This window comes from Ruminococcus sp. B05, from assembly GCF_003628495.1.
In the GTDB taxonomy this organism is placed as follows: Bacteria; Bacillota; Clostridia; order Lachnospirales; family Lachnospiraceae; genus Schaedlerella; species Schaedlerella hominis.
Map to the genome: position 1 here is coordinate 173,015 of NZ_RBZR01000002.1, position 57,671 is coordinate 230,685.

Annotated in this window: 50 protein-coding genes, 1 pseudogene and 1 riboswitch (2 of these 52 running past the window's edge); of the genes and pseudogenes, 10 read left to right on the forward strand and 41 right to left on the reverse strand. The window is 36.4% G+C overall.

Annotated features, from left to right (window positions below; translation table 11 throughout):
• Positions 1-560, reverse strand: partial view of a uridine phosphorylase gene (gene udp / locus D8Q48_RS03825; protein WP_118687703.1) — the 5' portion only. The gene continues 229 nt to the left of window position 1, outside the view; the window shows 560 of its 789 coding nt (coding positions 1-560); its start codon is at positions 558-560; its stop codon lies beyond the left edge, outside the window.
• A gap of 426 nt (positions 561-986) precedes the next feature.
• Positions 987-1,133 carry a hypothetical protein gene (locus tag D8Q48_RS17095; protein ID WP_172696952.1) on the reverse strand — a complete coding sequence of 49 codons (147 nt, stop codon included), beginning with the start codon at positions 1,131-1,133 and terminating at the stop codon, positions 987-989.
• Between the two features lie 119 nt (positions 1,134-1,252).
• Between D8Q48_RS17095 and D8Q48_RS17100 the strand changes: the two genes are divergently transcribed.
• Positions 1,253-1,837, forward strand: coding sequence for a hypothetical protein (locus D8Q48_RS17100; protein ID WP_191855108.1), 585 nt, complete (start codon positions 1,253-1,255; stop codon positions 1,835-1,837).
• Positions 1,838-2,144: 307 nt separating this feature from the next.
• On the opposite strand, the gene D8Q48_RS03845 is transcribed toward D8Q48_RS17100, so the two are convergent.
• Positions 2,145-2,618 carry an acyl-CoA thioesterase gene (locus tag D8Q48_RS03845; protein ID WP_117989703.1) on the reverse strand — a complete coding sequence of 158 codons (474 nt, stop codon included), beginning with the start codon at positions 2,616-2,618 and terminating at the stop codon, positions 2,145-2,147.
• Positions 2,619-2,797: 179 nt separating this feature from the next.
• On the opposite strand from D8Q48_RS03845, the gene D8Q48_RS03850 reads away from it, so the two are divergent.
• Positions 2,798-3,580, forward strand: coding sequence for a tRNA pseudouridine synthase A (locus D8Q48_RS03850; RefSeq protein WP_117989533.1), 783 nt, complete (start codon positions 2,798-2,800; stop codon positions 3,578-3,580).
• A 16-nt stretch (positions 3,581-3,596) separates the two neighbouring features.
• Positions 3,597-4,403 carry a putative ABC transporter permease gene (locus tag D8Q48_RS03855; protein ID WP_330514313.1) on the forward strand — a complete coding sequence of 269 codons (807 nt, stop codon included), beginning with the start codon at positions 3,597-3,599 and terminating at the stop codon, positions 4,401-4,403.
• 94 nt (positions 4,404-4,497) lie between these two features.
• Here the strand turns inward: D8Q48_RS03855 and malQ are convergent, their stop codons facing one another.
• Together malQ and D8Q48_RS03865 are read right to left on the reverse strand one after the other, a co-directional pair.
• Positions 4,498-5,970: a 4-alpha-glucanotransferase gene (gene malQ / locus D8Q48_RS03860; RefSeq protein ID WP_118687708.1), complete on the reverse strand. Its 1,473-nt coding sequence runs from the start codon at positions 5,968-5,970 to the stop codon at positions 4,498-4,500.
• A 51-nt stretch (positions 5,971-6,021) separates the two neighbouring features.
• Positions 6,022-8,277, reverse strand: a complete 2,256-nt coding sequence (locus D8Q48_RS03865) for a glycogen/starch/alpha-glucan phosphorylase (RefSeq protein ID WP_117989531.1) — start codon at positions 8,275-8,277, stop codon at positions 6,022-6,024.
• A 191-nt stretch (positions 8,278-8,468) separates the two neighbouring features.
• Between D8Q48_RS03865 and D8Q48_RS03870 the strand changes: the two genes are divergently transcribed.
• Positions 8,469-9,359 carry an AraC family transcriptional regulator gene (locus D8Q48_RS03870; RefSeq protein ID WP_117989530.1) on the forward strand — a complete coding sequence of 297 codons (891 nt, stop codon included), beginning with the start codon at positions 8,469-8,471 and terminating at the stop codon, positions 9,357-9,359.
• Positions 9,360-9,415: 56 nt separating this feature from the next.
• On the opposite strand, the gene D8Q48_RS03875 is transcribed toward D8Q48_RS03870, so the two are convergent.
• Both D8Q48_RS03875 and D8Q48_RS03880 read right to left on the reverse strand, forming a co-directional pair.
• Positions 9,416-10,237 (reverse strand): PHP domain-containing protein, encoded by an 822-nt coding sequence (locus tag D8Q48_RS03875; RefSeq protein WP_022074761.1) that lies wholly within the window; start codon positions 10,235-10,237, stop codon positions 9,416-9,418.
• A gap of 56 nt (positions 10,238-10,293) precedes the next feature.
• Positions 10,294-11,214 carry a TMEM198/TM7SF3 family protein gene (locus tag D8Q48_RS03880; RefSeq protein ID WP_121055486.1) on the reverse strand — a complete coding sequence of 307 codons (921 nt, stop codon included), beginning with the start codon at positions 11,212-11,214 and terminating at the stop codon, positions 10,294-10,296.
• Between the two features lie 838 nt (positions 11,215-12,052).
• On the opposite strand from D8Q48_RS03880, the gene asnA reads away from it, so the two are divergent.
• The gene (gene asnA / locus D8Q48_RS03885; RefSeq protein WP_117989528.1) at positions 12,053-13,063 is read left to right on the forward strand and encodes an aspartate--ammonia ligase; all 1,011 of its coding nucleotides are present in this window, start codon (positions 12,053-12,055) and stop codon (positions 13,061-13,063) included.
• Between the two features lie 117 nt (positions 13,064-13,180).
• On the opposite strand, the gene D8Q48_RS03890 is transcribed toward asnA, so the two are convergent.
• From D8Q48_RS03890 to D8Q48_RS03900, 3 genes are all read right to left on the reverse strand, one after another.
• Positions 13,181-14,116, reverse strand: coding sequence for an ROK family glucokinase (locus tag D8Q48_RS03890; protein WP_117989527.1), 936 nt, complete (start codon positions 14,114-14,116; stop codon positions 13,181-13,183).
• Between the two features lie 95 nt (positions 14,117-14,211).
• Positions 14,212-14,901 carry a YoaK family protein gene (locus D8Q48_RS03895; RefSeq protein WP_117989526.1) on the reverse strand — a complete coding sequence of 230 codons (690 nt, stop codon included), beginning with the start codon at positions 14,899-14,901 and terminating at the stop codon, positions 14,212-14,214.
• A gap of 17 nt (positions 14,902-14,918) precedes the next feature.
• Positions 14,919-15,806: a DegV family protein gene (locus D8Q48_RS03900; protein WP_117989525.1), complete on the reverse strand. Its 888-nt coding sequence runs from the start codon at positions 15,804-15,806 to the stop codon at positions 14,919-14,921.
• 294 nt (positions 15,807-16,100) lie between these two features.
• Between D8Q48_RS03900 and D8Q48_RS03905 the strand changes: the two genes are divergently transcribed.
• Positions 16,101-17,933, forward strand: coding sequence for an NAD(P)-binding protein (locus D8Q48_RS03905; RefSeq protein ID WP_121055488.1), 1,833 nt, complete (start codon positions 16,101-16,103; stop codon positions 17,931-17,933).
• A complete protein-coding gene (locus D8Q48_RS03910) occupies positions 17,927-19,666 on the forward strand; it encodes a [FeFe] hydrogenase, group A (protein ID WP_121055490.1) in 1,740 nt (579 codons plus the stop codon). Before D8Q48_RS03905 ends, D8Q48_RS03910 begins: the two co-directional genes overlap by 7 nt.
• 139 nt (positions 19,667-19,805) lie before the next feature.
• On the opposite strand, the gene D8Q48_RS03915 is transcribed toward D8Q48_RS03910, so the two are convergent.
• The 15 genes and pseudogenes from D8Q48_RS03915 to D8Q48_RS03980 all read right to left on the reverse strand — a co-directional run bounded on the left by D8Q48_RS03915 (position 19,806) and on the right by D8Q48_RS03980 (position 36,655).
• Positions 19,806-20,951: an ATP-binding protein gene (locus tag D8Q48_RS03915; protein WP_121055492.1), complete on the reverse strand. Its 1,146-nt coding sequence runs from the start codon at positions 20,949-20,951 to the stop codon at positions 19,806-19,808.
• Between the two features lie 119 nt (positions 20,952-21,070).
• The gene (locus tag D8Q48_RS03920; RefSeq protein WP_121055494.1) at positions 21,071-21,400 is read right to left on the reverse strand and encodes a cupin domain-containing protein; all 330 of its coding nucleotides are present in this window, start codon (positions 21,398-21,400) and stop codon (positions 21,071-21,073) included.
• A 123-nt stretch (positions 21,401-21,523) separates the two neighbouring features.
• Positions 21,524-21,706: pseudogene (locus D8Q48_RS03925) on the reverse strand (4Fe-4S ferredoxin); the annotation flags it as partial.
• A gap of 113 nt (positions 21,707-21,819) precedes the next feature.
• Complete coding sequence (locus D8Q48_RS03930; protein ID WP_121055496.1) at positions 21,820-23,172, reverse strand: carboxylesterase family protein; 1,353 nt, start codon at positions 23,170-23,172, stop codon at positions 21,820-21,822.
• Positions 23,173-23,194: 22 nt separating this feature from the next.
• The gene (locus D8Q48_RS03935) at positions 23,195-24,220 is read right to left on the reverse strand and encodes an ABC transporter permease (RefSeq protein WP_117989520.1); all 1,026 of its coding nucleotides are present in this window, start codon (positions 24,218-24,220) and stop codon (positions 23,195-23,197) included.
• A gap of 2 nt (positions 24,221-24,222) precedes the next feature.
• Entirely contained in the window at positions 24,223-25,722 is a 1,500-nt protein-coding gene (locus D8Q48_RS03940; RefSeq protein ID WP_117989519.1) for a sugar ABC transporter ATP-binding protein, read from the reverse strand.
• Between the two features lie 286 nt (positions 25,723-26,008).
• On the reverse strand, positions 26,009-27,097 hold the full coding sequence (locus tag D8Q48_RS03945; RefSeq protein WP_117989518.1) for a substrate-binding domain-containing protein: 1,089 nt from the start codon (positions 27,095-27,097) through the stop codon (positions 26,009-26,011).
• 324 nt (positions 27,098-27,421) lie between these two features.
• Positions 27,422-27,568, reverse strand: a complete 147-nt coding sequence (locus D8Q48_RS17445) for a hypothetical protein (RefSeq protein WP_243116215.1) — start codon at positions 27,566-27,568, stop codon at positions 27,422-27,424.
• Complete coding sequence (locus D8Q48_RS03950) at positions 27,541-28,911, reverse strand: AAA family ATPase (RefSeq protein ID WP_330514361.1); 1,371 nt, start codon at positions 28,909-28,911, stop codon at positions 27,541-27,543. Before D8Q48_RS03950 ends, D8Q48_RS17445 begins: the two co-directional genes overlap by 28 nt.
• Positions 28,912-28,995: 84 nt before the next feature.
• Complete coding sequence (locus tag D8Q48_RS03955) at positions 28,996-30,132, reverse strand: nucleotidyltransferase family protein (protein WP_172696951.1); 1,137 nt, start codon at positions 30,130-30,132, stop codon at positions 28,996-28,998.
• Between the two features lie 120 nt (positions 30,133-30,252).
• On the reverse strand, positions 30,253-30,693 hold the full coding sequence (locus D8Q48_RS03960; protein ID WP_117989516.1) for a DUF6379 domain-containing protein: 441 nt from the start codon (positions 30,691-30,693) through the stop codon (positions 30,253-30,255).
• 13 nt (positions 30,694-30,706) lie between these two features.
• Entirely contained in the window at positions 30,707-31,579 is an 873-nt protein-coding gene (locus D8Q48_RS03965) for a TIM barrel protein (protein ID WP_121055500.1), read from the reverse strand.
• Between the two features lie 249 nt (positions 31,580-31,828).
• Positions 31,829-33,871 (reverse strand): helix-turn-helix domain-containing protein, encoded by a 2,043-nt coding sequence (locus D8Q48_RS03970; RefSeq protein WP_121055502.1) that lies wholly within the window; start codon positions 33,869-33,871, stop codon positions 31,829-31,831.
• Positions 33,872-33,903: 32 nt separating this feature from the next.
• Positions 33,904-34,950, reverse strand: a complete 1,047-nt coding sequence (locus D8Q48_RS03975) for a DUF4325 domain-containing protein (protein ID WP_121055504.1) — start codon at positions 34,948-34,950, stop codon at positions 33,904-33,906.
• A 169-nt stretch (positions 34,951-35,119) separates the two neighbouring features.
• Positions 35,120-36,655, reverse strand: a complete 1,536-nt coding sequence (locus tag D8Q48_RS03980) for a DUF5597 domain-containing protein (protein WP_243116216.1) — start codon at positions 36,653-36,655, stop codon at positions 35,120-35,122.
• A 225-nt stretch (positions 36,656-36,880) separates the two neighbouring features.
• On the opposite strand from D8Q48_RS03980, the gene D8Q48_RS03985 reads away from it, so the two are divergent.
• On the forward strand, positions 36,881-37,690 hold the full coding sequence (locus D8Q48_RS03985; RefSeq protein WP_121055508.1) for an AraC family transcriptional regulator: 810 nt from the start codon (positions 36,881-36,883) through the stop codon (positions 37,688-37,690).
• A gap of 39 nt (positions 37,691-37,729) precedes the next feature.
• On the opposite strand, the gene D8Q48_RS03990 is transcribed toward D8Q48_RS03985, so the two are convergent.
• From D8Q48_RS03990 to D8Q48_RS04035, 10 genes are all read right to left on the reverse strand, one after another.
• Positions 37,730-38,305: a GNAT family N-acetyltransferase gene (locus D8Q48_RS03990; RefSeq protein WP_121055510.1), complete on the reverse strand. Its 576-nt coding sequence runs from the start codon at positions 38,303-38,305 to the stop codon at positions 37,730-37,732.
• Between the two features lie 12 nt (positions 38,306-38,317).
• The gene (locus D8Q48_RS03995) at positions 38,318-38,791 is read right to left on the reverse strand and encodes a hypothetical protein (protein ID WP_243116217.1); all 474 of its coding nucleotides are present in this window, start codon (positions 38,789-38,791) and stop codon (positions 38,318-38,320) included.
• A gap of 296 nt (positions 38,792-39,087) precedes the next feature.
• On the reverse strand, positions 39,088-40,467 hold the full coding sequence (locus D8Q48_RS04000) for a glycoside-pentoside-hexuronide (GPH):cation symporter (RefSeq protein WP_022074794.1): 1,380 nt from the start codon (positions 40,465-40,467) through the stop codon (positions 39,088-39,090).
• A 239-nt stretch (positions 40,468-40,706) separates the two neighbouring features.
• The gene (locus D8Q48_RS04005) at positions 40,707-43,103 is read right to left on the reverse strand and encodes a helix-turn-helix domain-containing protein (protein ID WP_121055584.1); all 2,397 of its coding nucleotides are present in this window, start codon (positions 43,101-43,103) and stop codon (positions 40,707-40,709) included.
• A gap of 111 nt (positions 43,104-43,214) precedes the next feature.
• Positions 43,215-45,866, reverse strand: a complete 2,652-nt coding sequence (locus D8Q48_RS04010; protein ID WP_121055512.1) for a glycosyl hydrolase — start codon at positions 45,864-45,866, stop codon at positions 43,215-43,217.
• 170 nt (positions 45,867-46,036) lie between these two features.
• Positions 46,037-47,083, reverse strand: a complete 1,047-nt coding sequence (locus tag D8Q48_RS04015; protein WP_117989508.1) for an AraC family transcriptional regulator — start codon at positions 47,081-47,083, stop codon at positions 46,037-46,039.
• A 57-nt stretch (positions 47,084-47,140) separates the two neighbouring features.
• Positions 47,141-48,493, reverse strand: a complete 1,353-nt coding sequence (locus tag D8Q48_RS04020) for an MATE family efflux transporter (RefSeq protein ID WP_243116218.1) — start codon at positions 48,491-48,493, stop codon at positions 47,141-47,143.
• Between the two features lie 53 nt (positions 48,494-48,546).
• Entirely contained in the window at positions 48,547-49,473 is a 927-nt protein-coding gene (locus D8Q48_RS04025) for a membrane dipeptidase (protein WP_121055516.1), read from the reverse strand.
• A gap of 115 nt (positions 49,474-49,588) precedes the next feature.
• On the reverse strand, positions 49,589-50,473 hold the full coding sequence (gene dapA / locus D8Q48_RS04030; protein ID WP_121055518.1) for a 4-hydroxy-tetrahydrodipicolinate synthase: 885 nt from the start codon (positions 50,471-50,473) through the stop codon (positions 49,589-49,591).
• A 143-nt stretch (positions 50,474-50,616) separates the two neighbouring features.
• A riboswitch (Lysine riboswitch) is annotated at positions 50,617-50,791 on the reverse strand.
• A 98-nt stretch (positions 50,792-50,889) separates the two neighbouring features.
• Entirely contained in the window at positions 50,890-51,915 is a 1,026-nt protein-coding gene (locus D8Q48_RS04035; RefSeq protein ID WP_330514308.1) for an aromatic acid exporter family protein, read from the reverse strand.
• Positions 51,916-52,252: 337 nt separating this feature from the next.
• On the opposite strand from D8Q48_RS04035, the gene D8Q48_RS04040 reads away from it, so the two are divergent.
• Entirely contained in the window at positions 52,253-52,531 is a 279-nt protein-coding gene (locus D8Q48_RS04040; RefSeq protein WP_022074802.1) for a type II toxin-antitoxin system HicB family antitoxin, read from the forward strand.
• A gap of 87 nt (positions 52,532-52,618) precedes the next feature.
• On the opposite strand, the gene D8Q48_RS04045 is transcribed toward D8Q48_RS04040, so the two are convergent.
• The 6 genes from D8Q48_RS04045 to D8Q48_RS17865 all read right to left on the reverse strand — a co-directional run bounded on the left by D8Q48_RS04045 (position 52,619) and on the right by D8Q48_RS17865 (position 57,265).
• Positions 52,619-53,608 carry a DUF3878 family protein gene (locus tag D8Q48_RS04045; RefSeq protein WP_117989503.1) on the reverse strand — a complete coding sequence of 330 codons (990 nt, stop codon included), beginning with the start codon at positions 53,606-53,608 and terminating at the stop codon, positions 52,619-52,621.
• Between the two features lie 231 nt (positions 53,609-53,839).
• Entirely contained in the window at positions 53,840-54,664 is an 825-nt protein-coding gene (locus tag D8Q48_RS04050; protein ID WP_118687732.1) for a hypothetical protein, read from the reverse strand.
• A 251-nt stretch (positions 54,665-54,915) separates the two neighbouring features.
• Positions 54,916-55,038, reverse strand: coding sequence for a hypothetical protein (locus D8Q48_RS17765; RefSeq protein ID WP_279230727.1), 123 nt, complete (start codon positions 55,036-55,038; stop codon positions 54,916-54,918).
• Between the two features lie 90 nt (positions 55,039-55,128).
• Positions 55,129-56,244 carry a hypothetical protein gene (locus D8Q48_RS04055; protein ID WP_121055520.1) on the reverse strand — a complete coding sequence of 372 codons (1,116 nt, stop codon included), beginning with the start codon at positions 56,242-56,244 and terminating at the stop codon, positions 55,129-55,131.
• 263 nt (positions 56,245-56,507) lie between these two features.
• Entirely contained in the window at positions 56,508-57,035 is a 528-nt protein-coding gene (locus tag D8Q48_RS04060; RefSeq protein ID WP_121055522.1) for a hypothetical protein, read from the reverse strand.
• Positions 57,036-57,109: 74 nt separating this feature from the next.
• Positions 57,110-57,265: a transposon-encoded TnpW family protein gene (locus D8Q48_RS17865; RefSeq protein ID WP_121055586.1), complete on the reverse strand. Its 156-nt coding sequence runs from the start codon at positions 57,263-57,265 to the stop codon at positions 57,110-57,112.
• A 341-nt stretch (positions 57,266-57,606) separates the two neighbouring features.
• On the opposite strand from D8Q48_RS17865, the gene D8Q48_RS04070 reads away from it, so the two are divergent.
• Positions 57,607-57,671, forward strand: partial view of a PTS lactose/cellobiose transporter subunit IIA gene (locus D8Q48_RS04070; protein ID WP_117989500.1) — the 5' end (the start) only. The gene runs 265 nt beyond the window's last position; 65 of the gene's 330 nt are visible here — the first part of the coding sequence; it begins with the start codon at positions 57,607-57,609; the stop codon falls past the right edge of the window.

The following is a 57,671-nucleotide window of genomic DNA, read 5'->3' on the forward strand; positions in this document are numbered from 1 at the left end:
CAGGCTTCCCATTTATTGATAAGCTCATACCCTACCGGCATTGTCTCCGGCTCGTGCTGTCCATAAAATGCATCCTTACTTTGAACAACGCCTGTATAATGAGTAAAGTTCTTTTCTTTTGCGGCTGCAACCAGCGCATTTGTAACATCAAGATCTGCCACTGCCGGATACTCGATCGGTGCATATTCTTTTGATGTTCCTTCCATACGGATTGCTCCTGTTGCAATTACAACATCCCCGCTTTTAATTTCTGTCTGCATTCCTCCACAAGTTCCAATTCTAACAAATGTATCTGCTCCGCATTTATATAATTCTTCCATTGCGATCGATGCTGACGGTCCGCCAATCCCTGTAGATGTTACGCTTACTTTTACACCATCCAGTGTTCCTGTATATGTAACATATTCTCTATTATCTGCTATCAAAACCGGATCATCAAAATACTGTGCGATTTTTACACATCTCTTTGGGTCACCCGGCATGATCACATAACGTCCGACTTCTCCCTTCGCCACCTGAATATGATATTGTCTGCTTTGATCTTCTGAATAATTTTTCATACCTTTTCCACCTTTCTGTCTTTATTTTATGTCTTATCGCTGTCCTTTATCGTATGGTATTCCTTCCGCCTTAGGTGCTCTGGAATTTTTTAATACAAACACTAGAACGACCAGCGAAATAATATAAGGGAACATATTATACAATGTACTTGGAAGTTTTAACGCTACCAATGCCGGGAATCCTGTATATACATTTGAAAGGGCACAGATTTTTCAAATTTTAACAAAGAATGTTTTTTTCTCTTCAGGACTCTATATTCCCAATTATGACATATGTCCCCTCCTTTTAATAGGACTACAGTCCATTTCTCCTATTCTTTTTTGCATTTCATCTATTATTCACAGTTTTCTCGTTTGATTTTTGTTCAATATGTCCATGTTTTCATGTTCCCCATAAAGACATTTGTCCTTTTTGTCTCTCACGATTCAATTTTTCTTCTTTTGTCTCTCTGTTTGATTTTTTGCCACCTGTTCCACTCTTTTTTCTTTTCCTTTGTCCAATCGTTTCTTCAACATACAATCTTCATCTAATTCATACACGGCATTTCCATCAATAATTAATCTTCGTTTCATATTTTACTCCATTGTTTCCTTTCTTATATAATATGCTTCTTTTTTTATCTCGGGTTATTCCACCTGCATATTCTTCCCTGTCACACATATTTTTATTCGACATATCATATATATCAGATATGGAAAAGAAATCAACAACACCACTTTCACCCTTTGATGAACTAACCATACCATCTGAATTGCAGCTTTTAAAACTCATTCTTCCATACACCCCTGTCACCAATCAGAAAATGCTCGGTATTCTGATTAAATTTCTCGAATTAGAATATACGATTGATTTTTTCCAACACTGTACTCTTAAACTCCACTCTCAGACAACCGACGCCCCTATTTCTTTCTCAAATATCATCAGCGAAATTGCACCTTATCTTTCCAAACACGACTCGCAAATGCTAGCTTCTTTTCAAAACATTTTGAATATTCTGGAAATGATGCAAACCTTTCAAGATACTTCATCCGCTTCCCCTGCCGATTTATTTTCTGGAATGCTTTCTCCTGAACAACAGGAGATGTTTCAAATGTATCAAACTATGTTTCAACAGGAAGGAGACTCGCAAAATGAACGAATGGATGAATCATCCACTTCTAAAGAATATGAATCCGGTGAAATACAATCTCATTTCGATGGCTGCGACCAAAACAGCGGGAAAAAGCGGAAAGGAATTGATGCCGATTATGATGGCTCTGATCACGAGTGCAAATAAACAGGGGATTCATTTCACCCCCGACGAAATCACTTTAATCTTAGATATTATCAAAGAAGGTAAAACACCGGAAGAAAAAGCTCAAATTGACAGTACTATTCAAATGGTCAAAACAATTCTTTCTAAAAATTCCCATTCTTAAATTCACCTGTTTTTGCACATTCTTGCGCCTGCGGCGGTCGCTTGCGACACCTACATTGTACGCCGCAGTGCGCATCCATAGCGGAGCGATTTTTATATATTAGGAAAGCACTTTCCTAATATATAAAAAAAGATGCTGACATTATCGTCTGCATCTTTTTTAGTTCTAAAATCCTTCTTTTCTTCTGAGTTCCCGCATCTCGCGTCGCTTTTGTGCCGCTTCCCATTCTCCTCTTTGTTCTTCTGTCTCAATAATCAGCCCCGGAACTTGAATTGGATGATCATTTTCATCTAACGCTACCATTGTCAGATATGCCCGGTTAATCGGACGTCTCATTCCTTGCTTATCTTCTACATATGTATCCACCCGCACTTCCATCGAAGTATTTCCAACATAAGTCACCCGTCCGATAATAACAACATGTTCCCCCAGATATGCACCTCTTATAAATTTCAGATTATCGATGGATGCTGTAATACAATTTTCTCTTGTATGACGCATCGCCACAATACCTGCTGCTTCATCAATCCATTGAACCAACATTCCCCCAAATAATCTTCCTGCTGCATTCAAATGATTCGGACGAACAATATATACCGTCTCAACTCGAGATTCTTCCATCCGTCTTTGTTCACGCACTTTTACATTTTCCTCCAACTTTTTCACATATTTTTTTGCAATTAGTCTCATTGTAACGCTTTATGCTCTTGTTTGAAAGTATTCTTTTTTATGTTTTACATAAGATACAATTTATTTTATCTGGTAAATTTATTTCCTTTCATGTATCATATAAAGTACATATGAAAAGAGGATTGCTTATGAAAAACATAAAATTAACGATTCAATATGATGGCACGCGCTATCAAGGATGGCAGAAACCTGGGAAGAAAGGAATTTCTAATACCATCTCCGGAAAACTGACAGAAGTGATTTCTCGAATCACTGATGAAGAAACTACCTTATTTGCAGGTGCCAAAACAGACACAAACGTACACGCTGATGCACAAATTGTAAATTTTAAGACAAACACTACATTATCTGCATTAAAATTAAAGCAAGAATTAAACCATTATCTTCCACAAGATATTGCTATTATTTCTGCCGAAGAGGTTTCTGAACGTTTTCATGCTTCATTAAATGCACAAACAATCACTTATCTTTATCGTGTAAACTGTGCACCGGTTGCAGATGTATTTACAAGAAAATACAAGTACCACCTGCCGGATACATTAGATTTTAATGCTATGCAGCATGCCTCAGAACAATTGCTTGGAAGACATGATTTCAAGCATTTTTCTTCTGGAAAGACAAAAAAATCAACCGAAAAGGATTTGCTTTCCATCGAAATTTTCAATGGATTTCATATTCCAAAAGATTTACTTCTAAAGTGTGAACAGCCATCTGATGCCGATTTTCTTTTTCTTCTAAAAGGAAATGATTTTCTACATCAAATGCCACTTTACTTAACAGAAACGTTATTAGAAATAGGACTCGGCAGCCGAAACGCCTCTTCCATTCCATTAATTTTTTCTGGAGAAGATACTGTTTCTAAACGTTGTCCTTCTCATGGACTCTTTCTTCATGAGATTACATACAAATAAATAAGGAGGAGTTTTCATGCTATCATCAATGTCAATTTATTTTATATTACTATACTTTTTTGTATATGGGTTTTTAGGCTGGTGTACTGAAGTTGGTTTCGCAGCCTTTAAAACACATCACTTTGTAAACCGAGGATTCTTAAATGGTCCGATCTGTCCTATTTATGGAGTCGGAGTTACCGCTGTTATAACCGTTCTAACTCCTTATAAATCAGATATTATTGTTCTCTATATTCTCTCCGTCGTCCTGGTAACAGTATTGGAAGGAGTTACCGGATGGGCTATGGATAAAATTTTTCATAATAAATGGTGGGATTATTCTGATATGCCATTAAACATCGGCGGATATGTATGTCTGTTATTTTCTATTGTATGGGGATTTGCATGTCTGTTTATTATTTATTTTATACAGCCGCTTGTTCATGATTTGCTTGCGTTCATCCCAACAATTGTCGGAATTATATTAATTATAATACTTGGAATCACTTTAATCGCAGACTTATATGTGACAGCTTCTACAATATTTAAATTTAATCGCCGTCTGGCCGCTATGGAGAAAATTGCTGCTGAAATGCATGAAATTTCTGATCAGATTGGACAAGAAATTTTTGAAAAAACAATCCGTGCTTTGGATGCCCGCGAACGTTCACAGGAAATCAACGAAGAACTGCGTAGCAGAATTGCATCTCTTCACGCTCGTTATCATGAATCAACGGACAAACCGGGTCGTATTTCCCGCCGTCTGATGAACGCATTTCCGAAAATGGAATCTCGTCAGCACAAAGAATCTCTTGAAGTATTAAAGAAACGCTGGAAACGATAATGTGTATTGTCTCAAAAAAGACAGGATGCAAATTAATTGCTTCCTGTCTTTTTTATGAAATAATCCTATTGATTTCTACATTTAAGAAAATATCTTATCTTCCATATAACACTGTCATTTGTTTCATCTGCTCTACAAGTTCATCTGTCAACGCATCTTTATCCATTCTCCATACCCAGTTTCCACCTAGTGTAGATGGCGTATTGATTCTTGCACGCTCATCAAGACAGAGGTAATCCTGCATTGGAATCACACATAAATCTGCAACACTTCCCATTGCCATTGCAATAAAATCCCATGAAAGAGTATCTTCATCTAATGCCGGCTTATGCAAATATTCTTTTGCATAAGTTCTACATTCTTTCGACACGTCATGATACCATGCTCTTGTAGTAGTATTGTCATGTGTTCCTGTATATACAACACAATTTTTCGGATACGTATGAGGGAGATAATTCCCAGACTCTCTGGAATCAAACGCGAACTGAAGCACCTTCATTCCCGGATATCCAGAGTCTTTCAATAACTGCAATACCGAATCTGTCAAAAAACCAAGATCCTCTGCAATAATTTTTAATTCGCCAAGCTTTTCATTGATTGTATTGAACAGATCCATTCCCGGTCCCGGCTGCCAGCAACCATTCTCTGCTGTTTTACTTCCATAAGGAATTGCATAGTACTCATCAAATCCACGAAAATGATCAATTCGTACTACATCGTATAACCGGAAACAATGTGCAATTCGTTCCAACCACCATGTATACCCTGTCTCTTTGTGATATTCCCAATTATATAACGGATTTCCCCACAGCTGTCCTGTGGCTGAGAATCCATCCGGTGGGCATCCTGCTACTGCTGTTGGAAGATTTTCTTCATCAAACTGGAATAATTTTGGATTTGCCCAAGTGTCTGCACTGTCAAACGCAACATAAATTGGAATATCTCCAATAATTTCAATTCCTTTTTCATTGGCATAATCATGTAGTTTCTTCCATTGACATGCAAATTTATATTGCTGGAACTGATAAAATCCGATTTCATCTTTCAATTCTTCTTCGGCTTTTTTCATATACTCTGGAAGACGGTTACGATAACCTTCCTCCCACTCAATCCAACTTACTCCACCTTGCCAATCTTTGATTGCCATGTACAGACAGTAATCTGTCAGCCATTCTTCATTTTCTTTTATAAATTTTTCATATTCCTTATCCGGGCTAAAACGTTCATACGCTTTTCGAAGCAGTTTAAAACGATTAAAATACATTTTTTCATAATCGATTTCATCAGCCTTGTTTCCAAAATCTGCTGCATCGCATTCATCCTTCGTCAACAGACCTTCTTTGATCAGACTTTCCAGATCAATAAAATATGGATTTCCCGCAAATGTTGAAAAAGACTGGTACGGAGAGTCGCCATATCCCGTAGGACCAAGTGGCAGAATCTGCCACTTTTTTTGTCCTGCTTCTTTCAACTGATCCACAAAAGTATATGCTTCTTTTGAAAAACAACCGATCCCATATTTTGACGGAAGAGAAAATATTGGTAATAACACTCCACTTTCTCGCATTTTGTTCCCTCTTTTCTTTCTCGCTTCTGTTTATTTTACAAACAATATAATTTACTGTACATGCCAAATATCATTGTTATACTCTGCAATTGTACGGTCAGATGAGAAATATCCTGCTTTCGAGATATTTACTACCATCTTCTCGGCCCATGCTTTACGATCTTCATACGCTTTCAATGCTTCTTCCTTCTTTGCTGCATAAGCTTTGAAATCAAGAAGTGTCATAAACCAGTCTTTATTTAACAACTCATTTTTCAATCTTGTCAAATTCTCTTCATGTCCGATTGCAAGTAATTGCTCTGATGTGATAAAGTCTACTGCTGCCTTGATGTCCGCATCTTCCTCATAGAATTTCTTTGACACATAATCAGCTTTTGCATAGTGTTCAATAACTTCTTCACTTGAAGCACCGAATACAAAAATATTATCGTCTCCAACAAGCTCATGGATTTCCACATTTGCCCCGTCTTCTGTTCCAAGCGTCAGTGCTCCATTCAACATAAATTTCATATTACCTGTTCCACTTGCCTCTTTTGACGCCAGTGAAATCTGTTCAGAAATATCACAAGCCGGAATCAGTTTTTCTGCTTTTGTCACGTTGTAGTTTTCTACCATAACAACATTCAGATATGGACTTACTTCCGGATCATTGTTGATCAATTCCTGAAGACATAAAATTAAATGAATAATATCTTTTGCAATAACATATGCAGGAGCTGCTTTTGCCCCAAAAATAACTGTAATTGGTGTAGATGGTTTCTTTCCTGCTTTAATTTCCAGATATTTATGGATTACATACAGTGCATTCATCTGCTGACGTTTGTACTCATGCAGACGTTTGATCTGAATATCAAAAATTGACTCTGGATTTAATTCTATACCCTGTGTTTTCTTCAAATATTCGCAAAGTGCTTTTTTATTTTCTTTTTTCACTTCAAGCAACTGGTCTAATACATTTGCATCTTCTTTATATGCCAGTAATTTTTCCAGCCCGTTTGCATCATTTCGATATTCTTTTCCAATCACCTTATCAAGCAGTTCTGTCAATCCCGGATTGCAGTGAATCAACCAGCGACGGAATGTAATTCCATTTGTCTTATTATTAAATTTTTCTGGATAAATCTGGTAAAATGGATTCAATTCTGTCTCTTTGAGGATCTCTGTATGCAAAGATGCAACTCCGTTTACACTAAATCCATAATGAATATCAATGTGTGCCATATGAACTACATCATTTTTATCGATAATCGCAACTTTTTCATCATCAAATTTTCTTCTTACTTTATCATCTAAAATTTCAATGATTGGAACAAGCTGTGGTACAACTTTGTTCAAGTAAGCGATTGGCCATTTTTCCAATGCCTCTGCAAGAATTGTATGATTTGTATATGCACATGTGTTTGATACAATTTCAATTGCCTCATCCATTGCAATTCCACGTTCTACTAACAAACGAATTAATTCTGGAATTACCATTGTCGGATGTGTATCATTAATCTGGATTACTGCATAGTCTGCTAAATCATGTAAATTGCATCCACGGGCAACACACTCATCCAAAATCAGCTGTGCACCATTGCTTACCATGAAATACTGCTGATAAATACGGAGAAGACGACCATTATCATCACTGTCATCAGGATATAAGAATAATGTCAGATTCTTTGCAATATCTTCTTTGTTAAATGTAATTCCATCTTTTACGATTGTTTCATCTACGGAATCTATATCAAATAAATGAAGTTTATTTGTCTGATTATTGTATCCTGTAACTTCAATGTCATACATTCTTGACTGTAATTTCAAATCACCAAATGTAACCGGATATGTCACATCTGTTTTTATAAGCCAGCTTTCTTTTTCAATCCATGGATTTGGCACTGCTTTCTGCAATTCGTCTTCAAATTCCTGTTTGAATAATCCTAAATGATAATTCAGCCCAATTCCATCTCCACTAATTCCCAAAGTTGCGATTGAATCAAGAAAACATGCTGCCAGTCTTCCAAGTCCGCCGTTTCCAAGAGATGGTTCTGGCTCTACCTCTTCAATCTCGCAAATATCTTTTCCATTTGCTGCAAGCAGCTCTCTTACTTCGTCATAAATTCCAAGGTTAATCATGTTATTAGAAAGCAATTTTCCAATCAAAAACTCTGCTGAAATATAATAAATTTTTTTCTTTGTAGCCGGAGCTTCTTTTTCTTTTGCCATTTCCTGCACAATACTTAAAAGTGCATAATAAATTTCTGTATTTGAAGCTGTATCCACTGATTTTCCAAGTTTTTGCTGCAATAATTCCTGAATCTTCATAAATGTGATTCTCCTTTCAAACATTTGCTTGTTTTCATTTTCTATATGTATTTTAATATGATTATATTTATTTTTCTTGCAAAATGCTCTTATTTTATAGTACAATACTATCAATTTTACAAATGATAGTTTTTAACAATCCAATCTTTTACTTTTGATAACATTTTTTGCAAAATGAAAGGAGCTCTATTATGAATATGAATGAATATCAAAATTATCATGAATCAAAATCGCATACTAACATAGAATTTCCTTACAACACTTATCTCTGCTGTATTCCTGTAGATTTTAATCAGGTTCCGCTTCATTGGCATGAAGAACTGGAATTTATCGTAATCACGAAAGGGTGTGGGACCATATCTGTAGATTTCCATTCTCAATTAGTCTCCGCCGGTGATATTGTATTTGTACGCCCTGGGCAATTGCATTCTATAGAACAAAAAGAACATTTCCGCATGGAATATGAAAATATTCTTCTTGATCCTGCCATGTTAATAAGCGGAGAGCAAGATTTATGTGCACAGCAGTTTATTCTTCCACTTTTAAACAACCACATTCGAACTGAAACATTTTTTACTCCTGCGCTTCCTTATTATTCAGAAATCGCATCCTGCATCCGGGAAATCGATCAGTTGTGTGATATACGCCCCAAAGGATATCAATTAGCTGTAAAAGGAAGACTTTTTCAACTCATGTACCTTCTTATATCTAACCAGATAAGTAAAAAAAATATTTCAAGTGCCCGCTCAAAATCACTGGACAAATTGAAAATGATTTTAAAATATGTAGAAGAACATTACGATGAACCAACTACCATTGATGATATGGCTGACCTAACTCATTATAGTAAATCGCATTTTATGAAATTTTTCAAATCGCATATGGGAATGGGATTTATTGAATATTTAAATGATTACCGACTCACCATTGCCGCACGCCAGCTTGTATCTTCCGATGAATCAATCCTTACAGTTGCATCTCTTTCCGGATTTGATAATCTTTCTTATTTTAATAGATTGTTTCGAAGAAAATATCACACTACTCCGGGGGCATATCGCAAGAAAACAGCTTCTGACGAATAATTCCTCATAACCCAAAAGATGACACGCCCGAGAACATGTCATCTTTTTTATCTGTATTATTCCTTGCCTTGCAAGTATAATTCAATTGGATCAATCGGATCAAACGGATTCTCCTCTTCCATCTTGGAATTCCTTCCATGCCTCCTTAAGAGCTCCCCACTCTTATTATAAACCCAGAATGAATATGCCAGAATCTTATTGATCTTTCCCATCTTTTCTTTTGTTGTCTTCGTATAGAATGTACCACCAACCTGAAATTTTGTCTTTTTGTGAATCATAGAAATCAATTCTGTTTCACATGTTACAGGCTCAGGTAAAATAGTATATGCTTTTCCAATACAATCTGTCTTATGGGAATCACTTCCGCCCACTTTCACTTTTCCATATTTTTCCGCAAGCTTCATTGCACCATCATTCGACTCGGGAGACTCACAGCAATTAAATGCCTCGACAAAATCAAATCGTTTCATCAATTCCGGGGACTTGTAAAAACGTTTTGTATTCGTAAAGCTTAAATACTTTTCACCACATGGATGTGCCGGTCCCAATACACCTCCATTACGATGTACCAAATCGATCAGCACCGGTGCCGGCATTCCACGAAGCTCCAGAAGCTTCATCTTCACACCTTCCGGCATAATCACAAGAATATGTCCTGCATCCCTCGTATCATACTCAATTCCTTTTAACACTACAAAATCTGTGTGTCGTTTTCCTTTGATATGTTCTTTCCAATAACGATATCCGTTATACGTGTTATGGTCTGTTATGACCATTCCCTGAAATCCTTTTTCTTTTAAGATCGTAATATATTCTTCTACGCTAACCCTACTGTCAACAGAGCCTTCTTTTACGTGGCAGTGCATATCAATTTTCATACGAAGCATCCCCTTTGCCTTTTCTTACTGTCTGCTATCTATGCAGTACAGTTATATTACTTATCATCATCTGTAATAATAATAAAATCGTCATCATCTTCCAGATCATCTAAATCTGTATAATCATCTGGATTGTAGCCGTCAACATAATCACTTTCTTCTTCATATTCTTCGTCAGCCAAATCGATTTCATCCAGATAACTCAAGTCTGGTTCTTTCTTCGGCTTGTCATCCGGTTTATCATCTGACTTATCGTCCGGCTCATCATCTAACAAAATGGTATCATCGAACATAGCTCTTGCTTTTTCTACCTCATTCTCTGTAGAATTCTGTTCTCTTATCTCAGCTGCTTTTTTCAAATTCTTCTTTTTACGCTTACCGGATTCCAGTGTAAATTGAATTATACCACCGACAATTGCAACCAGTACCATGATTCCGTATCTAAAAATTGGATTATCAAGCTCCGCCAATGTAGCAATTGCATCCCCTGCGAGCACTCCACCGATTATACTTGTCACAACAATCATGATTGGTTCTACAAACTTCAATGCCAGCAATGAGATGACAATACCAATTGCCAGACATACCCCCAGGAAAATCCAATCCTGTGGATTCACAAACAGGATTGCAATGTAAGTTCCTGACAGAAGTGCCAGCAAAAATATTCCAAAACGATAAAAAAATCCTGCCAAAAATGCCAATACAATTCCGCCCCCAATGGTTGCTCCTACCACAATCATCGGTTCTAATCCTGCTAATTCTGTCACAGCAAAACCAATTCCGGCACCTGCAACAAGTCCAAGAAGTGCACTCCACAAACGAATCATTTTTAAACCAAACATACTTAAAAATATACCTATCACAGTTGTAACAATCAGCGCAATCATCATATTTTCACTTACAACCTGATTTACTGTATCTGAATTTACACCCTTAAGAAATTGATATACTTGATCAGCTATTGTACTTATGTCCATCTTAATCTCTCCTCTTTTATACTTATAGTTCCCCGTATGTTTCTGTATCTTTTTCTTTTGATACTATCCTTATTTTATCAATTTTTACAATGTTATACAAGTAAATCAAACTAAGTTCACAAGATGTACACGAAAATTTTTTCTGTTTAAAACCCTCAAAAAGCATTTCCTATCGTATAAAACAGCAAAAAGTAAGAGCCGATACGATTTTCCATCCGATTCATATCAGCCCTTACTTTATATGTAATTCTTTATTCATTTAATATGCTGGTGGTCTATACCTCCTATTCTTTTCTATTCTTACGATTCGTTCTCTGATGAGAATCACGTTCGAAATAGATTTTACTTCTCTCATAACTTTCTCGTCATTATGATCTTTCTCTATCTCTTCTCACCCAATATCGAGAATCCTTCATAAGTGGAACTTACTGAATATTTTTTGAAGAAGACCTTTTTCCATCTCTTTCAATGATTTTTCACTTTTCTTTTTATCTTAGCTAATAAGATTTATTTATCACTCTTTCAGATGTTTTTGTCTGTTCAATTGTATTCGTTCAGTTCTTTTTGTTGACTTTATATTAACACTCATTTTTATTTTTGTCAATATATTTTCTGTTATATTTTATATTTTTATTTAATTGTCAGTTTTCTATTGTTTTTCTTTTCATTTTTCTGTCTTGTACTATTCAATTTTTCTTAGCATTTCTATTATTTATAAAAATGTACTTGAAACACATTTATTGACTTTTTTTTTAAGAATCAGTACAATAGGTATATTCTTTCATAAGAGTTGAATTTTTAATCATCTCTTATAATCATAGACAAAGGAGTTTAAAGTATGGAACATTTAACAATTCCTGAAGGCTACTCGTCTCCTCTTACAATTCGTGAGACAGAAGTTGCTATCAAAGAAGTAAAAGACTATTTTGAACGTGCACTTGCGAAATCTTTGCATTTAACACGTGTTTCCGCCCCATTATTTGTCCGCCCGGAATCCGGACTGAACGATAACTTAAATGGAGTAGAAAGACCTGTTTCTTTCGGTATTAAAGAGCAGGACGATGCACCTGCTGAAATCGTTCATTCACTGGCCAAATGGAAAAGATATGCATTAAAGCATTATAAATTTCATTCCGGGGAAGGACTCTACACTGACATGAGTGCCATACGTCGCGATGAGGATACCGATAATATTCATTCTATTTATGTTGATCAATGGGATTGGGAAAAAGTCATTTCCAAAGAAGAACGCAATACAGAAACTTTGGAATATACAGTAAGAAAAGTATTCAGTGCATTAAAAGAAACAGAAAACTATATTTCCAGACGTTATAACTACATTGAGCCATTATTGCCTGATGATATTTTCTTTGTAACTTCTCAGGAATTAGAAGATATGTATCCTGACAAAACACCAAAACAACGTGAATATCTGATTGCAAAAGCAAAAAAAGCGGTATTTATCTCTCAAATCGGTAAAGAACTTGCTTCAGGAGAAAAACACGACGGACGTGCTCCTGACTATGATGACTGGGATTTAAATGGTGACATCATCGTTTATTATCCTGTTTTGGATATTGCATTAGAGCTTTCTTCTATGGGAATTCGTGTTGATGAAGATTCACTTGCCAGACAGCTTAAGCTTGCAGATTGCGAGGATCGCGCCGAACTTCCATTCCAGAAATCGCTTCTTAACAAAGAGCTTCCTTACACTGTCGGTGGCGGTATCGGACAGTCACGTATTTGTATGTATTACTTAAGAAAAGCACATATCGGTGAAGTCCAGTCTTCTATCTGGCCTGAAGAAGTCCTTCAATGTGCAAGAGAGCATGGCATTCAGTTATTGTAATCTCTGCCATAATCGATACTTGCTTTGACTGATACAATAAAAAATGGTAGATAACACTTATTGAAGTATTATCTACCATTTTCTATTATCTTATATCATTTAAAATTCTTTATAATTTTAGAATAATAATTTAACACATCCATACATACCTGCATCATTTCCAAGTGTTGCAAGTGTCACTTTTGTCTCACGACATGCCTGGAATACTATTTCAGAATATTTTTTCTGGATTCCTTCAATAAGAATGTCTCCCGCTCTTGAAACACCTCCGCCGATTACAAAAACCTCTGGGTCTACTACACCGGCTACATTTGCCAAAGCAGTTCCAAGCACTGTACAAAGCTTGTCTACCAGCTCTAACGCTACTTCATCTCCTTCTTTTGCTACATCAAAAATATCTTTTGCTGTTAATGGATCAAAAGCTGTCAATTTTGTTGTTCTTGTTTCAGTCTGAAGCTTCTTCTTTGCCATACGTACAATTCCTGTAGCAGATGCATACTGTTCCAGACAACCTTTTCTTCCACAGCCACAGCATTCGGTTTCCTCATCATCCATATGGATATGGCCAAGCTCTCCTCCGGCTCCATTAGCTCCTGCAATTATTTTACCGCCGACGATGATTCCGCCGCCAACACCTGTTCCAAGTGTGACCATAACAACATTCTGATATCCTTTTCCGCCACCTTGCCACATCTCACCAAGTGCAGCTACATTCGCATCATTTCCTGCCTTGACAAGAAGCCCTGTCTTCTCTTCCAGTTCTTTCTCAACATTTACAACATCCCAGCCAAGATTTACACATTTATGTACTACACCTTCATTGTCAACCGGTCCAGGCACGCCAAGTCCAATTCCCTGAACATCTTCTTTATCAATATTCTTTTCTTCCATCTTACCGAGTACAGATGCTGCAACATCATCCAATATAGATGCTCCGTTATTCTCTGTATTTGTTTTGATCTCCCATTTTTCAAGAATCACACCGCTCATATCAAACAAACCAATTTTGCAAGTAGTTCCCCCTACATCTACACCAAATCCATATTTTTTCATGCCTTTACCTCGCTGAATCTCTTTCAGTTTTCTTTCTTATTTTTATTTATATTTTACCTAATTTGTTATATTCTCGTCAACCAGTAACTTTGCTATCATTTAACTATATTTTTCTCATGCCCCTGTTTTTCGCGATCTACAAACATCATGATAAATGCAACAAATAAAATAGCTGAACAAATTAAAATAGCTCTTTCTTTCATTAGGATCACGAACTTATTTCCAATGATAGCACCCATCACAAAGCATAAAATCACGCCATAATACAAAAAACTTTTTTGCAAACAACTGCTTTTTTTTGTTCTAAAAAAATCTGTCAGATTCTGTGTTGCACTTCGCAAATTACCAATACACATTGTTGTCGCAATTCCATTTCCATGAATCTTACGAAAACTTTCTACTTGAATTCCGCATGCAAAAGATGTAAGACTGTTCGCCAGCGTATTCATATCTTGTGAAATAAAGCTTACCCCTATAAGTACAACAGCCTCCGCTAATACAGAAAATTGCCTCCAGTGAAACAAACCTTCTTCATTACTCTTGTAACGAATCACTTCAGCCAGGGCAATTCCGATTGCAAATGCCATCACCGGGAAGAAATAATGTGCCGCCAGCCCCCATTCTTTCTGTGATAAATGAATTCCAAGTAAAAGCATATTTCCTGTCTGTGCATTTGCAAACACTTCGTCCCTGCACATATAAGAATATGCATCCATAAATCCGCCTGCAACTGCAAGCACAATTCCCAGTCGAATGGATTCCGACATTTGTTTCGAATGTTTCATTTCTCTACACTTCTCTCTTAATTTTCTCGTTTTGTTCCCCAGAAAAACAATGCAACAGTTCCAGGGCCTGTATGACTTCCAATCGTGGTCCCAATGTCATTGATCACAACATTTCCTTTCAGATTTGGAAAACGCTCTTCTATCATATCTGCAACTTTTCTCGCATCTTCATAACATGCTGACTGGGACATAAAGCATTTGTCTGCATATGCTAAACCATTAACGGCAAATTGCTCCATCTTCTTCACTATTTCTTTGCTGACTTTTTTCTTTCCACGTATCTTAAATCTTGGAATTAATTTTCCCTCATTACTTACATTTAATAGTGGGCAAATATCTAACGCTGTTCCAAACCATCCCGAAATCTTAGATATTCTTCCCCCTTTAATAAAAAATGTAAGGTCTGTTGTAAAAAACCAATGATGTACTTCCAACTTATGTTCTTCAGCCCATGAGGCAACCTCATCAATGGATTTTCCTTCATCTCGCAAATCTGCCAGCTTATCCATCAAAAGTCCATATCCGGAAGATGCTGCAAGCGAATCAATAATATAAATCTTTCGGTCCGGATATTCTTCTTCCAGCATCTCTTTCGCTGTGCGTGCTGAATTCAAAACTCCTGAAATTCCTGATGATAATGTCACATGTAAAATATCTTTTCCATCTTCAAGAAATGGTCGGAAATATTCAACAAACTCGCCTACATTAATCTGTGATGTTTTGGTATCCGCACCATCCTGCATCTTTTTATAAAACTGTTGAAATGGCATAGACTGTCCAAGATCATCCGGATACTCTACTCCATCCATAAAATAGTGAAAACAAACATATGATATCTTTCGTTCTTCAAAAAAATCTTTTGGCATATCTGCCGTAGAACAGCAACTTAAAATATACTCTCCCATCTTCTACTTCCTCCATGTTATCACTTATGTTGTTTCCTATTATAAAGCATTTACCATAAAAGACAATTCCTTTTTCCTCTCTCTTTTAAGTTCGTATAAACTGACCTTGTGAAAAACACAACGTTAATTTTTTATCGTTATATTGCATAAATTTTAACAAACTATTTTTTAGATTTTTGTGCATTTTTATTGCTTTTTTTTAGATTATCGCATAAAATAAACTTAATCAAGTTTACGTGTTACATATTATGCGTATATACATTTGTAATTTATTTATGAAAAGGAGAATTTGATATGAGTAGATTAGAAATCCCTACCCCTATCCGGGCTCAGGTCGTTGTTGAAGGACTCTATCGTGATCTGGAACGTCGAATCGAATCCAGCCCTCCAGGACTTTGTCCTGTAGATATGACTCGTGCCTTTCTTGAAATGTGTCACACACAATCCTGTGGAAAATGTGTCCCTTGCCGTGTCGGTCTCTGGCAATTAAAAAACCTCTTGACAGATGTTTTAAATGGCGAAGCTACCATGCAGACATTAGATGAAATGATGGAGCTTGCTACTTCTATTATGGAAAGTGCTGACTGTCCGATTGGATACGAAGCTGCTCATATGGTCTACAAAAGTTTATTAGGCTGTCGTGAAGATTATGAAGAGCATATTCGTCAGGGAAGATGTACATGCCAGTATACTCAGCCGGTTCCTTGTGTATCGCTTTGTCCTGCACATGTTGACATTCCTGGTTATATCGCGCTTGTAAAAACAGGTCGTTACGCAGATGCTATCCGCTTGATCAGAAAGGATAATCCATTCCCTACAACCTGCGGTTTTATCTGCGAGCATCCTTGTGAAGCACGTTGCCGCCGTAATATTGTTGACGATGCTGTCAATATCCGCGGTCTCAAACGTGTAGCAGCTGACTTTGCCGGCGAAGTTCCACCTCCGGTCTGTTCACCATCTACAGGTAAACGAATTGCTGTTGTAGGCGGAGGTCCAGTCGGACTAAGTGCTGCATATTTTCTGCAGTTAATGGGACATCAGACACATGTATTTGAGATGCTTCCAAAATTAGGTGGTATGCTTCGCTATGGTATCCCTAATTATCGTCTTCCTAAAGACCGTCTGGATGATGATATTAATGCAATCTTAAAAACAGGTGTCGAAGTTGAATATGGTAAACGAATCGGTAAAGATATGACTATCCAAAGTCTTCGTGAAGATTATGACGCTGTCCTGATTGCAATCGGAGCAAGTACAGATAAAAAACTTGGTATCGAAGGTGAGAATGCAGATGGTGTCCTCTCCGCAGTTCGTTTTCTCCGTGACGTCGGCGAAGGAACACCTGCAAATCTTGAGGGACAGGAAGTTGCTGTTATCGGTGGCGGTAATGTATCTATGGACGCTGTCCGCACTGCAAAACGTCTCGGTGCCAAAAAGGTAAGTATTGTATATCGTCGTCGTACAGCTGATATGACAGCTCTTGCAGCTGAAATTGAAGGAGCTATCGCTGAAGGAATTGAAATACAGACTCTGATGGCTCCATCCAAAATTCAGGTAGATGACACTAATCATATAACCGGTATTTATGTTACTCCGCAAATGATCAGCAAGATCAAAGACGGACGTGCAAGTGTACGACCGACAGGAGAAGAAGACGTATTTATTCCTTGTCAGACACTGATTGTTGCCATCGGACAAGATATCGAATTTCAGCATTTTGAAGAAGCTGGTGTACCTGTTCAGCGCGGTAAAATCCAGACTGCAACTTCCGGTGGATTTGATAATATTCCTGGCGTATTTGCCGGTGGAGACTGTGCATCCGGTCCTGCAACTGTAATCAAAGCAATTGCAGCTGCTAAAGTAGTCGCAGCAAACATTGATGAATATCTTGGATATCATCATATCATCAGCTGTGATGTTGAGATTCCGGAACCAGAACTTTGTGATCGTAAACCTTGCGGAAGAGTAAACTTAACGGAACGTGAAGCAGGTGAACGCGTCTGCGACTTTGATGGTGTTGAAAACTGTATGTCCAAAGCTGAGGCAGATCAAGAAGCCGAACGTTGTCTGCGCTGTGATCACTTCGGTTATGGAAGCTTCAAAGGAGGTCGAGAAACATTATGGTAAATATTACGATTGACAACCAAAAAATCTCCGTACCGGAAGGTACAACCATTATGGAAGCGGCTGCATCCATCGGCATCCAGATTCCAAAACTTTGCTATTTAAAAGGCATTAACGATATCGCAGCCTGTCGTGTCTGTGTTGTCGAACGCGAAGGAATGGATCGTCTTATGACCTCCTGCAATAACGTAGCGATAGAAGGCATGGTTATTTACACAAACAGTCCTAAAGTGCGTGATGCCCGTAAAAAAACTGTACAGCTTATCTTATCTCAGCATGATTGCCAGTGTGCAACTTGTGTAAGAAGTGGAAACTGTACATTACAGAAAATCGCAAATGATTTGAATATCCTTGATATTCCATACAAACAAAGACTGGAAGATTTTCCATGGGAAAAGGATTTTCCTTTTATCCGTGATTCCAAAAAATGTATTAAATGTATGCGCTGCATCCAGATTTGTGATAAAATTCAGGATTTACATATCTGGGATGTGACAAGTACCGGTTCTAGAACAACCGTAAATGTAAGAGGAAACAAAAAGATTTCTGATGTATCTTGTTCACTTTGTGGACAGTGCATCACACATTGCCCTGTTGGTGCACTTCATGAAAGAGACGATACAGAAAAAGTATTCCGTGCCATTGCTGATCCAAATAAGGTAGTTGTAGCACAGGTTGCTCCTGCTGTACGTACCGCATGGGGTGAAGCTCTCGGATTATCTCGTGAAGAAGCAACTGTAGGAAAAATCATGGATTCTCTCAAACATCTTGGTGTAGATTATGTATTTGATACAACATTCTCTGCTGACCTGACCATTATGGAAGAGGGTAATGAATTCCTGCAGAGATTTACAAAAGGCGAATTAAAATTACGTCCAATGTTTACCTCCTGCTGTCCTGGATGGGTTCGATTTATCAAATCGCAATATCCTCATCTGGTTCCACAGTTATCAACTGCAAAATCTCCACAGCAGATGTTTGGTGCAGTCATGAAAACTTATTTTTCTGAATCAATTGGCGTAAAACCAGAAAATATTTACACACTTTCCATCATGCCTTGTGTTGCTAAAAAAGGTGAACGAAACATGGAACTGTTCTATAAAGAATATGCCGGAAATGATATTGATGCGGTTCTTACAACCCGCGAACTTACACGTATGATCCGCTCTTCACACATTTCACCTTCTACATTAGTAGACCGTGAATGCGACCCACTTATGAAAGAAGGCAGCGGTGCCGGTGTAATCTTCGGTGCTACCGGAGGTGTTATGGAGGCAGCTCTTCGTTCTGCCCACTATCTTGTAACAGGTAAAAATCCAGAGCCGGATGCATTTAAAATTGTACGAAGCCCATCTTTTGAAACAGGTGTTATAGAGGCTGAAGTACAGCTTGGCAATGCAACTGTAAAAGCTGCCGTTGTCAGCGGACTTGGCAATACACGTAAATTACTTGAAGCAATCGAACATGGCGAAGTACACTATGACTTCGTAGAAGTTATGGCCTGTCCTGGCGGATGCGTCGGAGGTGGCGGTCAGCCAATCCATGATGGAGAAGAACTTGCCCATGAGCGTGGTGAAAATCTCTACTTCCTGGATGCTAATGCACCGCTTCGTTTCTCTCATGAAAATCCGGATGTACAGAAGCTGTACTCTGACTACATGGAGAAACCATTATCGCACAAAGCACATATGCTTCTTCACACAGACCATAATGCCTGGGAGATGCCAAAAGCTTAAATAACTTTTTTAACACAATATTAATTTTTTAACCAAATCTAAGCCTTCATATTTGTACGAAAAAAAGAGACGCATATCCGTTTTCAATAACGGCTGCGTCTCTTTTTTATAACTCTTTGATTACTTAGCTTTTATTCTACTATTCATCATATGTATCTAAGAAATGATGCTTCACTCCATGCTCTTTATATGCCACGATCGTACTTAAATTCACATTCTCGACACTTTTAAAAATATTTCCCTCAACATATTTGTTTGTCTTTTTCAATTCCTGGATAAGTGCCTTGATTTCCATTCTTTTTGACTGATTTTCTTCGTTATTACATGTTGTGCATGTGTCCGTAAATTTGCAGGCACACTGAATAAAATGCAAATTATTGTAATCTCTCCACGCTTTAATACTATCCTCTCGAACCAGATATAATGGACGAATCAATTCCATTCCTTCAAAATTTGTACTGTGAAGTTTCGGCATCATCGTCTGAACCTGTGCCCCATACAACATTCCCATCAAAATCGTCTCAATAACATCGTCATAATGATGACCCAGAGCAATTTTATTGCATCCTAATTCTTTTGCATAACTGTACAAATGTCCTCTTCTCATTCGTGCACACAAATAACATGGTGATTTTTCTATATTATATACAGAATCAAAAATATCTGACTCAAACACCGTGATCGGTACTTTCAGCTTTCTTGCATTTTCCTCAATAACCTGTCTGTTTGCAGGGCTATATCCCGGATCCATAACAAGAAATTTTACATCAAACTGAAACTTATTATGTCTCTTCAATTCCTGAAACAACTTTGCCATTAGCATGGAATCCTTACCACCGGAAATGCAAACTGCGATTCGATCGCCCTCTTTTACCAATTCGTACTGATTGATTGCTTTTGTGAATTTGCTCCAGATTGGTTTATGAAATTTCTTCCGGATACTCTGCTCCACATCTGCGCAGATTTCATCTGCCTCCTGCTGCTTCATCGTGTCCAGCAACCATGCAATGTAACCTCCTTGAAGACTTACCGCATCATAACCGGATTCACACAATGCTTCTGCCACCTCTGTACTGAAGCGCCCTCTTGCACAACAGATAACCAGTTTCTTATCTCTTGGAAATGCACCTTCTGTCTGTTCTTCTATCGCCTTATGTATCTCTTCTGCTGGCATATGAACCGCATTCGGAATGCTGCCATGTGCCACTTCAATTTCATCTCGCATATCGATAATCTGATAGCTGTCCTTATCCAGATTTCTTAATTCCTGTACCGTAATTCCCATCTTTGTAATTCCTTCTCTATATGATATCTAATTGCTTTTGAATATACCTTTAACATCCTATCACGTTTTGCGGGATACGGCAACTGGGAGTGTTGGTATTTTGGTTATGAACCAGTACTCTAAAACACAACCACCAGCAACATCTTAAACTGCTCCTGTCCATACACTGCATGTGGGTATTTGGCTGGCATTACAATGGATTCACCTTCTTTTAAAATGTATTCTTCTCCATCAATTGTGATTTTTCCAACTCCGTCCAGACATGTTACAAATGCATCACCGCCTGACTCATGTGTGCTGATTTCTTCATCTTTATCGAATGCAAACAGTGTTACACTTAAATGTTCATTTTGAGCAAGTGTTTTTGAGACAACCTGACCTTCCTGATATGCTACCTGTTCTTTTAATGTTACTACTTCTGCTTTGTTAAAATTTTTAATTCCTGCCATTTTTTCTTCCTCCAAATATTTTTTATTTTATTATAAACCGATGTTTAGCAATTTAACCATTATTGTTTATTGCCGCATCTATTAATCTTATATCTTATATTGTTCAATCTCTGACAATTCCAACTAATCCAGAATTTGACCATCTATAGAAATTGTCACAACCTGCCACGGAATAAATTTTCCACTGTAATCTACAGCATTAAACTTCGGACATCCAATCAGCATCACCTTTCCACACATGAATTCCTGATGTATATTTGCATATGCATAAGCTGTACAGTCTGCTGCAATCAATAATTTTGCTCCATTGTTTTCCTCCCTCTAAACTTCATTTTCAAAAATGCTGCCCCTGATATTCAGAAAGCAGCACTTTTACTAATATATTTTATTCACATTTTAAGCTATTCGTTTCCACATTATTATTTAAAAATCTTTACATAAGGATTTTCTTTTGTATAACTCTCCCATTTTTCTTTCTCTTCTTGAATCTGAGATTCTCCATTCGGATCTCCCGTTTTCATAAAGTTTGTCCAGCATGTCACCATTTCTTCACTCAAATCATAATCATTCTGCTCCATTGGTCTCCAGCATCTGCCCAATGTACCAAATGTATACCACAACTCTGATGAATGGAAAGCGCCCCAGTCATCTCCCGGAAGTTCATGTGCAAAATGATACAGATACGCCGGCCTACCTTTCTCTTCTCTTGTTGCAGCCCAACGCTTGCACTCTTCCATCAAAATTCCTTTCTTTCCTTCTTTTACTTCCTCTGGAGTTGCTCCAAGATCATCTGTCACAACACCACACATATAATGAATATCCTTCATTGTTCCTTCTTTCCAAACATCTTTAACTGTCTTTTCCATGACATATCCATCTGCATTTGGAACAACAACAAGTCCCCTTCCAGTTTTCCACATCTCATCATCTAATTTTACTTTTGCTTCAAACAATTCTTCTGTTGACATTGCACGAAGTTCTTCCAGTGAAGTTTTTCCGGTCAGTTCGACAAATCTTTCACCGATTTCCTCTTCCTCTTTTAATGTCGGTGTATAAAGTACATCTGCATCACAACTGATTCCACTCTGCATAATTGCCTTTGCCGGAATATCTCCTGTCAGTTTACTTGAACAAAGCACCTGTGTACTCATACTTCCTGCAGACTGTCCAAATACTGTGATATTTTTACTGTCTCCGCCAAAGTTCTCAATATTATTTGCAACCCATTTTAATGCTGCGATCTGATCTAAGATTCCATAATTTCCAGAAATATGTCTTTCATTTTCTGCATCCAGCCATGGATGTGCAAAAAATCCAAAAATATTTACCCGATAATTGATTGTAACAAGAATTACACCTTTTTTACAAAATGCTTCTCCATCAAATTCCAGTTCACTGCTGTAGCCGCCGCCAAATCCACCACCATGGATCCAGAATGCCACCGGAAGTCTCTCTCCTTCTTCATGCTCCGGCACCCAGATATTCAAATACAGACAGTCTTCTCCCATTCCCGGAACAAATTCTGGATTATTATAAAATTCCTTATGAAAACGTCCCATAAATGGATGCTCTGCTTTCGGTAATTCCTGCATACACATATTCTGAAATGTATCTGCTTTATATGTACCTTCCCATGCATCCAGTTCCTGTGGTGCTTTCCATCTGAGTTCTCCTACCGGTGCCTTTGCATATGGAATTCCTTTGAATACAACATATCCACCTTTTTCGATTCCTTCCACAGTTCCCTTATTTGTTACTACACTTTTATTCATACTGAGCTTACTCCTCTCACATTTATGCTTTGATCTTTCTTCTGCTTGTCACCAGATCTTTAATCTTTGGTCCTGCTAACTGAATCAAGATTACAATAATCAGGATTGTTCCTTTGATTGCATCATTGATCAGTGAATCCATCTTCAAAGCCACAATTATTTTATCAATAATTGTATAAGACATAGCTCCGAACAAAATTCCAAGGCATCTTCCTTTTCCGCCTGACATACTGATTCCACCGAGAACAACTGCTGCGATTGCATACATCTCATAACTCTTACCTGTTGTTGCCGGATCAGAAGAACCGTTCATCGCAATCCACAAGAACGCTGCAATACCTGTCATAACGCCTGCCAGAACAAATACAATCACCTTCATCGCACTGACATTGATACCTGACATTCTGGCACCTTTCTCATTACTTCCGATGGCATAGACTTTTTTACCAAATTTTGTGCTTGTTGATAAATATACAACCAATGCTGTCATGATCAACAGGATCAAACCAACAATTGGAATCGTCAGCATTTTACCATTACCAAACTGATATAAGGTCTGATATGAATTGTGGCTGGATGTCATACGATATACAGAACTTCCGCCTCCACATAATTCTTTAGAAATATGCTGGCATGCATACTGTGCTACCGAACGATAGATCAACATCGTAGCAAGTGTTACGATAAATGCCGGCATCTCTACTGCACCGACCAGTACACCATTGATCAGTCCACATACAGCGCCAAATACAATCGTAAATATTAATGTTACAAAAATATTATCTGTCATATTGAAAATAACAACTGCAAATCCACTGACCATCGCCAGCATAGAACCAACCGACAGATCGATTTCACCGGTCAGACATACAAGTCCCATACCAAGTGCAATGATTCCAACGACTGCAGAATGACGGAAGATGTTCATCACACCATTCCATGTCAATCCATTACTTGACAGTGCATATACTAAAAAAATTACTAAAAATACAAATACATAATTATAACGGGACCATATTTTTCCCAACATAGATTTTTTTGTTTTCATCCTTATCGCGCCTCCCCTGCATTTACTGCGTTTGTAGAATACATCATCACGGTCTCTTCATTGATTTCTTCATGTTTTAACATCTTCACAAGCTCTCCGTCATAAAACACTGCACATCGGTCTGCTACTTTCTGTAATTCAGGAATCTCCAATGTGTTGATTAAAATGGTTTTTCCGGATTCTGCCAGTTCCAAAATCAATTTGTAAATCTCCGCTTTTGCTCCTACATCAATTCCCTGTGTCGGGTTGTCAAGCAAAAGGATCTCTGCTTCTGTATTCAGCCATCTTGCCAGAAATACTTTCTGCTGGTTTCCTCCACTCAAAGAAGTAATCGGATCTGCACTGTTCTGTGCTTTTACATTCAACAGTTTCTTGTATTTTTCAAATTTTCCTTCTTCTTTTTTCTTTGAAATCTGGAACTGCTTTGCTGACAATGTATGTTCTGCCAGATACATATTCTCCAGCAGACTCATATCTGCGATCACTGAATTTTCTTTTCTATTGGCAGGAAGCATTGCGATCTTATGTTTCATTGCTTTATGTATCGAATGTAACGGAACATTTTCTCCGTTGACATGAATTGTACCACCATCCGCACGGGTCACACCGAAGATTCCCTGTAGCAGCTCGCTGCTTCCGGATCCTTGCAGTCCTGTCATTCCGACAATCTCGCCCTTTTTCACGACCAGATTTACATTTCTAAATCCATGTCCTGTGAAATTCTTAATTTCTAATATCGTATCTCCACATGCACGCGTCTGATAATTTTCTTCCGCACTATAATTAGAACCAACCATCATCTTTGTGATTGCTTCCGGATTGGTATCTACGATATTTCCCTCTCCGATAAATGTTCCATTCATCAGTACTGTATAGCGGTCTGCAATCTCAAAAATCTCCGGCATCTTATGAGAAATAAAAATAAACGATGTTCCTTTCTCCTTTAATCTGCGGATAATACGGAATAAATGATCGATTTCCTGATTGTTCAAAGATGTCGTTGGCTCGTCTAAAATCAACAGTTTTGCATTAAAAAATAATGCCTTTGATATCTCAAGTAACTGTTTCTGGCTCGGAGTCAGTTCTTCTACTTTCTCGTCCGGATCAATCTCTACTTCCAGTTCAGCAAATAATTTCTTTGCCTCATCTTTCATCCGTTTCTTATCCAATTTTCCAATTTTATTTGTATATTCCTTCCCTAGAAATATATTTTCATAAACAAGCAGATCATTGAATAGGTTCAATTCCTGATGAACAAACGCAATTCCTTGCTGTTCCGTCTGTCTGACAGTTGCATTATTCAATTCTTCACCATCAAACACAATTTGACCTGCATCTCTTCGATATACACCAGTCAAAACATTCATCAATGTTGATTTTCCAGCCCCGTTTTCACCTAACAATGCATGTACTTCCCCTGCTTCTACTGTAAGGTGCACATTTTTCAATACCGGAATTCCGTTAAATGCTTTACAAATTCCATTCATTTCTAGTCTTTTCATGCATATTTCCTCCTTGCTTTTTTATCTTTTGCTGATAGATCAACATCTATTTCTATTTTTTTCCACAAGCAACCGCTATAGATGCTCATATATAAGCAAAACCTCGCTATGTGTTCACAGTAAGGTAACACCATCGTCACTAGGCTCGACAATACCTCACCAAGTGTCGAGGTGTACGTTCTCACTAAGCTCGTGAAAAACCTTGCTAAGTGTTCACAGTAAAATATACGGAAGTCTGCAAGCAGACTCCCGTATCAAATTCCTTAATAACTTCTATCTACAAGATTTAGAATGAAGGATAGTCTGCAACATTGTCAGATGTAACATCTTCACATTCAATCACATGATCCTGTTCTACGTCTTTACCATCAAGATGATCAACCATATCCTGAATTGCTGTCTGAATCATAGATGGGCTGTATGTAACTGACATGATTCCGCCAAGCTTACCAGCGATATCCTGATATGAGTTACCACGAAGTACTTCGTAAAGCTCATCTAATCCACCACATCCTGTAATAACTGGTTTATTTGCATAGAAAGCATCTTTTGTTGAATCACTGATTCCGCCTCCGTTGAGAGCCTCTAAAATACCCATTGTCAACTCATCATCCTGTGCATAGATCCATTTGATGTCTGCGTTAGAAGCATCTCCCAGCAGAGACTCAAATGATTCTTTTGTATCAGAACGGCTCCAGTTCATAGCTCCTGAATATGTAATTGCTTTGAGGTCATCCTCTGTCCATTTTGCATCGTCTGCGATCTTAGATCCGCCGAATTCAAGTTCTCCTGTAAGATAATCTGTAAATCCGCTGTCACGTAATGTTGTAACTGAAGATGTGTCGCCTTCGTAAACATATACTTTATCTCCAGGTTTCATTCCCTGCTCTACAAAGTAGGCTGCTGCACCTGCACCGATTCCCTGGTTATCACCTTTTACATTAGAAACAGCGCTTGGAGCTACTGCATCAATGATACGGTCAAATTCTACAAATGGGATCTCAGCGTCTACTAACTGCTGAATTGCAGACTGTACTGTGTCGTCCATTGGCTGTACAACTACTGCGATATCTTCCTCCCCACTTGCTACGATATCTTCGATTTTATTAATCTGTTCAGCTGCATCAGAAGAAGTAATTACTTCTGCGGAATATTTTCCATCTTTGTTCACTTCTTCTACTTTCTCTTTTGCAAATGTTGCAACAGAACCTGTCCATCCGTGATCTTCTGCTGCAGTTAACACATAAATATGTGTAGCTCCTTCATCTGATTTTGCTGTATCACTACCGTCCTTTTTTGACTCATTACTTCCACATGCTGCAAGGCTAAGAACCATAACACCAGCAAGAAGAGTGGCTAAAATTTTCTTCTTCATAGTGATTTCTCCCTTCTTTTTATTTGATTATGATTTAATTATACCTTTTTATCCTGAAAAAACTTTTCTTTATCTATCCATTTTCATATTATTTTCAGTCTTATTTTAACTTCAAAAATAATACAAGGACAAAAAATATATACATTTTTTTGTCCTTTATTTTTTCTGGTTTGAAGATATCATTTACCTCTTCCCTTTTCCACTTAAGAAGAATTGAAATATCCATTTAGAAACTTCTTCATATCCATATCACTTTCTGTAATCTTTATAAAATAGAATAGTTTCTAACTCGCACAAAGGTCAAAAAAGGTTTTGATTGATGGTTTAGTTTCCATCAATCAAAACCTTTTTTCCTTCAAATGCAAACCCATAATGCCTGATTTGTGATTTCTTTATTCCCTGCTCCAACAACTCCGCATCATATTGCTTTTCTTCTATTTGGTTTAATGCTGCTTGCACTGTATCCTGCAATTTTTTTCCTCTTCAGAATCATGCACTTTGAATTCCAATATAAACGCATTATCTCGTTTATTCGTCGGAATCAACATTACATCATAACGTCCATATCCACTTTCTCGATTTGATTTCACCTCATACCGTTCTTTCAAATCAACCAACAGACCAAGAACAAAACCATGATAAAACCTCTCCGGTTGTGTCTTTCCTGACGGATGTTTTCCTGCATCAAAACTACTAAATGTTGTCAATGCTATATCGTTCATATATGCATTCATTTCTTTTACATTTCCATTCAATAGCGCATTTATAAACTCATTATAATTAGATGCATCATCATGAAACCAGCCTTGAAACATTGAATAAAACATACTCATCGTTTCAAGATTTGTAACACACAGATGATACCATGGTGTCAGCAGCATTCCCCTATATTCGATTTCCTGAATTTTTAAATATCCGCTTGCCAACATAAGACTCCAAATTGCATTTTTATTCTGCTCCAATTGATCAAATACAATTTGTTCATCAAAATTCACGATAATGTTTCTATCGTTTAAAAGTTCTTCCATCATCTCCTTTATATCCGGAGATGATTTTTGAAGCAATTTATTAATTAACCCATTCGAACTTGTCTGTGCCCAATATGGGCGTAATTGCTTTTCTTTCAGATAATTTGTAATTGACCACGGATTATAAATATCTTTTTGATTTCCGAATGTAAATCCATCGTACCATGTTTTTACAAGTTTCTTTTTATTTCCCATATCAAAATCATCCAATGCCTGAAATACTTCTTTTTCTGTAAAACCGAAACAATCCGCATAGCGTTCTGATGTTGTGGTAATAACAGTTAAATTGTTCAAATCAGAAAAGATAGACTCTTTTGAAACTCTTGTAATTCCAGTCATTATTGCACGTTCCATATATGGATTCGTCTTAAATGTTGAGTTAAAAAAACTTCGAATAAAAGAAGTAAATTCATCCCAATACCCATGCACATATGCTTCTTGCATTGGTGTATCGTATTCATCTAATAAAATAATTACTTTCTGTCCATAATAACGATTCAGACACGATGCCAGTCCTTTCACAGCTCTGAAAATCACTTCGTTTGTAATCGTTTTTGTCGGTTCTGGATTACTTACATACTCATCTAACACTCTAAAAATCTCTTTTTCCCCATCTGTTAAGAGATTGCTTTTTAATAAATATCTATGACTTTGATATGCGTCATTAATACATGCAATAATACTATTTTTACTCTCGGCGTAATTATCCGCTTTCACATCTGCAAACGTCAAAAAGATAACCGGATATTTTCCTTGTAATTTTCTATATTGTTCATTTTTCCAAATAGAAAGTCCTTTCTATCCATTAGCAATCGCTATTCACAATTCAATTATACTAACAGACTGAGTAAAGTGATATGGGTTATTCTTTTACTTTCCACTCATTATACCATACAACTCCTGTGCCTTCCAATCCAATTCCAGCAGCATCCATCTGGAATCATCCATCTGAGGCAATTTCAGATTTTTCCTTGCTTCCGCTTCACTGCTTTCTAACAAAACCGGAATCCAGGAATATTCTTTTATCCTCTTGTAAATATCCTTTTCTGCATTATTATCCAAAGCCCGCACATATAACGCATAACTATAAATCCCACAAATAGATATTTCAACATGACGTACACCAATGAGAACTTTCAATAGGTATCTTCTTAATTCTTCTGTTGAATAGTTCTGATTTGATATTACATTTGTAAGCTGTTCAAAGAACAAATTTCCATTTTGAATGTTGCACTTGTTGTAAACTTTTAAAACCTGTTTTGTCATCGGTCCATAACCGCCCGAGATTTCATTCAGATACTTTGTATTCTGTTCCTCTGTATGTAATGCTAACATTTGCATCAGCTGTTCTCCTAACCGAGCTTCAAATCTTGTTATCATATCTGTTCCTTTTGCGTACTTATCCGATGTTTCTTTTATTTTGTCTTGACGTTCGATAAATTCATTCATATTCACAAAACGAATCTTCATATTGCTGTACATCCGCTTCATTGCTTTTGCATATTCAATCGCATGGATATTCTGCTGTTTTTCCAATATAGCTTTTGCTCCCGGTATGAATTCTTCAGTCACTTCTGCACATGCAGTTGCAAAATTCTTTCCGTTTTCCATACACAGTTTTATTTTCTGCTGATATTCTCTAGGTTCAATAAATAAGAACTGAATCATGTCTTTCAACAATTTTTCATCTGCATCTTCACACAAAATTGCAAGTTCATCCACACAATTCAGTTTTTCCAACATCGATACTGCTGCAAATGCTAAGGTATCAAAGGTTTTCAATGTACAATATACTGGAATTTCCAACACAATATCTGCTCCCTGTTTCCTCAATATCTCTGCTTTTTTGTATTTACTTGCAGATGCCAGAAGTCCTTTTTGTGTAAAATTTCCACTTATAACAACGACAAGTCCATCGGCTTCTGTTTCCTTTTTTATGTGTTGAAATAACTTTGTTCTGTTGATTTCGATTGGTTCAAATTCATCTATTAATGCTGTAAGTTTCATGAGATTCCTCCGATTTCTATTCACATTTACCATTATTATAACTTTTGTTCACCAAAAAGAAATAGCAAATAATCATCTTTCCGACAATTATTTGCTATTTCTTGTTCTTTTTATCTATATTTACACAATTAACAATCTTCTCTCATTTACATGGTGTCCAAACTCCGGCATAAAGATAAATGCTTCCTCATCTGGATTTAAACTATCCTGCATGACTGGTGGCATATAAGATGATGTAAAGCAGAATCCATATTTCAAATCATGGAATCCTTGAACAAGCCCACCCGATTTCTTTACTTTCAACACTGCCGGTGTTGTCACATCCCAGTGTGTCTGAAAATTTGATTTCATCTCTTCATAAGTATAATCTTCCCCATGAATGTTCCAGATAATATCCTCTTTTTCAAATTTCTCTCCATCTACAAACAATGTACCTGGTCGAATCTGGCTCAAGAAGATTCCTCTATAATATGGAAGTCTAATCTTGAACTGAAATCCTATTGTATCTCCATCTTTTTTTATATTACGAAATCCTACAGACTGTATTACTTCTCTTTCCATTTTCGAATCCTCCTTAATCACCAATATAATTTTTCATCATAATATGATGTTTTCTAAGCGTTTGTCCCACTTCGTATCCTGGTTCATATTTATCTGCACCTTCATATTCGCTTAAGAGATATCCGTCCCAATTTTGTTTTTTAAGCAATTCAATAATTTCTTTGTAAGGAATCATTGTCTCTTCAAATTCATCACTCATATTGATGAATTTTGCATGACAACAGTAAATATATGGCAGTAATGGAATCAAATCTTCTGGTACGTTTGGAATATAGTTTGGATCACGATATTCTCCTTCTGAAAATTCTGTACGGAAAACACTAAAATCTATATTCAGACCAAAATTCTTCGTACCTGTTTCTTTGATGAAATCAACATACTCTGTTACCATCTTCCCCTTCAAATTTGATGGTATATGAATTTCCGGACACATCTTAATACCAAGTTCTTCTGCGAGTGGTAATGCCATCTTAATGATTTCGCGCCAATTCTTTACCGGCTCTAATGCATCATTTATTACAGGCATCTTTGTTCTCATTACAGTAAATCCCAGACGATGCGCCAGACGGATATCTCTTGCCAACATCTCATAAGATTCTTCTGTTGTCAGGTCTCGATATCCTAGAACATGTGAATCAATCCAATTGCCATACTCAACAGGAATAATCTCATATTTATCGCACAGGCGGAACCATTTTTCTACCCATTCATCAGCCGGGTTTGGATAATTCTCAATATGCGTATTTGCCAGAATCTCAATTCCATGAGCTCCCATGTCGTGTAAATCTTCAAAACATTCTTCCAATGATTTTGTAAGACCAAATTCTGCTGAATAACTGTACAGTGCAACACCACGCTTTGGTCCCTTTCTATCGTACTGATACATTTTAACTCCTCCTTGTCATCTTTTCCGTTTTGTTTTCGTTGAGTTTATTTTATCTCCTTTTTTAACATTTTTCTTTCCTTCAATTTCCAAATATTTTCCTATTTTTGCATTCTACATGAAAAAGCAGGCATAACGCGCAACATTTTGTTATCATTTATTGCGTATCATGCCTGACTCTATTATAATTTATTAATTTTTCCAGTTCTATCTCAACTTCCACATAAATATCTTCTATTACAAAAACTATACCTAGCATGCATCATCTTTTGATACATGCAACAATATAATCTCCTGTCCCCTCAGTGTCATTCTGATTTGAACCCTCCCTTCCACTGACATTACTCCTTCCATCCGTCGTTCCGGTTGTGTAATCTCTCTCAAATATTTAATATCCTCATTTGTAAGGGTTTCTTCGTATTGAAATTTCTTCCATTCATCCAGAATACTTCCTTTTTCTCTGCAAATACGATTTGATGTGATTGTATAATTGCCATCAACCACATTTTTCAAAACCAAATCAATATTACATTCCTGATTTGTCAAAAATATTTTCTCTACTTTCTCCGGCGAATCAATGGGGTCATTTGCAACAACATAAGTATCTTCATATTTTTGATAATGAAAACCAATGATATGATAAACATCTTTTCCTATCTCTTTTGTAACAATTAATTCTTCATTATGTAATAGCAGTTCTTCGCCTAATTGGTTCAAAAACTGCAATGCAAAATACACCGGTTTTCGAATTGTATCCTTTGTGATCAAACCACTTCCGCCATTTGCAATTCGTTTCATATCAAAATAATTACTTACCCAATCAGAGCCCATCCAAAGACATACCATATCTGCCATTGAAAGTATTTCAATAATCTTCTTTGTTATATAGGAAGCCCGAAAGCAAGAATCATTCAAAAAATTACGATTTGAAATAGAACTGTTCCATTCAACCACATAAAGAGGGATATCGACCTCTCCTTCTTCCATAATTTGATGAATAGACTGTAATTTTTCATACTCATAATTTTCTGACTGTGTACGATAATAATTTACTTTTCCATCCTTCCTCGAAGAATCATATGGAAACAAAAGAATAGAAATAAATTCTGGCAAGCAATTATTTTCTTTACTATATTGTAAGTACTCATGCAAAAATTTTACATCATTTGTTACATCAGAAGGTCCTCCTACGCAGGCATCTGGCAATGCCTTTTTTATAACCTGATAGGAAGATCTATAGCATTCTTTATAGTCATACTCCTTATCGATATAATATTGATTTCTTGCAAAATGCACAATATCACTGGATAATTCAAATTTCCATTGTACTACCTCTTCTTTTCCATATCGCTTTATTATATGGTGAATAAAATCTTTCAACATTGCTATCCAGATATCTTTTGATTGAAATACAATACATTCTTCTTCGAAATATAATGTATTTCCCATAGATGATAATGCTGTATCTGGTCTTCTTCCCAAATCTACAAATGGTTTTATATGATGAGACACTAAAAAATCTAATGCCAGATCAATCATATCATAATTATAGTTTCCTTGCGTTTTTCCATCTGTAATCATCATCTTCTTAGAAAAGACATTCCATATCCGTACATATGAAAATCCCAACGTTTCTGTAAGATAAATTGTATGATATTGCAAATTAGCAAGTGTCAAATTATAAACCGAACCAATATTCACTACCTGATTCCAAATTTTTGTCAACTTGCTCTTTCGTCTCACATTAACTTCAATTGCACTATTTTCCGTGTTGAGAGATTTGTTTTTGTTTCTTTTATCTCTATTTTCTTTCTTTGTTGGCGTAGTACACTCTTTTTCTTCTTTTTTCTTCTCTCGATATTCTACCGGAGTGCACTGATAATATTGTCGGAACACACGATTCATTACCGAAGCATTAGAGAATCCATTATCCACTGCAATTTTCGTAACTGCCTTCGAAGTTGTCATCAAATCCTCTGCTGCAAAATAGATTCGCACCCGATTTACAAACTCTGCAAATTTCATTCCAGTTTGCTTATGAAATAATCTGGATAATGTAGAGGTCGCTGTAAACATTTCATCTGCAAGTTCTGATAAGCTCACATGATTTTGACGATTTTCATCCACATACTTTACAATCTGACGCATACGAACATCGTCAGAGTTCGTCTGCAGCAAACCTTTTCCAGTTATCCAGACAGATACCAATCCTTGAACAATATAGCTTCTCTCATCCTCTCTGAATCTGTCCGTTTTATTCTTTTGATTATTTCCTATCTGAATCCAATTCTCCATAGTTTACTCCGATTACTTTTCCAATTGTTGTCTTACCGCTTCACATGTCTTATCATTCCCAGCACAGTTTCATTCGCATTGGTGACTTCCAACTGAATGTCTGGATATTTATTCTGAAACACACGGAACACTTCATCGGCGAATCCCTGTCCCATAAAATCAATTCCGCTGCAATCAAATTCTACTTGCTTAAACTGTTCTAGTCTGTAAACAACTCTTCGAGCCTGTGAACGTGCAATTGGTTCTCCATATGGACACACTTTTTTTAATGGTATTACAGTTTTTACAAATCCTTCTTCTATCGGTGCAAACATGTCAAACACCTCCTTTAATGTATGCGTTGTATCATTTTCCAACTTCATCACAACCATCGTTCCGATTGACTTAAGACTAGTATAATACAAAATCAAATGCGATTGAATTAACTTTTCTTCTGTATATCTTCCTGCGGTAAACACACTTTGTCCCGACCAAATTGCAAACTCTCTCAAAACTTTAGAAACAAAAAAGATTCCTTCGCCAGGATGTGCTTCACTTTGTGTTGTCAATTTTCCCTTATATAATTCCAAAATTGAATCTTGAATATCCGCAGAATATCCACATTCTTTTTCTAGGTATGCCCTGATATTTTCAAAAATACCAATTCCATCATCTGTTATTGAAATTTCCGTATATAAAGCATCTTTCTTAACATAACATGAAACATGTTCTGCATTTGCATGTTCAATTGCATTGTTCATCATTTCCATAAATGCGTAGCTCCATATGGCAGATACCTCTTTTGAAATATTTTGCAATAAAGGGAGGATATCTTGAAAATAAATCTTATCTTCGACTAAAAAATCTGAAGCATCATAGACAAATCGATATTCTTCTGTTTTCAAGCGATAACCACATTCCGATTGCTTCTGTTCTTCCAGTATTCCCTGATCCAGAAGTTCTTTCAAATATCGTTTTACAGTTGTAACCGATATCCGAAAATTATCCATCGTCTTTTTTATATAATCAGTATCTTGATTCCTGATTTTTTCTAACAAGTATCTTTTAATACTATTTCTTTTTTCTTCCTGGAACGACATGTTATCAGCTCCTTTTTGAACTATATTTTGTTAAATTTAAATTTTATTTTTCTTATTTATAACTTTATCATGTTTATTATAAATCTTCAATCTTGATAATAAAAAACTGATACAAAACAAATGAATTCCTCTCATCTGTTTCATATCAGTTTTTCTTATAACTTACAACTTAATATTTATATACTTCTACATATTTCCATCCCGGCATATCACCAAGTCCGATGCTCATTTTCTCATCACCATTGAGAATTCTTCCAGCCTTCCATTCGCCATTCACGACATTACCTTCCTCTAAACGCAGGATATCTACTTTCTTATTCTCTCCTGCTTTTGCACGAAATGTAAAGTTACTCATCATTCCTCCAATCAGAAATTTATTTGGAGCGAGCTCATAAATCACACCTGCTGCTAATGGTTTTGCCTGTCCCTTCGGTGCATAAGCAATCGCAATATCATATTCTTCGCAGCTAAAATATGTTCCATAATCTGTATCGGATTTTTTCACATAACTCATCAGCTTATCTGTTCCACGATATTTCAAATATAATGGTTCCATCTGCTCAACCATCTCATAAGTACGTTTTAAATAATCTTTGCTTCCTGTGATATCAAATGCAGATGGGTCAATATTCAGAGCAATCATAACTTCCATTGGCGGCTTGTCAATTGCTTCCGGCGGTAATACCAGTTCTTCAATTCCAAATGGTGAATAGCAAATTGCATTGCTATTTGCAAATGCATACAAGCAATAAGATGAAGTCACTGCATCTTTTCTCACTTCCGGAATCACCAGTGGATTACCTTCATATCCATATTCATCAATGACATTTGCCACATACGGAACATAAATATCCGGTGCCAGCGTAAATAACGATGGTGCTACAATTTTCCAAATATGATGCACCTCTTTAACCGGACCTCCTGATGGATAAGACCCTGCATACCAAGGATACTGGCGAAGCCATGCATTGGCATAACATGGAAGTGCATATTTTTGCTGTCCTGCTTTTGTAATTTTTTCTACTGCCTTTGCAAAATAGTAAGCCATAAAATATTCTTCCGCATTCTCAGCAAATACTTCTTTCCAACTGCCTTCTGTCGCACATAATTCTTTCAATTCTGCTGATACTACTTCTTTGAACTTTTCTTCCGCTTCTTTGCTATAATCTCGTTCCGTACCAAGCAGACCTATTTCATTTTCTACCTGCACGAAGATTACTGTCGATTTCTGCTCATCAATTTCGCGGATATGTGCCATCACTTTTGCAAATGCATTCGCATCTTTCTCTATCGCAGCCTCGCAAAATGGTGAAATTGTATTGATTGATTCTCCATTTACCTTGCGTACACGAAAGTATGTATCTGTATCCTGTTTCATCCAAGCAGGCACATACATAGATTCAGCGTTCTTCCAAAGCCCAAACCACAAGAAAATTAAATGTTTCTGTTCTTCTCTTGCCCGGCCGATTAATCCATCTAGCAATGTAAAATCAAATATTCCTTCTTGCGGTTCCATTGTCTCCCAATATAGTGGAACAATTACTGAGTTCATATTTAATTCTCTTAGTGCCGGCCATACATGCTCTTCCATATAATCCAGATTGCTGGCACTTGAATTGTGAATCTCTCCGCTGCGTGCAAAGAATGGTTTGTCGTGAACATATAATGTTGGGATTCCGTTGTCGTTTTGAATTCTTGGTATCATGATTTGCTCTCCTTTTCTGATTCTTGCTTTTCTCTGTTCGAACATGTTTCTTATCTTTATTATATTCCACTATATCTTTTGTTCTCAATCTTAATATCGTAATATTTATATAACAATATTAAGCATATGAATTGTTTACTTCTTTTCTTTTTGGTATACTATTTAAAAATGAATTGATTAATCAATCAAAAAACAGACTACTCAACAAACAAAGGATTTATAATTATGCTTTACAATCTCCACTACTCCAATAAATACAACTTTCTCCCGCTTCTACCTAAACTTCTCGGTGTCAATCACCTTCAGGAACCAGTACAACGACCACATGGGTTTCCTGTCTTTCAGTGGTTCTACTGCGTAAAAGGGCAAGGAGAATTTATCATCAACGGGCAACGCTCTGTCATTTCCAAGGGACAAGGGTTATTAATATATCCTAATATTTCCCACTCTTATAAAGGACTTACCTCCGACTGGACCGTTCATCTTATTGGATTTGGTGGAAATGCATGTACCGAAATATTACAGACATTGCATATGTTAGAGAGCGGCGTATATCACTTTTCTAATTCAGATATCTTTCCTACTCATATTGAAAATTTGCTCTATCTTTCGCAACGTGATATCACCGAAAAAGAAACTGAGTTATCCAAAGCCTGTTACAGTATGCTTTTAGATCTGTCACCTTCTATTCGACAGATTCACAATACAACTGCCACTTATGAAAACGAACTGGTTCGTAAACTGATTGATTATATGGAGGAAAAATATGCCTGCGATATTTCTCTGAACGAACTGGCAGACTATGTAAATTTATCCAAAGAATATATGTGCAATCTCTTTAAACATACAATGCACCAGACAATTATGCAGTATTTACAAACTGTTCGTATTAGTCGTGCACGTATATTTCTAATTCAATATCCTGAAAAACATGTTGCTGAAATTGCACATATGTGTGGTTTTGAGAGTCCAAGCTATTTTGGAAAAGTATTTAAAAAAATTGCCGGATGTACACCCGACAATTTTCGAAGATAATCATTTTTCTTTTTCTTCCTCTAACAGATTATCTTTTTGTTATTTGTTATTTTTTAGTTCTTCTCTTATCTCTGTAAATGGCTTGATTTTTTCCGGATTTTCTTTGTGTTCACCTATGTGTTTTTCCATCCACACCATATCATACCATCGCCCAAATTTGTTACCGCATTGTTGAAACCTTCCAACCAGACGATATCCCATATGGTCATGAAACTGCACACTATTATTCGTAAGATGTTCATCTTCTACTGCTGTATACGCAATACAGGCATTTAAATTAAGAATGTTTTGCATTTTAAGAATGTTTTCCAATCCTTCATATAAAGCTCTGCCAACACCACTCTTTCTCTGATCTTCACGTACATATATCGTAGTTTCAACTGCCCAGTCGTATGCGGCACGGTTTTTAAATACACCTGCATATGCATATCCTAGAATTTCTCCCTCTTTTTCCTCTACAATGTATGGATATTTTTTTAGAATATTTCGTATTCGTTTTCTAAATTCTTCCACAGATGGAACTTCGTATTCAAATGTTATTGCTGTTTTTTCTACATAAGGTGCGTAAATATTCAAAAGTTCTTCTGCATCATTTTCTGTCGCAATTCTAATCATTTTCCATCTCCCTCATTCTTCTATTTTTTCTGTATTCTCATCTATTGCACGTTCTACAATTAGATTATCTATTGCCGCACGCAAATCCGTACGAATGAGCCATTCCAATCTATCATAATAATCCAATCCAACACTTTCCAACAACTCCCACAAATCTTCTCTGGAAGGTCCAGGTGTTCTCTCTGTAATAAAAACAGGCACATAATTTACTCGATAATAATGCTCCAATCTCAAACTCATATCAATTCCCGGTATTCCCTGAAATACTTTTGTAGAAAGAGTATCAATAATTGGCCAAAATGGACTAATAATATATTGAAATTCTTCATTTTCAAATTGTTCATATGTGATTTTACCAACTTGTATTTTTTCATTTTCTTTTGTTACCGCCTTAATAATTCCACTATTACGATAAATCGGTGTATCTAAAATTGGCTTTGTATATTCATTTCTTGCAACCCAATCTGTCCTCACATATGTTTTCATTCTGTCTCACCTCACATGACTTTCCCGGTTAATTTTCGATATAGTTCTTTTATCATCACTTGTATCTTAAATGCAACATTCATTTATTTCATATAATATAACATGCAATGCATTGTGTATCAATAGAGTATATTTTTATATCGATACACTTTAGTTCTTATTTTAAATTTCTAATTATTTAATCTTTTTTTATTTAAAATATTTAAGTCAAAAAACGGACATACCAGATTTTCTCCAATCTAGTACATCCGCCTTTTCACAAGATTTTATTCAATTTTTATCAAGGTCAGTTTTTCTTATTTATCACATGCACGTTTTCCTGCATCCAGATCAGCTCTGATTTCTGCAACTTTCTTAGGTGAAAGTTTATAGAAGAGCAATGGTACACAAGATAACAGTCCGATTACAAATGGAACCATGTTTACTACAATATTGATTCCCTGTTTAGCTGCTGCTGTCTGCTCTGCACCTGCTACATATCCTGCTGCTGCAAGAAGAAGTACTCCGGCAGAACCACTGATAGCTGTAGAAAGTTTTACACCAAAGCTTAACATAGAAGCTGCAATACCTTCCTGACGACGACCGAGCTTCCAGTCTCCATATTCGATAGAGTCTGATACAAGACCGAAACAAACTGATGATGATGAGTTACAAAGTCCGCAGATGAATGATACACCAAGTAAATATGGTTTATTATCTGTTGGATTAATAAACATCAGCAAGAATCCAATACACATGATAATATTCAAAATAATCAGATACCATTTTTTCGTAAATGTCTTTGTTCCCCATGGAATAAAGAAGTTACCAATTAACTGAGCAACTGTCATTGTTGTAAATACTGTTGCGATAACAGTATAATCACCAACTACATAAATGATATAGTATGTAAGCAGTCCCATACGACCAGATACACAAATTGTACCCAAAATTGTTGCAAGAACTACCATCAATAACTGGTCATTCTTTACGATTTCTTTCAAACTTCCAATAAAACCAAGTTTCTCTTCCTGAGCATTTGCATGCAACTGCTCTGCATATGTTTCTTTACATCCGGCTCCACAGATCCAGAATACAGGAATCATGATCAGTGATAAGATTACTGTTGTAACAAAATATCCATGAGCATTTGCTACCTCAGCTCCACTAAAGTGAAGAATCATTGGCATTGCACATGCTGAAAGGATAATTCCAATTACAGAAGAACCAATTCCTCTTGCTGTAGCAAGATTCATACGAACCTGTGAATCAATAGCGATTACATTCTGTAATGCCTGATATGAGATAGAACATGCTGTGTATGCCATACCTGCACCAACGTAAGTGAGCAGACATAAGATTACTTTAGCTGTTCCCTGCACTGGGAATGCTGTAAATGTTAAAATGTTAAAAATCGCAAGAACAGGTGGTGCCATATACAAATATGGTCTGAATTTACCCCATTTTGTATGTGTTCTGTCTGCGATGTTTCCCATCATTGGGTCGTTGATAGCATCCCAAATACGTGCGATCAACATGATCATTGAAATTGCTCCGGCAGCAAGACCTACAACATCTGTGTAGAATAACATCAGATAGTTGTTGATCATGTACCAGCTCATCTGGCAACCGACTTCTCCTAAACTATAACAGAATGCCAGTTTTGGGCTTGTTTTTTCTTTTGCATTATTACCCATTTTTCATCCTCCTCTTTCGGTCATTGACCTATTTCCTTGATGAAGAAATATTATCATTTTAAAGGCATTTACAACTATGTAAAAAAATTCAATATCCTTATATAGAATTGTTCTTTTTTAAGAAAATTTTACATCAGGTTTATAAACAACAAATTTTGGTATCAGATTTTTGTCCTTTTATCTTTTATAATAAGAGAGCTACTTCAAGCATCTATTCATGCTTAAAATAGCTCTCTACATTACAACTCTCCTACTACAATTCCTTGTATCTCCTGCGCTGCAACACGCGTTTCTACTACAAGCGTATGATCCACAGCCTCAACTTTATGAAATGTCATTTTAGGCTGACACCATTTTTGTAAATACTCTACTTCCTGTAAAGATAAATCATTGAAATAATCCAATTCTTTCCATTCATTTTGAACATTTCCATTTGTCTGACTGACTGAAAATGTTTTGATAATATACGTTCCATTATTTACATTATCAATTTTAAAACTCATCTGCATACTTTCATTATCTGAATAATATCGCTGTTGATTTTCCAATTCTATCTCGTTTTCATTTCTTGAATAGTACCGGAAATTTAAATGCTTATAATTATGACAACATATGAAGAACAAACCATTTTCTTTATAAGAAATAATAGCATTTTTATTTTTCCCTAAAATATAGTGCTCTAAATGATTCATAAAATCAAACGCATAATATGCCGGTTTACAGATACCATTTCTACTTATCAGACCACATCCGCCAAACAGAAATTCATCTGAATCAATACTCTCTGAAAAAATATCTGTTGCAACCCAATACCCCAGTGCTTTTACTTCACCATAATTTTCGATCAAGTTTTTCATTATATATGCACTTTTATAAACTCCATCATTCATACAATTTCGGTTTGATAATGTAGAACTCCATTCTGTTACTAACAGCTCCGTTTCATCCATACCAACTCGTCTCAAATCTGTTTTCGCTTGTTGAATTTGATGGTACAAATAACTGGTATCTGAAGAATATGGATTTCTTCCTGCATCCAGAATCTCTGCATCTCTCAAATACGGATATGAATAGAGTGAAATAAAATCAGGTTGGTGCTTTTTCTTTTTCCACTCAGAGAGTAATTGACAAAATTCCTCCTCCATCATATTTAAGCTAAATCCTGCACCACCCACTTTAATGTTCGGTGCATAATTTTTAAATATTCCAGCTATGGTATCAAATACTTTAAAGTATTCCTCTGCATCTACATTTTCTTGAACTACAGAATTTTTCTCTATCTCAATATACCAGCTTTCCACCACTTCCATACCATAACGTCTTGTCCAATGTCGGATTAATTCTTCCAGAAAACTTTTATTATTTTCAATCATAGCTATATTATTTTCATCATTCATACTAAGAAGTGATCGTTCTATTTTTTCAAAAATTGTATGATTTTTAAATCCTAATTCTATATGCAGTTTGATGTCCAGTCCAACAAGAAAATCAATCACCTGATCCAACAAGGTGAAATTGTATTTTGTATTTTTTTCATCTATGTGGATCATCATTTTTTCTGAAAAAACCTGCCAAAATCTCATGTATTCAAATCCGAGATGTTCTTTTAAATATTGTACCTGCGCCCTGACATCATATCGCATCAAATTTTCTGCCGGTCCGATATTTATCAGGCGTCTCCAATATTTTTTTGTTTTTTCTTTCTTCTTCGTATCTACTTCTAACACTGACACAACCGAATCTGCCGCCTCAGAAGTGCTGACCAAGTTGGATGCCAGATATTGTTCTACCTTTTCCAGTACCGCTGTGCCATTCTCTGTATTTTCTGAATTCTCTGTTTTTTTCTGCATCTGTATACGATACTCCGCAGGTGTGATCTGATAGCTTTCTTTAAACACTTGATTAAATGATGCCAGATTAGAAAATCCATTATCCATCGCAACTTTCAATATTGTTTTATCTGAATATAACAGCTCACTTACTGCATGGTCCAACCGAATATTATTCAGCAATTTCAAAAAGCTCATCCCGAAGTTTTTCTTTATGTATTTAGAAAGATATGCATTCGACAAATATAATCGTTCTGACAGCTCCTGCAATGTAATCGGTTCTCTGTAATTTGTCATGATAAAACTCATAATCTCATTCATACGCTCATCTTGTATTCCACGCAGCGAATCGTATTGCTTCATTCCTTTTTTCACAATAAAATCCGATGTAATCAGATAAATCAACTGGTAATAAATACTATTCTTTAATGCAATTGCCTGTCCCTCGGTCGCCTGATAGAGATTAAAAATCTGCCTGATATAATATCTCATCTTTTCATAGCTTTCTGATTTTTCCTCCGCAGAATTACACCAGAAAAACGGCTGTTCCCCACTAAATATTTCTGTCAGCATCGTATAATCAATAAACAGACTACCAAACAACACCTCATCATCAGAAAAATATTCATGGCGCACCTTGGAGTTGATCAGTATAAAGTCCTCTGCATTTAAATGATGCGATTCTTCCTCATAATTGATCTGAAGCGAACCATCCAACACATAGATAATCTCAATATCCTGATGAAAATGCATAATCTGTTCCCGCTTGGTAGAAAAACAACAGCGGACAATATTTTCATATTTCAATGTATGTACCCTCTCTCTGACATACCACAAACAGCAGACATGATTCTGCCTGCTGTTTGTATCTGTCATTTCTTATATTCTATTATAGCGATTCTCCCGGCTTTTGAAAAGTTATTTTTCATTGTAGAAAATCTTTACTTCTCCATACATTCCTGTCGGTTCGAGTGTTTCATGATTGAAATCAAATGGTGGTCTCATACCTTTTAACTGCTCTCTTGCAGGTGTTGTAGCTACTTCAATCACAATGTTATTCTTACCTGCCTGCAAAGATTCTGTGATATCCATCTGATATGGTGGGCGGATACATTTTCCAACTTCCTGTCCATTTACCACAACTTTCATTACCTCATACACATGCTCTGCGTACAGATAAGCCTCGGCTGGTGCTGTATCCAATTCAACCTCGGATTCATAGCGGATCACACCTGAGAATGTCGGATCTTTGAATGAAATCGGCTCCAGTGTTTCTACCTGTTCTGTTTCTCCAAAGTTCGGATATTCGATTGCTCTTACTTTGCCCACATTCCATGATGCAAATTCAACCTGTTTTTCACATTCATTTCTCTGCTGTGCAAATGATCTGTGTAAGTTTTCCACTACCTCTCCCTCTGTTTCGACAAGCACTGCGATTTCTCCCGGCTCTAATTCTAATGAAACTTTTGTAGCCTTCTGGTCTTTCAGGATTGTCGAATCATTTTCTACACTTCTGTACTCCTGTTTCCATGCATCATAATACTTCACTTTATATTCCAGTGGAAGTGTCACATGTCCTGTAAATTTATCCTCTGCTGATTCATTTAAGAATACAAACAGATTCTTTCCATCTTTTACATAATGACAGAAACTCAAATCTTTAAACTCTGTATCTACAGCAATGTCAAACATGTCTTTATTCTTCAACTCTGCTGAAAGGGAAGCAAGTTTCACTACTTCACAGGATGCAAGTGCTTCCAAATTGTTACCATTAACTGTTCGATCTGGCAGCTTATCTACAAAGATAACTGGGAATTCTGCATGTTCCTTTACAAATTCTACGAAATCTACTGCAATCTGCTCTGTATATGGAACAACCAATGCTTCAAACTTCATTCCGTTCATATACAATACATTGTTTTCCACTTTTCCGTTGTAATCTTTCAGATTTGTCAACATATCTCTGCTCACAATGTTGAAATCAATCTGATGCTCTAAAAGTTCTCTGCAGACTTTCTGCATTGGCATATGCTCGCCAGCCCAGTCAGCTTCACCATCGTACAAAACTGCAACGGATGCTACATGCAAACCATTACTTAGTAATTTGCACATTCTGTCTCCATATTTCATTAATTCTGCAAAATAAGGAAACTGCGGGTTATTTCCTCTTGCATAGAAATGAGGCGGACAATCAATATCTGGGTATTCTGCCATTGAAAATGCATGTGGAACCAGATAATTGATACCTTTTACCAACAGATGATCCAGTAAATATTTCATATCACGGACGCCGAATTTCCATCCGTATGCTCCGAACAGCTCACACATTGTTCTTCCTTTTTTCTTTGGATCCAATTGCCCACATGAAGCTCCCAGTTTTCCCAATGCGTAGTGGAAAAATTCCCCGTCAATATCTGTCATTTGTTTACGAGTCTGTGTCGGTGCCCCGTAAATAATCTGACCTCCAATCACATCAATACCTGCCATATCCTGCCCTGCCATTGCCCGGAAATAATGTGCAGCTCCCATACCCAGTCTGCTGTGTGTTCCATTATCCTCAACAACATGTCCGATATATTCTACTCCATGTGCTTTGCACCAGTTACCTAACTGTTCACTAAAGTTTTTCTGATATAATTTTGAGACAAAGTCCATATAATCAAAGCGAATCTGCAATTGTTTCTCTTTTTCTTCTGTCTCTTCAAATAAATATGGAAGATAGTTTACATACTTCGTACCATATTTTTCTTCCAGCATCTGCTGTAGTTCATCACTCCATGGCAATGGCATCTTTGGCTTTCCTAGTTTTGCATCAAAGCAGACTTCTTTGATATTTCCAAACTGTGGTTCATCTGAAAAGAACCCTGCGATTGTCTTGCCAAATTCCTCTTTATATTGTTTATAATGTGGCTCATAAACTGCCTCTATCTGTGTGCTTGCAGATTCTCTGTCGATCATATTGATATAAGTATCATTTCCGCCATCTGTTTTTGTTTTATAAATGACATGCACGCGCCACTGTCCTTTTGGCAATTCGAAATTTACATAATTGCCTTCCACTTTATCTGTCAAATCAATCGTCTCTTCATGGAATAAATGCCCATTAGCACATCGGATTGCAACAACCGCAAGAATTTTATTGTTTGCCCGTTCTTCCATATCTACCGGATTTCCGATTTCCCAGTATCCAATTGTCGGGCGAAGCATTCTACTTACATCCAATGTCTGATATCCACCACTTCCAAATACATCTGCAACAGTTGTTGTGATATATGTTTTTTTACGCTCTGGATATTTCTCTGCTATCAAGCCATTTGCATATCCTGTCGGAAAATGTTTATCGTCCAGAATCCATATTTGCATTCCATATTTTTTTGCTTCGGCAATGACGATATCCATATCATGCCACCAGCCTTCTTTACAAAATTCATCGTGCGGGCGTGCTTCCACGCAAATTGCTTTAATCCCACACTCATGAATTTTCTCAATCTCTGTTTTCAGAATACTCTCATCTTCACCACGCATCCACAAAAAAGGGAAAATATGATTTTCTTCTACTCGATTACTCATATACTTAAACCTCCTGATTTTTAACTTTGTTTACGTCTTTATCTAGGATGAATTATACTTGAATCTATTTCGAAAAAAATGTATATATTTTCCCTTTCCAATGTAAATTTATGACCTTTTCAGTGTATATTCACGTTAATTCATGTACATTTGCGTCTAAATCTATGTTTCTATATTAACCTGTGATTTCTACGATACATATCCGGTGTCATATCATATTCTTTTTTAAATTTCTTACTAAAATGACTGTAATCAAAACAGCCGACTTCCTGACTGATTTCTGATAATGATTTATCCGTTGTACTCAACATCTCTGCTGCACATTTCATTTGCAATGAATTTACAAGTACCCCAAAAGTCTTACCTGTATACTTTTTCAGCATCCTGCTCATATAAGACTCACTATAATTAAAAAATTCTGCAACATTTTTCAATGTCACTTTATTATAATTCACAGAAATATATCCTAATACTGCAACAACATTTTCATCTGGCTTTCTATCAAGTGGCTTTGAAACCTGTGCAAGCATTTCATAATTTCGGATAATATGAATGAATAGCTGTCGCACATAAAGCTCCAAACTTTGTCTGTACGCATACCTTTTCTCTGTTATTTCCTGAAACATATGCTCGTATACCAGTTTAATCCATTCATCCTGTCCTGTCGGAAAAATAATATATGGACTGACGCTTTTTCCATATAATATATTTTCAAAAAAATCCGCAAGCAAATGTTTTTCTTTAACCATTGCCAAGAAAGATTCATCCAATTGTTTCTTACTCATCAAAATATTTAGCACAATGCTTTCGTCATCAAGTGCCGTAATCGTATGCATCGATTCTGGTGCAAGAATACATAGATCTCCTTCCTTCATTTCAAATGCCTGGTTTTCCACATAATGCGTACATTTTCCACTATATACATACGCAATCTCTACAAAGGAATGATTATGCAATATCGGATAGGAATAGCGACTATGTCTAACCATATTGATTTCAGCGTTTTCTGTTGTTTTCTCCACATCCACAACTGTAATCCCATGATGGTCCTTTGAATATTTCGTATACAGATCTTCCTCTATCTGCAATTGAGGATGCTCTTTCATAAGTTTCTGATAGGTTGCATATTGCATCGGAACTGATAATATTTCTCTATACTGACCTTGGTATAATTTTTTTAAAAATTTTTCCTGCTCTGTTAATTCTTTGAAATCCATCTGTTTATCTCCTGCAATTATGTTTATCTTCCTTCATATTTCCTTTTTCTTCTTCCTCTATGCATCATCCCTTGTCAGTTTTCGAATCCAATTTCCATAATGAGATTCTAAAAATGCCGGGACGCATTTGAAAATCTGATCTGCATTCAAACAGCATACAACAACCGCCGGTGATGCCTTTACAACAAAAGCCATGAAAAGAGATAATGGAATAACAATTCCCCATATGCTGATCAAATCCATTTTAACAACAAACATCGTATTGCCACCGCCTCTAATGATCCCATTATTAGTTGGCATCTGGTAAGACATTCCTACATAAACAACGCTTAATATAATTAGAAATGTGTTTGTCATCTCCATTGTCTCCTGCTTCAAATCATACAAGGACAAGAATGGAACACGGAGGAAGAATAACGCAATTCCGGAACATACACCAATGACAATAAACAATCTCTGTAATCTTTTCGCATAGCTTTTTACCCGTTCGATGTCTCCCACTCCGATTGCTTTTCCTATAATAATTGATGCCGTTGATGCTGCTCCGACCGCTGTGGATTTCATTAACAAAAACAAGGTCGATGCCGCACTGTTTGCTGCGATTGCTGTCGCCGTCATATGACCGAGAATTGCTGTCTGTAAGGCAGTATTCACTCCCCACAATCCTTGTGTAAATACCATTGGAGCGGTAATTTTCGTATAGTCTTTTGCTAACTGCTTATCCAGTGAAAAATAATCCGATAATCTTATCTGTAATTTCTTATCTTTCTTCTTGATATAGAAAATTAGTACAATGATTTCCATAATTCGTGCAGTCAAAGTACCGATTGCTGCTCCGACAATTCCAAGCTCCGGTGCCCCAAAATGCCCGAAAATCAATACATAGTTGATTCCGCAATTTACAAAGAATGTCATCACAGATAACTGAAATGCTATCTTCACTGTCTCGACACTTCGCATTGTTGCCAGTAGTATCTGCGTAATTGCAAAAAACAAATATGTAAATCGAATTACGTTTAAATAACTCACTCCTGCTTCAATAATCGGTCCATCTGTTGTAAATATACCAACTGCCTGATATGGGAAGAAACTCACCAGCCCAAACAATACAACTGCAATAAAAATTGCTGCATACATCGCTATAGCTGCAATCTTCTTCATCGGTCCGGTCTGCTTCTTCCCCCAATACTGACTACAGAAAATAACCAAACCATCTCCCAAAGCTAATAAGAGCTGCTGATAAACAAATTGTATCTGATTTACTGCTGCCGCCCCTGATAATGCGGTTTCACTGTATGCCCCAAGCATTACGTTATCCGCCAGATTGACGCTGATTGTAATGATATTCTGTAATACCAGTGCCACATATATGTTGAAAAAATTTTTATAAAAACCTTTTTGCTGATTCAAAATTATCCCTTCATTCCTTTTTGTTCTTTATATCTCTTTTTACACTATTCCAATCACAGATTCCTACCAATAAACGCCCTCGCATTTTCAAAAAACACTTTCTCGGTCAGTTTCTCTCCAAATCCATGCTCCAACATTGCCTTTCTCAAAACAGGCATCGACTGTACCCCTTGTATACCATCCGGGAATTCTCCGCTGCATCCGTCAAAATCTCCGCCTAACACAAGTACATCTTCGCCACCCAGATTCAGCACAGCATCCATATGTCTTATAATCGCTTCGACATCTTCTGTTCCACCGACAAAATTCCGATAGTAATTCATTCCGATCAATCCCTTTCTTCGAATCAATTCCTGAATCTGTTCTTTCTTTAGATTTCTCGGATGATTACACAATGCTCGTACATTAGAATGCGATGCTATAATTGGTTTGTCCGTCATCTGGAATAAATCTTCTCCCCCTCTATCTGATAAATGTGAAATATCCAGAACAATTCCTTGTTGTAGCAAGAATTTCACGATATCCCGTCCTCTATCCGTCAATCCTTGTGCCTGATTCATAGCCGCACCGCAGGCATATTCATTTTCATAATTCCATGATAATAGAACAAATAAGAAACCAAGTTCACGAATCCGTTCTATGTCTTCCCCCATAATTGATACATCTTCAACTGATAAAAATGCGGCAGCTTTTCCATTCTGGTGCGCATCTTCCATTTCCTTTGCCGATGTGCACAACCGAATTTTATTTTCTGCTTTTTGCAATAATTCTATTGCTTTCTCATAGCTCTTACGAAAAACACTGCTTTCCGTTCCGGGCAAAATCTCTTTTCTATTCTTCCAGATTGCAAAAATCTGCGTGTACGTATCTGCAAATTTTTCTATACGCTGTAAATCTATATCGCAAGTATTTTTTTCCAGACTTTCTCCTTCTTTGATAACCTGTGTCAATGTATCTGCATGACAATCAAAATATTTCATCTTATACTCTCCATTCTAAAATCTGAAAAAGGCAGACACATCCTGGTGCCTGCCTCGTTTTCTCACATTTCTTTTTTGATGACTCACAATATGCTGTGTCAGTCAACCTCTGTTCTTACAGAATTCCAAACTCCTGCATTGCTTTCTTCAACTGTTCTTTGTGCTGTGGCTCCAGTTCTGTCAACGGAGCTCTAAGTGGTCCGCATTCTTTACCAAGCATATTCATAGCTGCTTTTACCGGAATCGGATTCACTTCACAGAATAAGGCATCACACAGTGGAAGTGCCTTTAACTGCATCTGACATGCTTCTGCTGTACTTCCTGATAAATATTTGTAAACCATATCATGAACATATGTCGGTGCCACATTTGACAATACTGAGATTACACCGATTCCTCCTAATGAAAGAAGTGGCACAACCTGATCATCATTTCCAGAATATAAATCTACATTACCATCACATAAATGCATAATCTGTGCTACATTACCGATATCCCCAGATGCCTCTTTGATTCCGACAATATTCTCTACATTCTTTACAAGATGCGCAACTGTTGCCGGCTGGATTGAACAACCTGTACGGCTTGGTACATTATAGAGAATGATTGGAGCTTTCGCTTCCTGTGCAATAGCTGTATAATGTGCGATCAGCCCATTCTGTGTTGCCTTATTATAATATGGTGTTACTAAAAGAAGTCCGTCAGCACCTGCTTCAGACGCCTCTTTAGACAGCTGAACTGCTGTTGCTGTACAATTAGAACCTGTTCCTGCGATAACCGGGATTCTGTGGTTTACTCTCTCAATTGCAAATTTAATCACATCAAGATGTTCCTGCTCTGTCATAGTAGCAGACTCTCCTGTAGTTCCACAAATAATGATGGAATCTGTCTCGTTAGCAATCTGCTCTTCCAGAATCTCGTCTAATTTATCATAGTTTACTTCATAATTATCCTTCATCGGTGTAATAAGTGCTACACCTGCGCCTTTAAAAATTGCCACTTCTTTGTCCTCCTAAATCTTCAACATTGTTGTTACCCTGACGGATTACCTTATATTACTTTGCACGCCACTTATATATGTATATGCATCGCAACATAAAAAGAAACGGCAAGATGCGCCGTTCTAAAATATACATATTGTATATATCAGATAGCTCCCCATCCTGCGATGACAGTCGTGTCGTTCTTCACGCCACGCCCAAGTGATATAGCTCCAGGTTATTCCATATCCTTTCGGCATCTTCTCCTTTTTGATGACTTCTTCTGTCCCTGTCCATCCGACATCATACTCATAAAAAATGCAACCTCTATCTACGTTTCCTAATTAACAATAAAAGTGTAACACTGCCGCCATTTCTTGTCAAGGAAACGACGGCATATATTCATTTTCATTTTTCTTTTTTTACTGAATTCTTGTTATTTTCCTTGATTCCAGTAACGCTGTTTCTGTTTGTCATCTAAACTGTTGACAAAACGTTTTTTATATATAAGGAAGTCTTCCAAATCCATCAAAATATGATACAACATTGCCTGACTTTCAAAATCTTCTCTGGTAGTCGGAAGTTTATCTTCCTTAATATGTTGAAAAATTTCTTTTAATTTGTCCATCTGCGCTGTCGGCTCATTTCGCTCTGTTACATACTCCATCATATATAATACATATTCTGAAATAATCAATGCCTGCTGAGGCATCTTTCGGATTCTCTTCATCTCATAATGCAAGTTATGTATGGTATTGCATTGTTTCATCCGCATCTCAAAATAATTAATATAATATTCCGGATGTGACTGAAATGTATTGTCCTGATATTCATAAGCATCATCAATAAATACATGAATCTGTGATTCCAATTCACGAATTGCTGCCCAAATATCATACTGCATTTCTTTATCCGCAAGATAAGCCGCAATTGCTCCCAGTATCATCTGCATTCTATTCTCTGTATAACGCATGTTTCGCACAAGGTCTTTACGTTGTCCTGCATAATCATAAAACAGATTTAATACTACCGCTACTGTAATTCCTATTAGAACTAACATAAATTCATTAAATACAAAACTTGCTTCAAAATCTCGCTTTGCCATAAAATGCATACCTATCACTGCATTTACCGATATTGTAGCCTTCCATCCAAATTCTTCTGAGACAATTACTATTAAAAATATATAAATACCATATGCCAGCCATTCTGATTGAATCTGGGTAAATACAACCCATGCAAGCACTGATGATACTAAAAACGTCACCAGACGAAACCAGGATAGTTTCACCGTTTCCCATTTTGTTGTAACCAATGTCAGCAAAGCAATACTTCCCGCTGAAATTGCATATTCTAAATTTAATACTTCTGCAACATAAATTGCAGCACTGCTTCCTATTGCAATCTTAATTGCCTGCAGCAATCGTTTTTTCTGCTGCTTCTTTTTCATCAATTTTTTCAATTATATTATCCCCGTTTATTACCTCCCCAAATCTTTGCCCTGCATCTATCTTATCTTGTATTTTTTTACTTTGTCAATTCTTCCTTTTGCAATTTGCACAAAATCGGAAATTTTCACAAATCTCTTTATTTATTATTGGTTGCTTTTCATAGAAATCAAAAGTGAACAGTAACCAGAAGCATTTTTACATAAAAGGCTTCAACTGACTCCTTGCTGTTTTCGTCATCCTATTATATACTAATATGGTGGTTTTATCAGATGAGCATTACTTTCAAAGCAATTTAGAATAACATCTGATTTACAACTTGAGATAGACTGAAAAGAAGGAGGAAAAGTCATGAAATTCATATATCCAGCTGTTTTTCATCAGACAGAATCCGGCGGTTATAAAGCATACTTCCCAGATTTGGAATGTTGTACTGCAGAAGGTGATACACTTTTCGATGTACTTGATAATGCTAATGCAGCAGCAAGAGACTGGCTTACAGTAGAGCTTGAAGAGGAAAACGTTCAACTTCCACCTGTATCTGATGAGAGCGATATCACTCTGAAAGAGAATGAATTTGTTCGTAATATTTTAGTAAATATCCGATTCTATGAAGGATGGGACGAATAAGATATTCATTACACGGCATAATAAAAAAGCATGTTTCGATTATTTTAAGTAGCGCAATGCTATTTTCCCAATCGAGACATGCTATTTTTAATTATTTATCTCTTTGATTTTTACAATCCGGTTCTTTCGCTTCGACCGCCATTCCATCAAATATACCTTATACCTAAGTGAATCTCTTGATGTTATAAATGGTTCTTCCCGCACTATATCCGCCTTGATTCCCTGTTCCTTTAGTTTTCTCTGTTCTTGTTTTGCACGTTCCAAAAGAATTCTGTGTTCTTTTTCTTCTTTCTCATCAAATCTTCTCTCCGGATAATCTGACGCAGCTTTTGTCAATTCTTCCGTTAAAAGATCAACCACTTCAGCGTGTACATTTTTATGGAGCATATTCGCTATCCACCGCGTTACCCACCTCCAAGAATGTTTCTTATAAAACGACAGAATACGTTGCAGTGATTTATCTTCTGTCTGCTTTGCAAATTCCATCATCACACAAATTGCATTTTCTGATGGCATCCATGGATTTTCTTTTGGTACAATATACTTCTCCGGAACTGCAGGATAGCAACAGTAATTTAATGGCGGAAACTCTGCAAGATTGGCTAATTTTAATTCTGCCGCATTGCAGTACACTTCTCCCAGATAATCTCGTTTGTCTCTTAAAATCGCAAGTCGGTATTCTAGCTGGCGAAGGTATTCATATCCTTCTACCCAGAAATGACCAACCTTTCCATAATCATACAAATGTGTCTCTAAAACAATATCTGCAAAGAACAAAGTACATACGGTGTCACCTTGATAAACCACCAATACAAATTCTTCCTTCTCTGTGTCGGGATTCTGATGTATTGAAAGTGACGCCTCTACATCTCCTTCATACTCTTTCTGATACAGCCCTGTTATTCTTGCTTGTTCAAATACCAGAAAGCTCTCCACTGCGTCATTCATTAAATAAACTGCCTTTAATTTTCCATCTATTACCTGATCGGACATTAATTCAAATTGTCCTTGTTCTAATAAATCTTCTAATTTAAGAATCGTATCGGAGATTTCAAATTTATTATTCTCGGTAATCATTTTGTAATCCTCTCGTTTATATGTTATGATGTAAATGCGTTTCCTTTAGGTAGATTGGTCGATAGTTTTTTGACAACTCTATTTTACCATAAATCTAAAGGAGATATTTTATTTTCACACAAAAAATGCTACACTTTAATCTGTCTATTACTGGTGGATGATTCGTGCTTAGCTTTAATAGTAAAGAACACTATTTGTATTACTTATTCTCTATTTTTTCATACATACCCTCTATCTACTAAAAAGTATTGCATGAATTCTGGTATAATCTGGAAAATCTAAATTCACATAACGTACATTTGAATTCCAACCATCGGCAACCATTACAGTATTAACTATATTGTTAGTACTAACATTTTTCAGTTGCATATAGCCTTCTGCAGTCATTTGATGCCCCTCCTGTTCTCCATTAGATCTATAGATAGCAACAGATAAATTTGCAATATTTCCAGAGTTAATGCAATTTTTAAATGTTTCGATTGTAGGATTTGCAATTATAGATGAGCTTAATGAGACGCCTCTTCTTGCACCGAACGTTACAAATCCTATAGGTGACTTCGTGTAATCAGTACTTCCTAATATAATGCCATTTTGAACAGCATATTGTGATGTGCCTGTTAAATCCCATAGTTCGATATACTCAGAACTTATAGTACTTGAGTTTCCAGTAACACAGCCGTAGAACATTGCACAATGATACAAAACAGTTATAGCGCATGCATAGCGTCCAACTTGTTCGTCATAATAACTTCTAGGAAACGCTATGAATTGAGATACATGACCAATATCGATTACGGTATAGGTAGGATAAATATTATCTATGAAAATATCCGACCATGTACTTGGATTGGTTCCTCTTGCGCTTTCCGAAGTGACAGGTATATCTATTATTTCATTTGATTTTGTGATTAATTCATCATCTGAAATTTCTACGCCATAAGTTAAAGCATCTAATTTGTAAACTTTGGAAGTGTTCAATGAACGTGTATTACATTCTTGATAGCAAATAGAATAGAGACTAATAGAATTTTCTTCAAATGAATATTCACAAATCAAAAATTGTCCTTGTTTCTTTTATTTCTCATTTTCACGCCCAAACCAGAAGGCCTCGCAAGCACCAGCTTTATCCAATGCTCAAAGCACTTCTGTTATGCCTATAAATTCGGTATCGTCACCTTTAATATAAATATAGCAAAAAGAAGAACTGTTGTCTTTGTTGAATTTCTATATATATTTCATGGATGAATTAAGCATATTGCATAATAGTGCTTTAATAATAAATATTATGGTTAAATAGTGTACACTTTTCAGAAATTCAGAGCACTTAATTCTGATATTTCCATTTTATGATTCTTGCCAAAACGGACAAAAAGCCCCGGAGTTTGCGCCTCCGGAGCTTTTGCTGTGTCAAGCATGGACACCTTTTTCATGAAATCTCCTCCGAATACCGATTTCTCAGTTTCAAAAATCAGAATTTGACTGTATCATTTTGTTCATCAAATTTATTATTCATAAGGTGTCTATTTTGATCCTAAGAAGAAATGAATTTTAGGTCTTGTATATTCATCAAACTGATCTTCTGTCTCTGTATCAAATGAACAAGACAAACTGATAGGCGCATCCTGATCATAGAAACGGAAACTCTTATAAAATGTCCCATTTAGAAATTCATCTTTAAATTGTTGTGGAATAGCCTGATAAGATAAAATCTCAGGATTAGATACGGATACATTTAAATTCTCAAAAGACTTTTGTAATGTCGCAAAATCTTTTTCTGCCTGCATTAAATTCTCTTCTAAACTCTTATTAATATCCACACCTTCTACATATGAGATATTGGTGATAGTACCACTATTATTGACTTGAACATGAACATAACAATCAGTAGCACCTGAATCTCTTAAATATCCCATAACAGTATAACTTGATCTACTACGTGATTCATTTGGATTGTCTGCATGTACTCTTACACATACAGGTTCTAATGCCTTTTTTACTATTTCTACTTGTTTTGCAGAAGCTGCAATTCTTTGATCCATTGCCTGCTTTCCTTTTATATATTGAGGTATATAAGTACCGACTACAATAAGTATTGGGATAACTGCAAAGACAATGAGTTGTTTTTTTATATCAGGAATAGGGATTCTATAAGCATGTGCCATGTTCTCGGCATTACTTCCTGCTTCAGATAACATATCTATAGATGTAGAGACTGTACTTACTGCACCAGCCACCTGCATAGCACTTCCTATATTCTTTGCAGTATCATTATCACTTTCTTTAAGGAATCGACCAACAGCTTGTGACGCCAAAGCAGCAGATACCTCTTTAGAATAATCTGTTTCTGACTGTTTCACATTTAATCTACCTATAAGAGATTTCCATTTCTTACCGTTCATTCCAAACTTAGGGGCAAGTGCACAGAAGCAGAATATAACAACATATATAATGACAAATCCTAATGCAGTAAACATCCCTGTAGGCTGAAAACCTTTGTTTTGGAATACTAAATCATCTATCATCTCTAATGGTACTATTAATGCACATTGTACAAATGAAAAGATGAGTGCAACCACTGCAATCTTTGGATATATACAATATCTTTGAATCATTTTTTTCTCTTTATCGTTGATCATGGATATCACCTCTGTTTCTAGTATAACTTATTTTTGAATGAAAAAAGAGCGATATTTTGCTCTTACTATATTTGTTTCTTAACTAAAAGGAAATTACGAATATTTTGATGTTTAATACCATACTCAAGTTTGATTGTATCATGGTTCATCCTTGACCCGTTAGAGGGCAACGCATTTAATCCGAACAGCTCATTTAAAATAATATTATTCCTTTACAATTCTACAAACTTGAAGTTGTCTGATTAGCAATTATCTTTTGCAATTTATAACTGCATCAAAAAGAATACCAGTACACTCGAGAGTATTGTTACTGTCCCCATTATGATAAACATCATGGAAGTAAAACTTTTTGAAATTGGTCTATCAACATAACACTTTTTAGGATTGTTTGGATTATAATAAACTGTCATCTTACTGTTGATAGGCCACAACTGCTCCGCAAATTGACGCAAATTTGCAATAGCTCCAGTTTTTACATGTAGCCATCCTTTTTCATCTTCATAGACTTCTGATTTCATCGGTACAGGTACTCCTGATAGTTGCGTTGTTATAATTCCTCGAAATTTTTTCTTTGCTTTATAACAAGTTCCATTCACAAAGTACTCAACGATTGGGTACACTCTTCCATTTTCAGGAAACCCATATTGTTTAACAATACCGTCTGTCTTTTTTGTACACAATTTATTCTGTCTTTTTACAATGATATTGAAAGTAACTCCTAGTAGAACTAATATTACACCAAGACCTCCAACTGTCATCAATTCTAACCATGCAATTTGCATTTTAGCCATAGTTTCATCACCTCAACTTCCGATTTGTTACTCACATGATATCATATTTTTTCTTCAATTACATTCACATAATTTTAATACACTGCCATTCGGCTTGCTTCTGTAACCAGCATCCGGTTAATCTTTTCCTGCATGGTTTTCTTTGCCTCTTCGTTGAAATGATAACGGACAATATATACTGTCTGCCCGTTCTTCTTTGTAAAAAACCTGTCTTTTGCTTGGCTGAAGATTCTGAGAGATTATTTAAAAGCAAAGTAGGTTATTAACAGTTAAATTTAAATTATAAAAATCATATAAGTAGATATTGAGCTTTATAAGATATTAGACTAGAATATTATTGAAAGCAATTTGATACTTTGAGTAAATTTTATTCTATTTATGAATTTTCAAAAATTATAGGCGTATCTGCTCAGACATTCTGATGATACGTATCTCTCGTTCTTACGAGAAAAATAATAGAAAGGGGAAAGTTACTGCAAAACCAATAATGTAATCAAAAGCATACTCGTTGAAGTAGAAATGAAACATAGAAGTTTATAACTTTTTATAAGTTTTCAGTAACGATACAAACATGGAAGAACTTGAACTTGTCTGTTTTCAGCTTATTACTTTTGCAGGTGAAGCAAAAAGTGCCTA

What these genes read in the sequence shown, in the direction of transcription:
- D8Q48_RS17095 (WP_172696952.1), bottom strand. Translation starts at nt 1,133, where the DNA reads ATGAAACGAAGATTAATTATTGATGGAAATGCCGTGTATGAATTAGAT.
- D8Q48_RS17100 (WP_191855108.1), top strand. Translation starts at nt 1,253, where the DNA reads ATGGAAAAGAAATCAACAACACCACTTTCACCCTTTGATGAACTAACC.
- D8Q48_RS03850 (WP_117989533.1), top strand. Translation starts at nt 2,798, where the DNA reads ATGAAAAACATAAAATTAACGATTCAATATGATGGCACGCGCTATCAA.
- D8Q48_RS03855 (WP_330514313.1), top strand. Translation starts at nt 3,597, where the DNA reads ATGCTATCATCAATGTCAATTTATTTTATATTACTATACTTTTTTGTA.
- malQ (WP_118687708.1), bottom strand. Translation starts at nt 5,970, where the DNA reads ATGCGAGAAAGTGGAGTGTTATTACCAATATTTTCTCTTCCGTCAAAA.
- D8Q48_RS03865 (WP_117989531.1), bottom strand. Translation starts at nt 8,277, where the DNA reads ATGAAGATTCAGGAATTATTGCAGCAAAAACTTGGAAAATCAGTGGAT.
- D8Q48_RS03870 (WP_117989530.1), top strand. Translation starts at nt 8,469, where the DNA reads ATGAATATGAATGAATATCAAAATTATCATGAATCAAAATCGCATACT.
- D8Q48_RS03875 (WP_022074761.1), bottom strand. Translation starts at nt 10,237, where the DNA reads ATGAAAATTGATATGCACTGCCACGTAAAAGAAGGCTCTGTTGACAGT.
- D8Q48_RS03880 (WP_121055486.1), bottom strand. Translation starts at nt 11,214, where the DNA reads ATGGACATAAGTACAATAGCTGATCAAGTATATCAATTTCTTAAGGGT.
- asnA (WP_117989528.1), top strand. Translation starts at nt 12,053, where the DNA reads ATGGAACATTTAACAATTCCTGAAGGCTACTCGTCTCCTCTTACAATT.
- D8Q48_RS03890 (WP_117989527.1), bottom strand. Translation starts at nt 14,116, where the DNA reads ATGAAAAAATATGGATTTGGTGTAGATGTAGGGGGAACTACTTGCAAA.
- D8Q48_RS03895 (WP_117989526.1), bottom strand. Translation starts at nt 14,901, where the DNA reads ATGAAACATTCGAAACAAATGTCGGAATCCATTCGACTGGGAATTGTG.
- D8Q48_RS03900 (WP_117989525.1), bottom strand. Translation starts at nt 15,806, where the DNA reads ATGGGAGAGTATATTTTAAGTTGCTGTTCTACGGCAGATATGCCAAAA.
- D8Q48_RS03905 (WP_121055488.1), top strand. Translation starts at nt 16,101, where the DNA reads ATGAGTAGATTAGAAATCCCTACCCCTATCCGGGCTCAGGTCGTTGTT.
- D8Q48_RS03910 (WP_121055490.1), top strand. Translation starts at nt 17,927, where the DNA reads ATGGTAAATATTACGATTGACAACCAAAAAATCTCCGTACCGGAAGGT.
- D8Q48_RS03915 (WP_121055492.1), bottom strand. Translation starts at nt 20,951, where the DNA reads ATGGGAATTACGGTACAGGAATTAAGAAATCTGGATAAGGACAGCTAT.
- D8Q48_RS03920 (WP_121055494.1), bottom strand. Translation starts at nt 21,400, where the DNA reads ATGGCAGGAATTAAAAATTTTAACAAAGCAGAAGTAGTAACATTAAAA.
- D8Q48_RS03930 (WP_121055496.1), bottom strand. Translation starts at nt 23,172, where the DNA reads ATGAATAAAAGTGTAGTAACAAATAAGGGAACTGTGGAAGGAATCGAA.
- D8Q48_RS03935 (WP_117989520.1), bottom strand. Translation starts at nt 24,220, where the DNA reads ATGAAAACAAAAAAATCTATGTTGGGAAAAATATGGTCCCGTTATAAT.
- D8Q48_RS03940 (WP_117989519.1), bottom strand. Translation starts at nt 25,722, where the DNA reads ATGAAAAGACTAGAAATGAATGGAATTTGTAAAGCATTTAACGGAATT.
- D8Q48_RS03945 (WP_117989518.1), bottom strand. Translation starts at nt 27,097, where the DNA reads ATGAAGAAGAAAATTTTAGCCACTCTTCTTGCTGGTGTTATGGTTCTT.
- D8Q48_RS03955 (WP_172696951.1), bottom strand. Translation starts at nt 30,132, where the DNA reads ATGAAACTTACAGCATTAATAGATGAATTTGAACCAATCGAAATCAAC.
- D8Q48_RS03960 (WP_117989516.1), bottom strand. Translation starts at nt 30,693, where the DNA reads ATGGAAAGAGAAGTAATACAGTCTGTAGGATTTCGTAATATAAAAAAA.
- D8Q48_RS03965 (WP_121055500.1), bottom strand. Translation starts at nt 31,579, where the DNA reads ATGTATCAGTACGATAGAAAGGGACCAAAGCGTGGTGTTGCACTGTAC.
- D8Q48_RS03970 (WP_121055502.1), bottom strand. Translation starts at nt 33,871, where the DNA reads ATGGAGAATTGGATTCAGATAGGAAATAATCAAAAGAATAAAACGGAC.
- D8Q48_RS03975 (WP_121055504.1), bottom strand. Translation starts at nt 34,950, where the DNA reads ATGTCGTTCCAGGAAGAAAAAAGAAATAGTATTAAAAGATACTTGTTA.
- D8Q48_RS03980 (WP_243116216.1), bottom strand. Translation starts at nt 36,655, where the DNA reads ATGATACCAAGAATTCAAAACGACAACGGAATCCCAACATTATATGTT.
- D8Q48_RS03985 (WP_121055508.1), top strand. Translation starts at nt 36,881, where the DNA reads ATGCTTTACAATCTCCACTACTCCAATAAATACAACTTTCTCCCGCTT.
- D8Q48_RS03990 (WP_121055510.1), bottom strand. Translation starts at nt 38,305, where the DNA reads ATGATTAGAATTGCGACAGAAAATGATGCAGAAGAACTTTTGAATATT.
- D8Q48_RS03995 (WP_243116217.1), bottom strand. Translation starts at nt 38,791, where the DNA reads ATGAAAACATATGTGAGGACAGATTGGGTTGCAAGAAATGAATATACA.
- D8Q48_RS04000 (WP_022074794.1), bottom strand. Translation starts at nt 40,467, where the DNA reads ATGGGTAATAATGCAAAAGAAAAAACAAGCCCAAAACTGGCATTCTGT.
- D8Q48_RS04010 (WP_121055512.1), bottom strand. Translation starts at nt 45,866, where the DNA reads ATGAGTAATCGAGTAGAAGAAAATCATATTTTCCCTTTTTTGTGGATG.
- D8Q48_RS04015 (WP_117989508.1), bottom strand. Translation starts at nt 47,083, where the DNA reads ATGGATTTCAAAGAATTAACAGAGCAGGAAAAATTTTTAAAAAAATTA.
- D8Q48_RS04025 (WP_121055516.1), bottom strand. Translation starts at nt 49,473, where the DNA reads ATGAAATATTTTGATTGTCATGCAGATACATTGACACAGGTTATCAAA.
- D8Q48_RS04040 (WP_022074802.1), top strand. Translation starts at nt 52,253, where the DNA reads ATGAAATTCATATATCCAGCTGTTTTTCATCAGACAGAATCCGGCGGT.
- D8Q48_RS04045 (WP_117989503.1), bottom strand. Translation starts at nt 53,608, where the DNA reads ATGATTACCGAGAATAATAAATTTGAAATCTCCGATACGATTCTTAAA.
- D8Q48_RS17765 (WP_279230727.1), bottom strand. Translation starts at nt 55,038, where the DNA reads ATGAAAAAGGTGTCCATGCTTGACACAGCAAAAGCTCCGGAGGCGCAA.
- D8Q48_RS04055 (WP_121055520.1), bottom strand. Translation starts at nt 56,244, where the DNA reads ATGATCAACGATAAAGAGAAAAAAATGATTCAAAGATATTGTATATAT.
- D8Q48_RS04060 (WP_121055522.1), bottom strand. Translation starts at nt 57,035, where the DNA reads ATGGCTAAAATGCAAATTGCATGGTTAGAATTGATGACAGTTGGAGGT.